The organism is Sulfobacillus thermosulfidooxidans, assembly GCF_001280565.1.
Taxonomy (GTDB): Bacteria; Bacillota; Sulfobacillia; order Sulfobacillales; family Sulfobacillaceae; genus Sulfobacillus; species Sulfobacillus thermosulfidooxidans_A.
In genome coordinates this window covers 1,432,235-1,489,905 of sequence record NZ_LGRO01000001.1, presented here as the reverse complement: position 1 = coordinate 1,489,905, position 57,671 = coordinate 1,432,235, and the positions used below count along the sequence as shown (strand labels likewise).

Below are 57,671 nucleotides of genomic sequence, written 5' to 3'. Positions count from 1 at the left end.
GTCCACGTCTGCCATATTTTTCGCATGTGGTTGTCATCATGATGGAAAACCATGGCGATAAAATTTTGCTCAATAATCCCCACGCAAAATATATTAATCAATTGATGAACACGTGGGGATTTGACACGAATTATTTTGGGGTTACGCATGTAAGCCTACCGAATTACGTCGCGTTGTTATCAGGTTCTACAGGAGGAACACACAGCGATAGCCCCATACAACGGTTTCATCAAATGAGTTTGCCTCAAGAGCTAAACCAGGCCAATATTAGCTGGCAAGCCGTTATGGAAAGTATTCCGTCCTCTGACTTTAACGGGAACTGGTATCCGGATCATTTACCGAAAAATACCGCCCCGATTGTTCCGCCTCCTGATGCACTATATGCTAAAAAGCATAATCCTTTTGCCTTATTTCCAGCCTTAAAGCCAAGCCGGGCAACTCACACCATAAATTTAACCCAGTTTCGTCAGGAACTAGCGTCCGGCCATATTGCTCAATTTACCTGGATTACACCGAATTTATGCCATGACATGCACGGCCAAGCCTCGGGGCCGGGTGCTAGTTGTCCGACGAGCAACCCCACGTTGCTGATCGAAAATGGCGACCATTTTCTTCAACAGTTGATTCCGGAGATCATTCATTCGCCGAGCTGGAATAGTCACTCAGTAATTTTTCTCACGTGGGATGAGACCAATGATCCCGCCAACTTTTTATCACCGACCGATCTCCGCGAGTATTTGGCTCCCGGTCCGGAGGCTCCGGTAGTGCCTGTTGCCGATATTGCTATAGGAGGCGGTAAAGTACCTTTATTAGTGCTGTATGGGCGTCATCCTCATCGTTTGCAGATCAACTTGTGGGCCGATCATTACAGCGTGCTCAAGACAATTGAAGATAGTTGGGATTTGCCATATCTTGGCCATGCACAAGACGCGGATGTGCCCGTATTAACTCCATTTTTCCCCGAAAAGAAAACATCCTCGACACGCTAATTAAGGCGTGGGAGGATGGCAGGCGCGGCAATGATAAATTATTCCTTATTGTAATCACGGTATAACATAGGCGCCAACACCGCAATTGCACCGATAAATGCGATTCCGACCACTGCGATAACCAGAAGGTCACCCGCTGTAATCATCGCAATCCCTCCTTCACACCCTGAATTGAGTGCACTTCAGGTTTCAAAATCTAGTTATATTGTATCACGAAATCCGCACACATTACTATGGATTCAATGGATTATACACCAATTTGCCCGAATATCGGTGGAATAAGGATGTGCGGGACTGAACAAAATACTATCACTATGGACAAAACGAAAACATCTAGCAGGATAAAACAACCAACACAATCCAGACTTGTTAGTAACAAATATGGTTCAGGAAAGCGCGTGAAGGTTCCCCGCGATATTAACGCGACCCGTCTAACGTTGATGACGGTAGGGGGAATCATGGGTTCGGGTTTATTCTTAGCAATAGGACAAGCCATTCGATTAGCGGGTCCTGCCATTGCAATTTCATTGTTAATTGGAGTGACGATTATGGCCTTGGAAGTCGCAGCCCTTGCTGAAATGGCTGCGGCTGACAGGGAACGGGGATCGTTTTTGGCCTTTGCTCACCATGCGTTAGGACCTGGGGCCGCCTTTGTTGGGGGATGGATTTTTTGGTTTTCCAGTATCCTTAATATCTCTGCTGAAGCCACTGCGGGCGCCATTTTTACGCGTCTTTGGTTTCCACAAATTCCGGTTTATGTTTTTAGTGTGGGCTATGCCTTGATCGTTGTGGGGATAAACTTTTTAACCGTGCGCGGGTTTAGTACCGTGGAGTCATGGATGTCTGGCACGAAGATTACGGCGACGATTCTCTTTATTTTGGTTGGCATCTTAGCGATTGCAGGGATTTTGCCAGTTAAACATCCGGTGGGGATCCGGGGATGGTATGCCATGCCGAGCTTTTTTCCACACGGCATTAAAGGAGTGTTAGCCGCTATGGTGCTCGTGCTATTTTCGATGTCGGGCACGGGCGTGCTGGGTCTCGCGGCACCCAATGTGAAAGATGCTGAAACGACCATTGCCAAAAGCATTCGCAATACCATTATCGCCATTTATATTTTGTATGTCGGAGCAGCCTTGGCCTTAACCTCGATTTTGATCTGGTATACCGTTCCCACAGCACAAAGTCCCTTTACTGCAGCTTTACGCACCCTTCCGTGGGGATGGCTGGTCAATGTCTTTAATTTGGTAATCCTCTTAGCGGTGCTGAGTGCGATGAATGCCGGACTATTTGCAACAGACCGAGTCCTTGCCACGCTCGGCAGAATTCATGCAGCCCCAAAAGTGGTGGCAAAGGAATCACACGGCATTCCCCGGATGGCGAATCTTGTGACGGGGATTTTATTCGTGGTGATTAGTGGTTTGGCCTATTTTTTACCAAAAACGGCTTATTTATATCTGGTCACCGCGACCGGATTTCAAGCCTTATTTATCTGGGGCTTAATCATTGTGACGCAAATCGTCTACCGGAAGATCTTGTTAAAAGAAGGAAAGGACTTGGAATTCCGGTTAAAAGGATATCCCTATTCCTCCATTTTAGCGGTGATTCTTATTGTCGGTGTCATTGCCACCGCTCCATTGGCGCCGCATGAAATGATCTCTTTGGAGATCAGTATTGGAGCATCGGTGATATTTTTTGTGGCGTATTTGCCGGTTCGCGCAAAGCGTTTAAAGCAGCAGCACGAAAAATGAAGGACCCTCTGTGTCGTCGAATTTTGGTGTGTTAGAATGAATGCTGATCCTGCGCGAGATAACCGGAGGATTTGAGGTGCGTATAATTGGGGAAGAAGGGACTATGTCGTGAAAATAGGTTTGCCTACAGAAATTAAACCCGACGAAAATCGCGTGGCCTTAACGCCGGCCGGAGTGATGGCGTTAACCCGAGATGGCCACCAAGTGCTTATTCAACAAGGCGCGGGACTTGGAAGCGGTTTTTCCGATGACCAGTACCGTAATGCGGGAGGAACCCTCGTGCCCACGGCAGAAGACGTATGGACCGGGGCCGAAATGGTCATTAAAGTCAAAGAACCGTTGCCCGAGGAGTATCGGTATTTTCGAAAGGATTTAGTGCTTTTTACATACTTGCACTTGGCTCCTGAGCCAGAACTGACGCAGGCTCTGGTGGATTCAGGGATAACGGCCATTGCTTATGAGACGGTGCAAGCAGCTGATGGGTCACTACCTTTGCTCACGCCAATGAGTGAAGTGGCTGGCCGGATGGCCACGCAGATTGGTGCTCATTTCCTTGAGAAACCTCAAGGGGGCCGGGGGATTCTGTTAGGAGGAGTTCCGGGAGTTCTGCCTGGGTCTGTTCTGGTTATCGGGGGTGGAATTGTCGGAACGAATGCTGCGCGGATTGCGTTAGGACTCGGTGCGGATGTGACGATTGTCGATATTAATGCAGATCGTCTTCGGCAATTAGATGACATGTTCCATGGACATGTCCGGACCCTCATGTCAAACGAATACAATATTGCAGAGGCAGTCAAAACTTGTGACTTGCTTGTGGGAGCCGTTTTGATTCCTGGTGCTCGGGCTCCGCATTTAGTGAGTGAAGCCATGGTAGCCACGATGCAACCTGGCTCTGTGATTGTGGATGTGGCTATTGACCAGGGAGGATCAATCGAAACCATTGATCATGTGACGACTCATAGTCATCCTACCTATGTCAAGCACGGGGTGGTCCATTACGCGGTGGCGAATATGCCTGGAGCGGTAGCCAGAACCTCTACATTGGCTCTTACCAACGTGACACTGCCTTACGCCAGACTATTGGCAAAATACGGCGCGGTGGAAGCGATGCGGCGTGATCCCGCTTTAGCCAAAGGGCTAAATGTTTATCAAGGAGCGATTACGTTCAAAGCGGTGGCTGAAGCTCATCAAAAACCGTATGTTGCTCCTCAAGAAATCTGGTCCTAAATTACTCATTTTATTGTCACATGGGCTGACCCTCAAGAGGTGTTGAGGGTCAGTTTTTTTCGTATAAAATCCGTTGCAATTTTTGTGGCTTAGGAGTTTTCAGCAGGAATTGTTTTAACATCGTCGAATGGTTAACATAATCATTTTATTTCCTGGATAATGAGGCGAAAAACTGTGAATCAACGGATCGATGATTTTTTGGATTACTTACGGTATGAACGAAACCTCTCTGCCAATACGATTGAGTCGTACCACAGAGATTTAACTGATTATATGGATTTTGTAGACACCCACGGGTGCCAAGAAGATGAGCAGAGTGTGATTAACTACTTGCAATTCTTACAACAGGAACACCGCGCTCCAGCCACGCAAGCCAGGCGACTGGCTGCCATTAAAGCCTATTATCGTTTTGTTGTCAATGACCAAGGGCTGAGCAATGACCCGACGGAACTATTGTCTGCTCCAAAACTTAATAGACGGCTTCCTCATGTTTTAAGTATTGAAGAGGTTACACGGCTCATTGAGGCGCCTGATTTAAGTACCGTGAACGGTATGCGTGACCGGGCAATGTTAGAATTGTTGTATGCCACCGGAGTACGTGTCAGTGAATTATGTCATTTGACCATGAATGATTGGTGGTTAGACCCGCCGAAAATCCGGTGCCTAGGTAAAGGATCCAAAGAGCGTTATATTCCCCTCGGAAAACTTGCGGCCGAATGGTTGATGCGGTATGTGGACGTGGCTCGACCTCAGTTAATCAAAGATGTACAGGAACCCACATTATTTCTTAACCGGCAGGGGAAAGCGTTAACCCGTCAAGGATTTTGGAAACTGCTTAAAAAATATGCTGTCAACGCTGGCATCACAAAACCGATTACGCCTCATATGATTCGTCATTCCTTCGCAACCCATCTGTTAGAAAACGGGGCCGATTTGCGTGCTGTGCAAGAAATGTTAGGACATCAAGATATTTCGACTACGCAAATCTATACCCATGTCAGCCAAAAACGTCTTCGTCCGGTTTATGACCAGACTCACCCACGGGCTTAATAGCCGGGTCATAAGCTTTAAGTAGCGGACCGTATTGCATGAATTCCCACTCTTTTGCCCCATACTATCAGCCAGACAATCTTGTGGGGAGGGTGAAAGATGGGGCTTCGAGGAGGCCTAAAACGTCTTCGTTGGATTATTAGCACGGTTTTTGTGTTGAATGTCGTTTCGACACCGGTAATCTTTGCACAAACAGTTACCGAACCTCCATCTGTACAGGCAAAGGCAGCGGAATTAATTGATGCCAATTCGGGTCAGGTTCTTTATGCGAAAAATCCTAATGAAGAACTTCCGATGGCGAGTGTGACAAAGTTAATGACCTTGTATTTGGCCGTTAAAGCGATTGAGCAGCATCAGATTAGCTTAAGGGATTTAGTGCCGGCTGATGAGACAGCATACCGTATCGGCGGGTCACAAATTTGGTTGGAACCAGGAGAACGTCTTAGCGTCGATCAAATGTTAAAAGCGGTGGCGATAGGTTCCGCGAATGATGCCTCTTATGCGCTCGGAGCATTTATTGGAGGGTCCGAGTCGGCATTTGTTCAGAAAATGAATCAAACGGCCCATCAATTGGGGATGTTGCACACGCATTTTGTTAATCCTCATGGGCTGCCTGCGGCAGGCCATTATACCACGGCGCACGATTTAGCTCTATTAGGCCAGCAGGCCGTAAAAATGCCGTTGCTCCTCCACTACACGTCTATGTGGGAAGATCGCAGTATCCGTAATGGCAAAGGCGGGACGTTGTGGCTTGTGAACCACAACCGATTACTTCGAACATATCCGGGCTGTGACGGGCTAAAAACCGGATTTACCCATGAGGCGGGCTATTGTATGGTGGCTACGGCCAAAAGGGATAACACTCGCATGATTGTGGCCATATTAGGGGCACCGACGGGTAAGGCGCGGGCCCAAGACGCCGCGTCTCTGATGTCCTGGGGATTTCAAAACTTTCGCACTACATCAGTCGTAAAGGCGCATGAAATCTTGGGACGGGTACGGATTATTCGCGGTACTAAGCCCTATGTCGACGCAGTGGTTGATCATGCGGTGGCGATTACCCAGCCTAGTACAGCAGGACGCCTTCAATCTTCTAAGGAATTGCCGGAAGAAATTGCAGCCCCTGTCCAAAAAGGCCAAATTTTAGGTTACCTAACGGTGACCAGTCAAAAACAGGTTGTCCGACGCATTCCCATCCGGGCTAGCCAGGGTGTAGACAAAATTACGATGGGACAACTGACATGGCGATATTTATGGAAGCTCTTTAGTTAAAGGTCCGGCAGGATAGGAGGAGAGCTATGGATTTATATGCGGTTAAAGATCAGTTAGAAGATATGGTGTCAGATTTGCGCCAGCAGTTGGCAGTGAAAGAAACGGATTCAGTGCACGCGTTGAGTGCTTATGACAATCATCCCGCCGACTTAGGTACTGATACCTTTGAACGGGAATTGGATGTAGGCTTAGAACGGGGATTAGCTCACCACCTTGCGGAGGTAGAAAGAGCTCTCGAAAAGATTGACGAGGATAGTTATGGCATTTGTGATGGCTGTCATCAGCCTATCGATGCTGAGCGTCTTGAGGCGCGCCCAGAGTCTGTCTATTGTTTGCAGTGCCAACAAGAACAAGAACAGGGCTATGTGCCTGTTGCGCATCACGTGATCCCTATGCCCTTTGGGGACCGACCCGATATTCATCATGGCGATGTGGAAACAGATGGGGAAGATATCTGGCAAAGTGTCGCACAATGGGGAACCTCAAATAGTCCTCAAGATACTCCGCCAGCCGTGGATTACCATGAAACGTATGTCGGATTTGATGAACCGGTGAGTTTTGTCGAACAAGTCGAATCTGTTGTCGATGAACAAGGCGAGCCGCTTTTGGATGCGGCACGCGAGAAAATGAAGCGTCAAGCCCGAAGTACCGACAAGGAAAGTGATGAATATCCGTTTTAAGGCGGCCAAAAGCCGCCTTTTTTCGCAGCCGCAAGCGTGTATGATAATGGTCAGGAAAATATTGGATTTTCGGGAGGATTGTTTATGACCATTGTCCATACGATTCAGGGGAACCGGATTCTGGTCGCCATTCACGGTGATCTCGATTTAACGACTGCAGCTCCCCTGCGTGAAGCTTTAGATGAATTATTGGACCGCTACCGGGAAAAAGCGCTAGTGTTAGATCTATCCGAAGTCGAGTTTATTGACTCCTCTGGTCTCGGGGTCATCCTCGGACGATACCGCCGGATGGGAAACCGAACCTTGTCTCTTGTTGGAGTGAGGCCCAGCGTGAAAGCTGTGCTGGAGCTAGCCGGGATTACTGCTATCATATCGGTCACCGATGCTGTCAAGCCGGCCGTGAAGGATCAACATGTGTAAGAGCCATGAACATGTCTTAAGCGAATTTTCGTGCTCGCTATTTTATGATGGGACTTAGGGATTATTCCGGATCATTTTTGGACCAAGGGACTATTCCATCTCTAGGAGAACACATGGTGTTACCCAAAATATTAAGCTAGGAGGAACTTTGAGTGAAAAATACGATGCAAATGCGATTTTTATCGGTACCTGACAATGTGGGGCTAGCCCGGGTTGCCATCGCAGCATTAGCCGCTCAGGCACCCTTTTCCCTATCCGATATTGACGAAATCAAAGTGGCCGTGTCCGAAGCCGTCTCTAATGCGATTATTCATGGGTATAAAGGAAAACCCGACGGTTGGGTTGAATTAACGGGAACGCTCGATAAACTCGGATTAACCATCGTGATCGAAGATTTTGGTGTTGGCATTGCCGATATTGAACAAGCACGACAGCCGTCATTTTCTAGTGATCCCGAACGAATGGGACTCGGATTTGTATTTATGGAGTCTTTTATGCATGGGCTTCATGTGGAATCGACAGTGGGAAAGGGCACCCGCGTCGAAATGCAACGATTTGCAACGATTCAAGGAGAACTGTCGCGCGATGCCCAATGAAGGCCAAACACATTGGCACTCGCCCCGCGACGAAGCCCAGTTATATCGCTTAGCCCAAGCAGGAGATCTGACGGCGCGGGAAGAGTTAGTGGAGCGACATTGGAACTTAATCTGGCATATTGTCCACCGGTTTCAAGGCCGGGGCTATGACCCTGAAGATTTATTTCAAGTGGGAGCTATTGGCTTACTCAAAGCCATTGATCGTTTTGATGTGGACCGAGGATTAAAGTTTTCGACATATGCGGTACCGTTGATAATGGGGGAAATCCGCCGTCATATGCGCGATGATCAGCCCATTCGGGTGGCACGATCCTTACGGGAATTGGGAATGCGGGTCGAACAGGTGCGTTCAATATTGTCGCAGCAGCTAGGACGGGATCCGACACCCCAAGAAGTCGCTGAAAAAATGGGCGTAGATCCTAGCGATATTGCAGAAGCAATGGAAGCCATTCGAGCCCCAGCCTCTCTTAACCAACCCATCGAATCACTAAGCGGATCGGAAACGCATTTGGGCGATACGGTGCGCGATGATGTGGGAGAATCCGATTGGTTGGAACAAATGGCACTAAGTCAAGCATTTGGAGCCTTGGACGAACGAGAGCGCTTTATTTTGCGCGCACGCTTTGTTGAAGGACGAACCCAAACCGAAGTGGCGCGGCGGTTAAATGTCTCGCAAGTGCAAATCTCACGATTGGAACGCCGTGCCCTGGACCGTTTAAAATTGGCCTTGAACGATGATCCGCCACCTGATCCCGGTGAGGGATAAAAAAATCGGTGTTTGGAACATACTACTCCTGAACCCGTGGGTTGCAGGAGTTTTTCTTTGCCAGTTGTTATGTCATCACTGGATGTAGGAGGGAAGTCCATGGCCAATCAAGCCAGACAGTTAAGTCAGGAAATGCAAGATTATCAAAATATGGCCAGTCAGATCCGTCCGAAAAAGCCGATGCTAAAAAATGCGATTACGGCATTTTTTGTTGGCGGTCTGATTTGCGAAGTCGGTCAGGGAGTCCAATGGTTTTTTATGCAACAAGGTATGAGCGCCAAAGAAGCCACTTCTCCCACGACCGTAGTGATGATCGGACTCGGGGCATTATTGACCGGATTAGGATGGTATGACCGGATAGTGAAGCGTGGAGGGATGGGAGGATCATTGCCCATTACCGGCTTTGCTAATGCCATGGTCGCTCCCGCCATGGAATACCGCACCGAAGGGTTAGTATTGGGCGTTGGTGCCAAATTGTTTACGGTAGCAGGACCGGTATTAACCTATGGATTAGCCGCAGCCTTTGTGGTCGGATTGATTCGATATTTACTAACGGGGGTGGCTTAAGTGGGTGTGCGTCGCCGGTCAGCATCGAGCTATGCATTTGATAACGTGGTTATTCGCTCTGCGGCGGCTGTTGTGGGGCCGAAGGAGGGGGAAGGCCCGTTGGGCTCGTACTTTGATCGGATTTGGCCATCTGAACTCAATAATCATTCAAGTTTTGAAGTTGCGGAACGAGCTTTGTTGATTGAAGCGCAAAATCTCACTTTGAAGAAAGGAGAGCAAGATTGGTTTAATGTGGACGTTGTCATGGGCGGCGATCTCTTAGATCAATTAATCTCGACCAATTTTGCTGCCCGTGAACATCAAAGACCTTTACTGGGACTTTTTTCAGCTTGTGCCGTGTTTACTGAAGGTTTGGGTCTGGCGGCTTTGGCCATTGCCGGCCATGGGCCTAAAACGGTTTTGGTCGGGGCAACGAGCCATCACATGGCTGCTGAACGGCAATTTCGCTATCCTATAGAACTCGGCTATCAACGCACTCCAACGGCAGGATGGACGGCCACAGCGGCCGGAGCGTGTCTGTTGTCTGCAACGTCGTCCGTGGATTCGGGAGATATTATCGTGGAAGCAGCAACCTTTGGCCGGGTTGTGGATTGGGGATCGAAAAACCCCAATGACATGGGTACCGCGATGGCTCCAGCAGCATTTGACACCATTAAACGACATCTCGAAGACTTTGACCGGGATATTTCAGATTACGATCAGATTTATACGGGCGACTTGGGTGTGTTGGGTGTTAAGCTGCTTGATGCTTTAGCGAGTAAAGAAGGATTGGATTGGTCTCATCGACTGAATGACTGCGGGCGGTCCTTATATGATATTGACAGACAAGATGTTCATAATGGAGGATCTGGTGCCGGCTGTTCGGCCAGTGTCTTTTCGGGTTTTCTTTATCACCAACTCCAACATGGCCAGTTTCATCGTATTTTACTCGTCTCTACAGGCGCTTTATTTTCTCCCACAAGCTATCAACAAGGTGAAAGCATTCCTTCCATCGCCCATGCTGTCGCGATCTCCCGTGCTTAACCAAATTAATCAAAGGACTCGGGAAAATAACAGCCAGGTGTGTTGATTATCAATAGGGGGTAATAGCATGACGTTTTTATGGGCTTTTGTCATCGGCGGTCTTTTATGCGTTTTGGCACAACTCATCCTAGATTTGTTTCCGGTAACCCCGGCTCACGTTTTAGTGTTGTTTGTGGTTTTAGGAGCCATCTTCGGAGGAGTAGGGCTTTATGGCAAGTTGGTCAGTTTTGCCGGTGCGGGAGCGACTGTTCCCCTACCGGGATTCGGATATACATTAGTCACGGGAATTGGGGAAGCTGTGAAGACCAAAGGGGTCTTAGGATTACTTACAGGAGGACTTACGGCTGCTGCTGGCGGGATTAAAGCAGCCGTATTATTTGGATTAACAGCGGCTTTGGTGTTTAAGCCGAAGACTTAACCATAAGGGGGATTATTATGCGTGCTAAGCCCGTCATTATTGTCACTGATGGTGATAACACGGCTTATGAAGCCTTAAAAGCCGCGAGTGAGTCGTTAAATCTCTATGTATTGGAAGAATCTAAAGGGAATCCGACTCCCCTTAGTGGCCAGGAGTTAGTCGAAGCTATTACTCGCGCTCCCGAGGAACCGGTCGTGGTTATGGTCGATGACCGGGGGGAAGCGGGGACGGGAGCGGGAGAAAAAGCCTTGGAAGTTCTCATGAACGCTCCAGAATTGAATGTATTGGGCGTTATTGCGGTGGCGGCCAATACCCATCCGGTGGACGGCGTGCCTATTGATTCCTCGGTGACAGATCATGGCCGTATCATTTCGCATGCTGTGGACAAAGAGGGACGCCAAGCCTCTTCTTCGCGCCTCTATGGCGATACGGTGGATGTCCTCGAAGATGATGCGGGGCACGTACCCATAATTGGGCTAGGCGACCCTGGTAAAATGCATGGTCACGATACTGTCGAACACGGTGTTCCCGCGACGAAAAGGGCTTTGGAAGAGATTTTGCAAAGGAGTGGGTATCATGCCCGTTAATTATATGTTGCACGGTAAAGCCATGGTCCACTCCCATGAGATTTCGCGCGATCTCAAGGCAAATGTACAGTGGCTAAAAGAATATTTAGGATATAAAGAAACGTTTGACCTGATTGTGAGAGAATTTAAAATTGGATCCCGTCAAGTGGCGTTAGTGTATCTCGATTCTTTCGTCAGTCAGACTGATTTGACCTTAATTATGCAGGAATTATTTAAAACTCCTGATGATCAGTTAAACCATCCAAGTTTGGCGATTTTGCTGAACCGCAAAATTCCGTTCATCGAAATCACCCCGGAAACAGCTTTGGATAAAACCGCAGATCAAATTTTAGCAGGACCTGCCGCCTTATTAGTAGACGGCATTACCCACGCGATCATTATGGATGTTCGAAAATATCCGGATCGCAATCCCAGTGAGCCATCATTAGAGCGTGTTTTACGGGGCCCCAAAGACGGATTTGTGGAAACCCTTATTTTTAATACGATTCTTATTCGAAGACGGCTGCGAGATCCCAATTTACGGATTGAAATTCACGAAGTGGGACGGCGTTCTCGAGCTGATGTGGCATTGATTTATATTAAAGACATTGCGGACGATTATTTTGTTCGACAGATTCGCAAACGGATTAAGGATATCAACGTAGATGCACTGACCATGTCGGAAAAAGCTCTCCAGGAATGGATTATGCATAAACCATGGTGGAATCCCTTTCCGAATAGCCGGTTTACAGAGCGACCGGATGTGGCAGCGGAACACCTGACCGAAGGACATGTTTTGGTGATGATTGACACATCACCTAATGCAATGATTTTGCCGGTATCCTTCTTCTCATTTTTGCAATCGGTTGAGGAATACCATGAAGATGTGATGGTTGGAACGTATTTAAAATGGGTCCGGTTTTTGGGCGTGGCATTGTCATGGTTTCTTCCGCCGTTATGGTACGCCATGCTCGTTAGTCATACCCACTTGCCAGATGGATGGCAGACACTGATTCATCCTACGGTCACGGAAATTCCAATCTTCTGGCAACTTATTGGCGCAGAAATTGGAGTGGATCTTCTGCGTTTGGCGCTCACATTTAGTCCTGATCCCCTGACTCAGTCGATGGGATTCTTTGGTGCCATTTTGTTAGGTGACATTGCTGTGAAAGCAAAACTGATTGACGCTCAAGTAATGGTTTTTGTTGCCATTGCCGCGGTGGGGACTTTTTCGGCTCCAGACATCGACTTTGGCATGGCCGTGCGGCTTTTGCGTATTTTTCTCTTGATTATGACGGGAGTCGGGGAGTTAGTGGGGGCACCGTGGGACGGATTTTTCCTAGGTATTCTCATTCCCCTCATCATTCTCGTTACGACCAATTCATTTGGTATGCGGTATTCATGGCCTGTGTATCCGTTAGATGGGAGTGCATTAGGTTCGGAATTTATTCGCAAACCCTTGAACCGCAAATTTTTAAGACCGTCTATTACACTGCCCATTGATAAAACGCACCGCCGCCCCAAACCCAAAGTTTAGGGGACTTAAGGGAAAAGAAATGTGGAACCTAATACAAGACGAGTCATCGCCGTATGAAAAGGTGCTGGCTCTTCTTGTATATTCATGCAATTGGACATCGCCGATGAATAAGTGGTGTCAGATCGTTGACCCTCTTGCGATCGAATGATAGGCTAAAACCAATGATCAGGACAACGGATCAATTGCAGGCCATGAGGGGGATTTGATGTTTCCGGATACTTATCAGAGGGATGAGCACAATCGGATCTCCATAGGCGGAGTACCGATTCGCCAGCTCGCAGAAGCTTATGGTACACCATTATATGTATTGGATTATGCGACAATGTTACACCGTATTCATGATTTTCAAGAGGCATTAAATGAAATGACTCCACCGGGTCGTGCATTTTATGCAGGCAAAGCCTTTTTGACTACAGCGATGGCGGGATTCTTAAATGCTCACGGCGTGGGTCTCGATGTTGTATCAGGCGGTGAGTTATATACTGCTATTGCGGCCGGCTTTAATATGCAAAACGTTGTGTTTCATGGCAATGTGAAAACAGCCGAAGAAATCCAGCTGGCGCTCAAGCATAACGTGGGATATGTAGTGGTTGATTCGCTCGATGAGTTACATCTTATCGATGAGATTGCGGCCCGCATGACCATTAAGGCGCCCGTCCTCTTACGGCTGACCCCGGGGATTGAGGCGCATACCCATGCATTTATCCAAACGGGGCAATTTGATTCGAAATTCGGATTTAGCATGAAAGATGGCATTCACGAGGAAGCCGTCAGTGTCGCGCTAGCGTCTTCACATATTGATTTAAAGGGTTTTCATGCGCACATTGGCTCCCAAATCTTCGATGAAGATCCTTTTGTCCATAATGCGGCGCGGCTGATGGAATTTATCCAGTCTTTATGGGAACAGCGCCGATTTTGGCCGGAGGTTCTGGATATCGGGGGCGGATTCGGTGTGCAATATACCGAGAAGGATGATCCTCCGGAAGTGCCGAGCATTTTGGCCCGGGTGAATTCAGCTGTTCAGGCCATGACTCCCATGGGATGCGTACCACCGGTAATATTTATTGAACCGGGGCGGGCTATCGTGGCCGAAGCAGGCGTAACCGTTTATCAGGTGAATGCTACCAAAACAGTCCCGGGTGGCAAAAACTATATCGCTGTCGATGGGGGAATGGGGGATAATATTCGGCCTGCCCTCTATCAAGCCGAATATATGGCCCAGGTCGATGGAAAGCCCATAGAGGGAGTTACAGTTTACACTGTTGCTGGACGATATTGCGAAAGTGGAGACATCTTAATTCGCGACGTCACCTTGCCTTCTGTGGAAGTGGGAGATTATGTGGTGGTCTTCGGTACCGGTGCGTACAATTATGCGATGTCGTCCAATTATAATCGTGTGCCCAAACCTGCTGTGGTTTTGGTTGCGGATGGTCACAGCCAGTTATGGGTGAAACGTGAAACCTATCAAGATTTAGTCGCGCAAGATCTGCCCTGGCGAGATCCTGCCGGCTTGCGTGATTTCCTATAGAAAAGAGGACGGACAGTGAGCGTGGCAACATCGATGAAAGATCGTGTCTTATCAGGAATGCAACCTTCTGGAGCACTTCATATTGGAAATTGGATGGGGGCCCTAGATAACTGGGTGAAAATGCAAGACATCTATGATTCGTATTTTATGGTTGCGGATTTCCATTCCCTTACCACGGGGTATCATGACACCCGTCAACTGCCTTCTATGGTCTTTAATATGGTAGTGGATTGGCTAGCGGCGGGACTGGATCCGCAACGCTCCATTATTTTTCGCCAATCCATGGTGCCGCAACATGCGGAGTTACATCTTTTACTCAGCATGATTACACCTCTGGGATGGTTAGAGCGCGTTCCCAGTTACAAGGAAAAGTTAAAAGAATTAGCACAACGCGATATCCATACCTATGGATTCTTAGGCTATCCGGTTTTAATGTCATCGGACATCATTCTTTATCGTGCCAACAAGGTTCCTGTCGGTCAAGATCAGGTTCCCCATGTTGAGTTAACCCGAGAAATTGTTCGCCGGTTTAACGGCTTGTATGGTGATGTCCTGGTCGAACCCGAAGCCGTCCTAACCGAGGCGCGTGTGCTTCCGGGATTGGATGGCAAAAAGATGAGTAAGAGTTATGGGAATACTTTGGCCCTGGGAGAACCAGCCGACAGTATAACAAAGAAAATTCGGGTCATGATGACAGATCCTGCCCGAGTAAAGCGTTCGGATCCTGGTCATCCTGATGTATGCCCTGCATTTAGTTTGCATAAAGTGTTTAGCGAGAAAAAAACCGTTGAGGAAATTGACCTTGCTTGTCGGAACGCCACCATCGGCTGTGTCGATTGTAAAGCGCTTTTGGCGGCATCAATCAATAACCGCTTAGATCCGATTCGGGAACGACGCACTCAGTGGGAAGCCCATCCTGAACAAGTGGAAGAAATTCTTCAAGAAGGCGCAAAATCAGCCCAAAGATTAGCCCAGGCAACTATGGACGAGGTTAAAGATGCGATGCATCTGAACGGCCTCCAATGATAGCCAGTGAACAGCAGGATCTGGATCCCGGCTGGGAAGAAAATGTGCAGGCACTGGCTCTTAAAGTGAGACGTCGGCCCCTTTTGGCACGGGAATTACGTTTATTACAACTGGTTCGTTTTTTGTCAGAACGTTGGCGGACAGTGAGCGATTTGCAAACGGTGAGCGAGGAAGCGCCTGTCACAGCGTGGATTATCCGACGTAAGTCAGATGTGGTATTACCCCAGGTGGAGCCGGATAGTGAACCTGAAGTCTTGGAACCAGTCGAAGAGTATGACGAGGTATGGATTGAACCAGCAACAACGGCTTTGCAACAACTTTGGCATAGCGCTCAAGCCTTTTATGCTCGTCCGGTATCGATTCAAAGTGCGCATCCTTATCGGCCCATTAAAGGGGCAACAGTGTGGAAATTGGCATGGTCTTGGCCTCGCTTGCATGTTCGCAAATCGTCCATTCCCGAACGGGTGGTGAAGGCGGAAGACGATCCGTTGGAGGTCCGCATGGATCAATTCATGCGCCGCCTTCGTTCTTACGATCAGCCTGTCCCCTTCGACCTGATGGTCAATGCCCAAGAGCCCTCGGAGGTTGTCAGCACATTTTTGGCCATGGTGCATTTATGGCATCGTCAAGAAGTTCAGGTGGATCAGCCCGGCGCCTTTGGTCCGATTTGGATTTCGCTTGGAGGATAATGCATAATGAGTCTGCAATATGATTCTATGATAATGCGAAAAATTGAAGCCCTATTGTTTACACAAAAAGATCCTGTCTCGAATGACCAACTAGCCTTATGGTTGGACATTGATCCCCTACACATTCCCAATCTTCTGGAATCCTTTCGTCAATATTTGCAAGCCCGGCAATCTGGATTATGTGTGCGTCAAGTGGCTGGGGGATATCTATTGGCCACGGCGCCTGATTTGTCGTCCTTTCTCGACGAACGCTTGGGAATGGAAAGGCCTGAACCGTTATCCGCGGCGGCTTGGGAAGTATTGGCGATTATTGCCTATAAACAGCCCATTACCCGTTTAGAAATTGAGGCTTTGCGCCAAACCAATTCGGAACGCGCTCTCGATACCCTTTTAAATCGCGAACTGATTGAACAAGTCGGTCGCAAAGAAGCTCCTGGCCGTCCCATTCTCTATGGCACCACGGTGCAGTTTCTCAAAGAGTTTGGGCTTGATTCCTTAGAGCAACTCCCTCCTTTACCGCAAGATTCTTCTATATCCGGATAATATTAGCACCCCGCGTATAATTTTCTAAGGCTTGTGACACTCTATACATGTCAATTTGGTGTGGTGGGTGATCGCGATCGCAATCTTCCTGGTGACCACTTTCGGGGTTGTGGCCGTTGGGGTTATGTTGGTGCCGGTTACAACCACGATCAAGGTGTCTGGTCAAGGAACTCAATGGACAATGGGTTTTAATGCCCAAATTCTCGGCTGGCATAGTCACCATGCCTGGCGTGTTCCTATGACTCCGGCACAAAAGGTTAAACCGACCACAGGGTTCGACCCGAAAAGGGTGTCGCAAGGATTCACGGGTCTCAAAATTTATAGTCATTTTGTCAAAACGCTATGGGATAAAACATCCGTCACAAATTTTTCTTGTGTGTTGTATTTAGGGCTGGCAGAAGCGGCCAGCACGGCACTAATTATTGGCCTGTTGAATAATTTGCTGGGGCCTTGGGTAAGCTTGCGCATAGCACCGAGAAGTTCCCGACGCCCGGTTTATGGGATTTATCCGGTATGGGACCGCGTGCAATTCCAAGGAGAATTTCATGCGACATTACGATTTCGGGTGGGCAGTCTGGTCGAAGCATCTCTCCAAGCGTTGATTCGGGCCATTTTCCTCTTTATTCATGGCCGTTACCAAAAATAGTTGTCTAGCATCATTATCCGACGACCATCGGCAGCCAAAAAACTTTGAGGTAGGAGTGAACTTTGTGGAACATATCACCAACACGGACTCACATGCATATCAAGAGGGACATCCTATTGAAAGTCTCATGAAAACAGCCATGGAATCGATTAAAGGCATGATCGATGTGAACACGGTGGTGGGTCAACCGGTTCAGACGCCTGACGGCGGGACAATTATTCCGGTGTCGCGTGTTTCCTTTGGATTTGCCGCTGGGGGTGGTGAATACTGGAAACGGGAAAGTGACGGTCCCGGGCATCCTTTTGGCGGCGGGAGTGGAGCCGGAGTGACTGTTCATCCCGTCGGTTTTCTGGTTGCTCATGGAGATAATGTACGCTTACTCTCGGTTGATCGCGGAGATGTGCTCGAATCGATCGTGAACAATGTGCCCCAACTTCTTGACCAAATCCAGCATCTCATTAGTGGTAATGGTAAGCCGAAGGCACAAAACCACACCACAACCCTGGTCAACCCCCAAGACGTATCTCAATAGGGTGATTGTAGTGAGAAGCTTATATAAAGGGGTGATTGGTTTTGGCTTGGTCTCTATTCCCATCCAGGTTTATAAAGCGATGGATGATGAAAAAGTGGAGATTCATTGGCTTCACAAGGTATGTGGATCCAGGATTCAATATCGAAAATATTGTCCGACCTGCCATGTCGAAGTCGAATCCGGTGAGATAGTGCGAGGGGCTCCTGTGCCGGATGGACGTTATGTGGTGCTCGAGGATCAGGACATCGTCCAGTCTTCGACGGATCATAACGTCACCATTATGAGTTTTCATCTGTTAGATGCCATTGATCCTGTCTACTTCCGGCAAGCTTACTGGCTGAAGCCTCTGCCGGGAGGGCACAAAGCTTACCGCTTATTAGCGGATACAATGCAGAATACGCATTTAGTCGCGTTGGCAGAATTGACGCTTCGGTCTAAGCCGTCCTTAGCTGTGGTCCGGACCTTTCATTCGTCGACCTTGATGATGCATACCTTGTATTTTCCGGAAAGTTTGCGTGAAGAAGGAAAAAACTTTGGCGATGTATCCGTGCAAATATCTGATAAAGAACGGGATATGGCCGTAATGTTGGTGAAACAAATGCAGGAGCCATTTGTTCCAGAACGGTATCCCAATGAGGCCAAGCGAGAGCTTTTAGAACGGATCCAAGCGTTGATGCCCCAAGCGATAACCCCGGAAGAAACACACACGACGCGCGAGGTGATGTCTTTGATGGAACAATTACGGGCATCGGTTTCGCAGACGGCCCAAAGGGTATGATAGAGCCTCATACGTTCATTGCCCCCATGTTGGCCGTTCGGGTGCCCCATCCCTTTGATGATGTCCACTGGTGGTATGAAATAAAATGGGATGGTTACCGGTGTCAAATCCATTGGACCGACCATCTCCAAATCTTTTCGCGTAACGGCCAAAGCCTACTCAGGCAATTTCCTGATTTGGCCGATGTGGCTAAGGAGCTCGATCGGCCCGTTATTTTAGATGGCGAGTTGATTGCCTGGGAGAACGGCAAACCGTCTTTTTCGGCTCTTCAACGACGTCATGGAGGGGCACACCGAGTGATTGTGTTTGATTGTTTATATGCAGAGGGTGAATGGCTGTTGGCCAAACCACTGAAAACACGTCTTGAATATTTGCATAACGTGGTGTCAACGCAGGGAAAAATTGTCGTGGCCGATGGTGTGGTCGAACACGGAATGGCTTTGTGGACGGCGGCGTGGGACCATGGTCTTGAAGGGGTCATGGCCAAGAACTTAAACAGTCCCTATTTACCAGGAAAGCGGGTGAGGGCCTGGCAGAAATTTTTAGTCATGAACCGTCAATGGGCCGTCGTGTCTGTAATTTCCCGAGCCCTGGATGGTCAATGGATGTGGTGGGTGAGTTCGGACAAGGATGGCGGAGATGTGATGGCTAAATTATTAGCCCCCAAGGACTGGAACGTGGAGGTTTCGTTGTTAGTCAAGGAGAAGAGAGGGACGGATATCATCTGGCGCTTACCCGATCCAATTGACGTAGAAGTCGAATACCGAGAACTCACAGCAGAAGGAAAGATGCGGCATGGTCGAATTCGTCAATGGCGAACATCGAATTAGCCTTCATGTTTCGCACCCTGAAAGAGTGTTATTCCCAGATATTGGGGTGACACGGCTCGATTTGTTGGATTATTATGCCGCCGTGAGCTCGGTGATTTTGCCGCACTATTCTCACCGGGCTTTGACGGTTAAACGGTGGCCCCATGGAATCGGCGGGCCGATGTTTTATCAAAAACATGAGCGGACTCGAACAAATGCCTCGCAGATGATTCAAATTCATACCTCGAAAGAATTGTTACAATGGGTGGCTCTGGGGGTTATTGAATGGCACGTGCCTCTAGCCTTAATTGAGGAACCCGACCTGCATGATTGGGCAGTTTTTGACTTGGATCCCCACGAGGTAGGGTGGGAGAAAGTTGCAGAGGCAACAAGGATAATGGCTAAACTTTTGGAATTACTCCGTCTTCCTTATCTTTTGAAAACCTCCGGTCATAACGGGATGCACATTTATATGAGAATTGAGCCGGAATCCTATGAAATAGTCACGACGGCCTGTCGTCTTATTGCAGAAATCGCTGTCAAGACCTACCCGCATTTATTCACCACGGAACGGCTAAAAGTTAGGCGAGGACAACGTGTCTATATTGATTTCTTGCAAAACGGATATCACCGGACGATGGCGGGGGTCTATAGCGTTCGAGCGGTTAAGACAGCATCTGTTTCCTGCCCTGTAATGCTTGATGAAGTGGATATCCTGCCCACATGGTGGACAATGCCGCGTGTCATAGAACGAATTGGGCGTTATGGCGATCTCTTCGGCGTGTTTACACCAGCCATTTCTTTACGCCAGCACCTCGAAGCTCAAGGGATTATGGTTCCTCTCAGCTTGAGCCACTCTTCGGAGGGTGAGGCAAAATGACCAGAAAATCGCGCCAAGCACCGACTCTAGAGCACTTAATAGGCCATCTCCACTGTTGGCCCGCAATTGAGCCGTATATCGAACAGGGATTACATTTGCACAGTTATCAAATTGATAGTGTGTTAACGGTGGTAAATCATCTTCAAGGTCGAGCCATTTTAGCTGATGAAGTCGGACTCGGCAAAACCATTGAGGCAGGATTAATTATCGCTGAATTGAAGGCCCAAGGCCTTGTCGACCGGGTATTGATTTTAGTGCCAGCGGGACTGATCACCCAATGGATTCACGAACTCAAAAATAAGTTCGGTTGGCAAGCTCTACACAATGCCCATGATCAAGGCTGGTTATGGGTATTATCTATTGATACGGCTAAACGGCCGCCGCTTTATCAACAATTACAATATGTGCCTTGGGATCTAGTCATTGTCGATGAGGCGCATCACCTTAAAAATACCAAGACATTAAACTACCAGTTGGTGGAAGGACTTCAGTCGCGGTATTTAGTCTTGTTAACGGCCACACCGATGGAAAATGAATTAACAGAATTATATACCCTCGTAAACTTGGTGAAACCCGGATTATTTGGGAATTATTTGCGCTTTTATCGTCAATTCATTTTGGACAAACGCACGCCTAAAAATGCACGCGCTTTAAAAAAGTTATTGTCGCAAGTGATGGTTCGTAATCAACGACAGGATGTGGGGCTGTCATTACCTCCCCGCGAAGTCACATTGTGGCCAATTGTGCTCAGTGAGGCCGAACGCCGGCTTTATGACACGATGACCCACGCGTTGAAGGTGGAATACCGCCATCGTCTTCAAGGCAATCAGACGGTACTTCCCCTCATTACGTTGCAACGAGAATTATGTTCGTCGCCTCAGGCGCTAATTCCGACATTGGAATCCTCCACCTGGTTAGGATCCTTACAACAGGAACTGTTAGAACTGGCCCGGTCCATCCCCGTGACCGCGAAAATCCGGGCGATTAGTGATTTGATTCGAGTGATTGGAGGTAAGGTTCTCATTTTTACGGAATATCGGGCCAGTCAGCAAATGATTGTTAATTTTTTGCGAGAACAAGGGATTTTGGCTGAAGCGTTTCACGGGGGCTTAAACCGAACCGAGCGTGACCGCTTAATTGCCTGGTTTCGCGACGGGGATCATGTGTTAGTCTCCACGGAGGCCGGAGGACAAGGATTAAACCTGCAATTTTGTCACCAGTTAATCAACTTTGATTTACCTTGGAACCCTATGCGTATTGAACAGCGTATTGGTCGGGTCCACCGGATTGGGCAAGAACATCCGGTGGAAATTTACAACTTGTTCACGGTTGACACGATCGAAGAAAATATATTACATCTACTGCATGAGAAAATTGATTTGTTTCGCCATGTGATTGGAGAACTTGATGTGATTCTAAGACACTTGGAACGCCGGGGAAGCCTGGAAAAACGGTTGCTGGATATCTTTTTCTGGGAAGATGATCGCAAAGCGATTGAGATGCGCTTAGACGCTTTGGGCCAAGAATTTTTAGCGGCGCGCCGGCGTTTGAGTTGGCCACATTTGGACAAATCCTCCACGTCGCCTGAGTCAACCACACAAAATCCAAAAGAATCTGTTAACTGAATTTTGGCTGGGTCAGCAGTATAATGTCTGGTACAACGTACCAAAGATTCGGGGTGACCAGTTGACCCATCGTGTCATAAAGTATCAGTAACGACGGAACTGAGTGGCGTTCTGAACAATTTCTCATGGCATTGAAGAGTGTATGATCTGATTATTGGCAGCGAGGGACAACTATGGGATTTTTAAACGAACGGGATCGGCAAACTTTGGCAGAAATGTTTCGGGATCTAAAATTTCCCGTGCATTTAGATTTGTTTTTGGATCCGGACCAAGATTGGAGTCAGCATACGCACGGTATTCTCACCGAAGTGGTCAGCTTAATGCCGGACCTTTTACATCTGGAAGTTTACGACTTTCACAAAAATCAATTATTAGCTGCACTCTATGGTGTAGAGCATGTTCCGACATTAATTCTGCGTGACAAAAACGAGGATGATACCGGCATTCGCATTTTAGGGATACCGTCAGGCTATGAATTCGCTGTGTTAATTGAAGATATTCTCGATGTTTCCGTTGGCCGCTCCCGGCTGAGTGAGAAGACCATGAATTATGTTCGCAATTTAGAACATGACGTGCTTTTGCAAGTGTTTGTGACGCCTACGTGACCGCACTGTCCCCGGGCGGTTCGCCTGGTCCATCAGATGGCTTTAGCCAATCCAGCAAGAATCCGTGGAGAATCCATCGAGGCTAACGAATTTGCGGAATGGTCGGAGGAAGAAGGCGTTTACGCCGTTCCCAAAACGATTATGACGGTGAAAGATTTAAGTATGAAGCAAAGTTTTGAAGGCGCCTTAAGTGAAGATCACTTTATTCGTCAACTTAAGGGATTACTGGAGCTGTGAGAGGAGCTTGTCGGTGTCAAGGATCACGTGTTTAGAAACCTTGGATGCGATGAAACGATTTCGCGATAGCGTCCCGTCCCATCAAAAGGTGGCGTTAGTACCGACAATGGGCGCGTTACATGCCGGTCATTTGGCGTTAGTAGAACGGGCCAAGGCATTGGCGCCGGTTGTCATTGTGAGCATTTTCGTCAATCCCATGCAATTTGGACCCCATGAAGATTTCGAGAAATACCCGCGCAATTTAGAGAACGATTTGGCGGTTTTGGAGCCGTATCATCCGCTCACGGTATTTGCTCCCACAGTACTGGAAATGTATCCGCATGGTCCGAGTAAAACGGTTATTACCATGCCTTCGATGACCATGGTCATGTGTGGATTAGCTCGGCCGGGCCATTTTGATGGAGTGGCGACGGTTGTGGCTAAGTTATTTAATATCACGCGGCCTCATTTGGCTTTGTTTGGACAAAAAGATGCCCAACAGCTGGCCATTATCAAACAACTTGTCGAGGATTTAAATTTTCCCATAGCCATTATTGCTGTCCCTACAGTCCGAGAAACATCGGGGCTGGCGATGTCGTCACGTAATCAATATTTAACGCCATCACAAAAGGAGCAGGCTGCTTTTCTTTATCAAGGACTTTATGCGGCGCAGGTCCTGTTTGAAAACGGTGAGCGTAGGGCGAATCAGCTGATAGACAAAGTGAAGCAGGTCTTACAAAGCCAGAACATCGATCCTGAATATATTGCTTTGGTAGACCAACGAACACTCGAGCCCATTGAGGTGATTAGAGATTCTCCGGTCTTGATCGCTCTGGCTGCGCGCATAGGACAAGCCCGCTTAATTGATAATGTGGTATTGGTTCCTTAGAGCCGGAGCGTCTTAAGAGTTTGAGATTTTCCGTACAATCCCGCCGTTCAGAGCAGGGATATCAGGCATTGACCCTGTAGGGGTCAATGGTACTGTAATCCCCTTTTTAGGGTCAAGCATTGAGCAACCGGAGACGCCGGAGGGCTTCGCTCAGAAGCGCATTATACAGTTGTCGGGCCCCCCTCAAACCGCGTCAGGAGTCGCCCTTCTTGCGCTGGCGTGATCTCCAGCGGGATGTCACACACGACACGACGGATGAGCGAGATCGTTTAGACCGATTTTTGGTTTTCGATGTCTTGCTTGATATTGGCAAGCGGGGCATCCCCCGCCGTAGAAACACAATATGCATGTGTCTACAAACTGGGCAGACGATTTGGAAGCCATGGAAACTCTTGGCACAAAAATTTTGAGGATCGGCCTTTGAGCGGCTTCCCTAATTTGCGAATGCCGTAGTGCAGATCGTCCACAAGCAAATGCACATAATCCGGTATGATTCCCACTCGATGATTTCGGCAGCGCGTTCGTTTGCCACCCGTGTCATGGTATCGAATGGCGAACCCTAAAAGACTTTTGGTCCTTTCGGGTCATGGGCTGATATCCCAAGACCTCAAGGTCGGGGCTTTATGTCCCATTTTGGTAACAATGTTAATCCATTACATAATTAATAATGGTCAAATTGAGACAATTTCACCAGTGCGGTCTTTTAACCGGACGAGCTACATATAATGTCCCCTAGAATATTGGGGGGATAAGCATGGTCAATATCGTCTGGCTGGTGTTAATTGTTGGCGGCTTGGTAGTTAGTGCCCTACATCACTCCATGATGTCGGTGACTGAGGCGATTGTGACCGGTAGCGAGAAGGCCGTTGAAGTCGCCTTTGGATTTATTGGGATTATGGCGCTGTGGTTAGGCATGGCTAAAATTGCCGAAGAATCGGGTTTAATGCGAGCGTTTTCTCGTCTCCTCGCTCCGTTGGTGTCGCGGTTATTTCCTGGTATTCCCCAAGATCATCCGGCTATGGGCAATATGTTAATGAATATGGCAGCTAATATCCTGGGGATGGGCGGGGCAGCAACGCCCTTTGGATTGAAAGCCATGGAGGAGTTGCAAAAACTTAATCCCGTCAAAGATACAGCGTCCGCTAATATGATTACCTTCTTAGCAATTAATACAGCCTCGATAAACCTAATCCCGGCAACTGTCATTGCTTTACGGGTAGCGGCGGGATCCAAAAATCCTACCGAAATTGTTGGACCGACGATTGTGGCGACGACCGTGGCGTCTATCGTCGCCATTACGGCCGAGCGCCTTTTCCGCCATTTTCACCGCAACGATAAACTATAATTCGGACTACAGTTTTGGGGCATTCATCTCTTATGGGATGCGCCGTAAAATTCGGCCGTTCAAGGCGGAGAAGTTAATCTCGGCAAGTCTTGTCGTGCGTTCTCCTTGCTTGATTGGTAGAGGAGATCTTTCAGCTGACCTGGCAAAATATTTCGGGAACCCAAGGCTTTCGCCCCACAGCACCTGCTCAATGCTCGAAAAGGGCTTCTTAGGGATCAAAGGGGGGACGATATAACGCTGAGACTTCTGACCCGTTCGAATATCGCGGCAGCCATGGAGCAGAAATTGCCCCCAGTCTTCGGAAATTTGATCATCTGACGTTTTTTGTGGTTCTCAATTCGTACAAATCGTAGGAATCCAGGCAATAGCTAGTTTGATGGACACAGTGCCATCAAATAGTTTGTTCGTATTGAGCCGTTGTCTACAATGGCTATCCACAAGGTCAGTGAAACTTTGCACAAACGCCGTCTATTTTGTCCTTAGGGTTTAGGAAAACCTGCACCCATCACGCTCATCTTTTTTGGGGTTAATGCCCAAGGATTATCCAAATAGTTGATGACAGATAAATACAGCGGCAATAAATCCCGCGAGATCTCCGATTAACGCGACTGTCAGTGCATAGCGAATCTTTTTGATACCGATTGACCCAAAATAGAGGGTGACAACATAAAACGTGGTATCGGTGCTCCCTTGCACGGTCGATGCTAATCGGCCAATAAAAGAATCAGGTCCGTAGCGATGCAACAACCCGGTGGTTATTCCTAATGCCGCACCTCCTGATAAAGGACGCACTAGCAACAAGGGAACCACGGGTGCCGGTACCCCTAAATAGTGCAGGGGGCCGGAAAGAAAATGAATCACGGCATCTAATGCCCCAGAAGCTTCGAAAATATTTAGGGCAACTAAAATGCCGACTAAGAAAGGAATCATCCGGACGGCCATGCGAAATCCTTCCTCGGCTCCTTCGACAAAGGTTTCGTACACTTTGATTCCTTTAAGCCATCCATAAATCGGAATAAAGCCGATGAGAAAGGGGATGGCCCAAACTGATACCGTTTCGATAATCGCGGTCATGTGGTCTTTGCGCTCCTTTAAGGATACACGGTGACGGTCGAAATAGATGGGACAACCTGGTATACTAATCCGGAAAATCCCGAGTGGCGACGTCTTGTCTAGGAAAAGATATGATACAACCGTGACAAGCATGAATGGAGGACAAAAATGGGATTATTATCTAAACGATTACAAGAACTAGGAATTATCTTACCGGAAGCTCCCAAAGCGGTAGCCGCCTATGTGCCAGCGCGTGTTGCCGGATCGTTGTGTTTTACATCGGGGCAGCTGCCTTTTCGAGAAGGAAAACTTGTTGCCGAGGGCAAGGTCGGCGAAAATGTGAGCCTTGAAGACGCACAACAAGCTGCTCGTCAGGCGGCCTTAAATGCGATCAGTGTGGCAGCGGCAGCCGTTGGGGATTTAGACCGTCTGGAAGCGGTTATCAAGGTCGTGGGATTTGTACAATCGACGCCGGAATTTCATGATCAACCGCAAGTCATTAATGGGGCATCGTGGGTTTTGGAAGAAATCTTTCAAGAAAACGGACGGCATGCTCGTTCGGCCGTTGGCACCAATGCCTTGCCGCTTAATGCTGCCGTGGAAGTCGAATGTATTTTTTTGATTCGTGAATAGGTTGTTCACCAAAGGAGGGACGGCATGAATTCCCGTCTACAAAAAGTTATAGCCCAAGCTGGGCTCTGTTCGCGGCGTGAAGCGGAAACATGGATTGATGCCGGAAGGGTCCTCGTCAACGGTCAGAAGGCTCATTTAGGGCAAGTCGTAGACCCTGAGACGGATCAAATTGTCGTGGATGGCCGTCCCCTTCAAGTCAAAACCGAACGAATCTATTTAATCCTCAATAAGCCCGTAGGTTATACCACTTCTTTGAAAGACCGCCACGCGGAGCATCTCATATCTGAGCTAGTGCCTGCTCGATTTGGGCGGGTTTTTCCTGTAGGCCGTCTCGACAAAGAGACATCGGGTCTCATCATCATGACTAATGATGGTGTGTTGGCGCATCACCTGATGCATCCGTCGTATGCTGTCCCCAAGGTTTACGAGGCCTGGGTTCAAGGTATTCCTCGACGGAATCACTGGTTGCGGTTGGAAAAAGGCATTCAACTGGAGGACGGGTATGCCCATCCCCAAGAAATTAAAATTCTTCGGACCGAAAATAACAATGCGCTGTTTCGTCTGACGTTAACAGAAGGGCGAAAACGCGAAGTTCGGCGAATTTTTGAGGCTATCGGCCACCCAGTGTTGTCATTAAAACGGATCGCATTTGGACCTTTATCATTGGAAGGACTTGAAGAGGGCCAATTTCGCCCGTTGACACACCGCGAAGTCAAGGCATTATATAGCATGGTGGAAACAGCACGGCAAAAGAATTCCAGGAATCGAAGGGATGACAAATCGAATGAAATCACCAAATCCAGATTTACAGCACGTGGTATCAAGCGTCCAGGCCGTTCAACAATACCAACCGCCCAGTCGCGGCATTCGCTCAGCCACACCCGAGGAAATTCAGGCCGGAATCACCGCTGATGTGTACTTCGTGGGAACCCAGCAAATTCTTAAGGAATTAGGACTGAACAATAAGATTGTGACCGCTGAAATCTTTGCCAATCGGTCTGGGCTGCTTGCAGGAATTGACGAGGCTTTGGCATTACTGGAACCGTTGCCAGTTCAGGTGGAATCGTTAGATGAGGGCACTACAGTAACTGCGAAACAAGTCGTGATGCGGATAACGGGACGGTACGGAGACTTTGGATTATACGAAACGGCACTGTTGGGCATTTTGGCGTCCTCTTCAGGTTGGGCCAGCGCGACCCGCGAGATTGTGGAAGCCGCCGATCCCGTTCCGGTCTACTCGTTTGGTGCGCGGCATGTCCATCCTGCCGTGGCTTCGGTGATGGACCGGGCGGCCCTTGTCGGTGGAGCCAAAGGAGCCAGCAGTATTTTGGGAGCTCGTCAGGCGAATCAAATGCCTTCGGGGACCATGCCCCATGCCTTACTTCTGATGGCGGGCGATACTGTCGACGCAGCTTTGGCCTATGACCGGATTATGCCAGAAGATGCGCCACGGGTGGTTTTGGTCGATACCTTCAAAGACGAGGCCGAGGAAGCCATTCGAGTGGCAGAGGCTTTGAAAGAGCGACTTAATGCGATCCGGCTCGATACTCCAAGAGAACGGGGAGGAGTAACGCCGGAATTAGTCCGGGAAATCCGTATTCGTCTTGCCCAAAAAGGGATTGATCATGTGGGCATATTTGTATCTGGCGGCCTCACTCCTGAACGGATTATTGCTTTAAAAGAAGCTGGGGTGACGGGATTTGGTGTGGGCAGTTATATCGCGGCAGCGCCACCACTCGATATGACAATGGATCTTAAAGCGATTGAAGGTCAACCCGTAGCGAAACGGGGGAGAATTCCTGGACTGACACCTTCCCCAGATCTTAAGATTCGTAAGAGGATGGCCAGCGGCGATTGAACAAGTTTTTTAAATCCTCATAGGCTTCGGGTATGAGGTGTTTTTTGAGTTCTTGCAATTCTGGAACAGATCCGGTTTCCAGACAATCGGCGATGAGATAAGGCAATTTCTTCGAGTCTGGTAGCCAATTAATGAGGGCTTGACGAACAATGTGTTGTTCCTGGGCATCTTCGGGCCAGTGCTGTTCAATATAATGGATAGCCTGGTCCATTTGGCCTTGGCGAATTAGGGCATGGGTTCTTGCTAAAAATAAGGGGTCCATCGCTGCAAATTGATCCCATAAAAACACAATGGGCACTGAGGGTATCAGCTCCATAAGGGATAAAAGACGCTGTACCCGGTGCCACTGCCGGTCCGTTGGGAAAGGAATCACTCCGGGATTCCATAACTCGGCAAGAATCTGCGACGTCAATGCCTCGATTTCGTCAGGAAAACTCGAAAAAATATGGTCCAGCGGCAAAAAGGGATTATACGCCCATAGTTTAATCCAGAATAATAATCCCGGCTTGCGGATTAGCTGTGCGTTCTTCCAGCCTTTTATCGCGTTCAAAATCGAAGGATCATCCAACCAACTTGGATGGAGATCGACGAGCATTTGGGGCTGATGAATGATGCGCTCTAAATTGTCCAAAGCCATTTGTTCAGATTTAGTATGTGCTATTTTGCGGGGAAGCATCCACCATGGCGCGATTTCGGGCATCAACCGAAGAATATTGACGCCCGTTGTGGCCTCAAAAAGAACACGCCATGAATTTTGTAATGCCATGGCGAAGGCGTACGGCGGAAAAACAAATTGCTCGGGATGCTGGCGAAAACTTAGCAATAACGCTCCGACATGAGCACATGGAGCAGGGCGCATACAGGTGCAGCCCCCTTGCCACAAATCCGCAGAGAGTTCAAAATGTGGAATATAGGAGTCATGGTAACCACGCAGTTCCGCAATGAGGCGCCCAGGCATGCTCATCTTGCGGATACAGCGGTCTTCATAAATATAATCACGGGCTAACCGTAGTGTTTTTTCTGGGATTCGCCGTATATATTCGTCAACAATTTCTATGGTGATGTCCATCGGGTTTTGGGACACTATTTGAGACATGATGGCCCCCTTTTTAAAGGTTTTCTCAGTCACATCATGAGCTAGGAGGGATAATGATGCAAGTACGTTGCCAAATTTGTGGTACAGTAAGCGATGTGGCCGCTTGGACTAAAGAATACGAGCTATTAAAGTATAGTCCTGAACATCCTTACATCTGTCGTACCTGTCAACAAAAGATTCAATTGGAGGCTAAGGAAGGCCAGAAATCATAAAATCACTTGCAAAAATCTCGAAATCATGTTGTGATCAGGCGTAATAGCATGTGGATATCAAGGATAGAAAGGATGTTGACGGATTGATTCGGGGAATACGAGGAGCGACACAGGTCGATCGTGATGAGGCACATCACATTTTAGAACGTACTCAGGAACTTTTGTTGGAGATGGCTCGCGCGAACGATATACGCCCGGAAGATATGAGCAGTATTTGTTTTACCATGACTCCTGATCTCCATGCGACCTTTCCAGCAGAAGCGGCACGACAAATTGGATGGCAATATGTGCCGGTTATCTGTATGCGAGAATTGGATGTCCCTCATGGATTGCCTATGACGGTACGCATTTTGATGCAAGCCGAGACGCAAAAATCGCAAGAAGAAATCCGCCACATCTATCAGTATGGTGCTGTGGTATTACGCGAAGATCTCGTAAAGAGTCGTGAGGAGTCACAGGGATAATGAAGGCTTTGGGACGAGGCCCAGTCGTGACAGTTGACGGGCCTGCCGGTGCGGGTAAAAGCACCGTGGCCCGAAAAATGGCGGAGCGATTGGGCTTCTTGTATCTTGATTCTGGAGCAATGTACCGGGCCTTAGCACTGAAGGCATTGCAACATGGTATTGATTTACGTGATGAATCGCAGTTGGCCGAATTATTGAAATCGACCACCATTGATTTAATAGGAAATGGGCAAGGACAGCCATCAGTCTGGTTAGATGGGGAAGACGTGACGACTCTATTGCGTACTCCGGAAGTCAATGCGAGTGTTTCGCTGGTCGCGGGATTTCCGCTGGTTCGTGAAGAAATGGTTCGAAGGCAGCGGGCCATGGCGCGTGAAGGACGCGTGGTGATGGATGGACGCGACATTGGTACATACGTGTTGCCGGATGCGGACTTGAAATTTTATTTGACGGCATCATTGGAAGCCCGAGCTCGGCGTCGGTTAAATGATTTGGTGGCTTTAGGTTTTCATCCAAATTTAGAGACATTAGGGGAAGAAATTCGTCACCGGGATACCCTGGATGCTGCCCGCGAAGTAGGCCCCTTGCGTCAAGCGGAGGATGCCATTTTGATTGACACCACCGATATGGAGGTGGATCGTGTTGTCGATATGATGTTGGAGTATTATCGGCAACGCGTCTCGTAATGTTTTATTGGGTCTTATATTGGATGGTACGTTGGGCCTTTTCATTATACTTTCGTATTGAGGTTAAAGGCGTGGAAAACGTACCGCGAAAAGGACCATTACTGATTTTAGTCAATCACATTACATTATTAGATCCGCCTATGGCGGCTATTTTGATGCCGAGACCCGTGTATTTTATGGCAAAAGTGGAATTATTCCGATATCCGATTTTTGGGTGGCTTATCCAACATCTTCACGCCTTTCCAGTGCGCCGCGGTCATCCAGACCGACAAGCTATTCGCACATCTTTACGCATTTTAGAACAGGAAAAGGCTTTAATGATTTTTCCTGAAGGTCACCGCTCTGAAACTGGTGCTTTGCAAGAAGCCCGGGCGGGTGCTGTGTATTTAGCACAAAAGACGGGAGCCCCTTGCATTCCCATTGGGATCAGTGGGCAATATGGTTTTCGCAAAACGATCCGATATTCCATTGGGGAAGTGTTCACGATTCCCCGTGACATGGAAAGGCACGAAGCGCAGAAATTGATTATGCGCAAGATTGCCGAGCAAATTCCGGGTAATCAGATCGAACATTTTTCGCGGAAAAAACGTATTAAGCGATGACGGGTCATATGAAAATTCTTGGATTGATGCCAACTTCCGGTGTAATATGTAAAGGAGTAGTATGTGAAACACGTTTCATACAGGCGCAATGACAAGGGGGCCGGCGATCATGGATGAACGGGAACACACAATGCCAGAGGACACCACGGAGCAAGCTAAAAATCAAGAGCATGAAGACATCATGAATATGGAAGATTCTCTCGCTTATGCGCCCATGGAGGATGTCCATCCGGGGGACATAGTGGAAGGAAAAGTTGTCCATATTTCCAATGATGGCGTGCTCGTTGACGTGGGGGCAAAATCCGAAGGAATCATCCATTTGCAGGATTTAAGTCACCGCCGTATTGAGCGCCCCGAAGATGTGGTGAAGCTGGGAGACGTCATATCGGTCTATGTATTAGGTTATGAAGGCGAAGAGGGCGTTTTGAAACTCTCGAAAAAACGGGCCGACGAACAAGATGCCTGGAAAAAACTTGAAGAGGCTCAAGAATCGGGCCAAATTTTACACGCTCCCGTCGTAGAAATTGTCAAGGGTGGATTAGTGGTCGATGTGGGTCTGCGTGGGTTTATTCCAGCCTCTCACATCGCCCGGGGCTATGTCAGTGACATGACACCATATTTAGGACAAGTGGTGCCGCTCAAAGTTGTTGAATTAGATCGCAACAAACGGCGTGCGATTTTATCTCGCAAAATCGCGATGGAAATCGAGGAAAATGCGAAAAAAGAACAGCTCTGGCAAACTATCCAAGAAGGTCAAGTACGCCATGGAGTTGTAAAGAGTTTAACCGACTTTGGTGCCTTCATTGACTTAGGAGGGGTGGATGGTCTATTACACATCAGCGAAATGTCGTGGGGACGTATTAACCACCCGTCCGAAGTCTTAGAAGTGGGCCAAGAAATTGACGTGAAAGTTTTGCGACTGGATCCGGAGAAAAATAAGATCTCATTAGGCCTTCGACAGGTATTGCCGAACCCGTGGGAGGGTGTCGAAGAAAAATACCGTGTTGGGCAATTATATCAAGGGGTTGTCGTTCGACTGGCGGGATTTGGAGCGTTTGTCGAATTAGAACCAGGTGTCGATGGACTGGTACACATTTCACAGCTTGCCCCGGAACGGATTCATCAACCCTCAGATGTGGTGGCTGTAGGAGATAAGATTTGGGTGAAAGTCCTTTCCGTGGACGCAGCCAATAAACGCATTTCGCTGTCTAAACGGCAAGCCGACGAAGATATCGCCAATGGTGCGTTATCATCCCATGACCACATTGAAGAGGATGGCGGTTCGACAACTATCGGTGAGCATTTAAATGCGTATCACGCAGGGAACTGGGATGATGAAAAAGAGCCGTAAAGAGTTAGGAAAGACACTCCTAATAGCAAGTACACGCTAACCCCCGAGGATGGACCTCGGGGGTTAGCGCATTTGTGTTCTCAAGCTAATGTTCTTCGTGATTAGCCGGCTTGTTGGTAACTATTTTCGCCCCAACGGGCGATCGTAAACGCTCGTGCTTTTCGAATAATCGGAAATGCAATGACCGCTTTGAGGGCATCCCATCCGATAAAGGGTACCACGCCTTCAAGAAATGCGTGGGACACTGTCGCTTGGGTTGTTAAAATGAGCCCTATCATGCCTCCCAGATAGATGATGATAAGATTAACGGCTAGACCGGCGATGAGTCGGCTCTTGCGCGTGGTCGATCCCGTCAATGTAGCCATTGCCCATGCAGCTATCGGGAATGCCCAAAGGTAGCCTCCAAACGGTCCCACAAGAATGGCCACACCATGACCTCCTTCGGCGAATACAGGAAGCCCAAGGGCGCCTAAGATCAGATAGGTCATCATGCTGAGAAACGCCCACTTGGGAGGTAATAAGCCTCCCGCCAGATAGACACCCAATACCTGCAAGCTAAACGGTACGACGGTTAAAAAAGGTAAGGTAAAAGATGTCACAGCCCCCACTGCTGTAATGGCGGTGATAAAGGAAGCCAAAACCAAAAACCGCATGTAATAAGGCATATTATTCCTCCTGAAAACACGATAAAATTGCGACACCCATGACGCTGTCCTATAAGCTGCGTCATTTTATCACAACGCCTAAATGCATGGAAAGACACTGGCGCGGGACAATAATGGATGTCTTAATATCAATGGCGGCACATTGTTGGGGATAAGGCGGTGGCGATGTTCATTTTAACCACTTTTACTTTTTGGATCGCGGGATCCATCTTAATGATTACAGGATTCGGACGTGAAATTTTCTCTAGGCACCAAATGCGTGTGACCCCAATCGGTCTGGTTATGCTGATGACGAGTGTCATAGCAATCATTAGCGCAATATTTTATCCTTCTCGCTCGGTTAATGTCGGGAACATAATCTGGGAAACCTTCATGAGCAGCGTATTTTTATTAAGAGCCCGTCCACGATTATGGTGGGAGACCTTTATGGTTGCTGTCATGCTTACGGTTGTTCGAGGCTTTGGTCCCGTGAATCCTCATCATGCAGATGTGGTGAATTGGGCCCTGTGGGAAAGTGTCATTACGGGTGTGTTCATGGGGTCTATCATTTCCGATCCTTTGTTCTCGGCGTTATCAGCCGGTATGGCCGCGGTACAATCTGGTATCATCCTCACATTTCTCGCGGGACGTATGCATTTTGGCACGATACGCGACATGGCGTTTTTGTTGAGTTCGACCCTTATTGCGTGGCATATGTCATGGATTATGAACTGGATTTACACAAAGCGCCATGCCGAGATGTCGAATTCATAAGACTTTGTCTTGCCAGAGTCCCAAGACCCTGGGATAATCGTAATCATTGGAGGGATTGGGTTGGCATTGGTAGCTTTGGTCGGAAGACCCAACGTGGGTAAATCGGCTTTGTTCAATCGTATCACTGAAACCCGGCGTGCGATTGTTGAAGATACGCCTGGTGTAACGCGTGATCGTCTTTATGAGGATACGGACTGGAACGGTCGGACGTTTACGTTAGTGGATACGGGGGGCATATGGATTAGTGATGACGATGATTTATTGTCGATGACTCGTGCCCAAACCGAGATTGCTCTGAATGACGCAGACGTAATCGTGTTTGTTGTAGATGGTCAAGCGGGACCTACGGGTGGAGATTTTGATGTCCTAGAAATTCTGAGGAGGACGCGCAAACCGGTGATTTTGGCTGTCAATAAGGCTGAGAGTCCCAAAGTGACCGGGATTGAATTTTATGAATTTGGACTGGGTGATCCCGTGTTGGTTTCCGCGGTGCACGGAGAAGGAATAGGCGATTTACTTGACCGGATTGTTGACAGTCTCCCCCCTCAGGCAGGCACGGAAGAGGAACCATCTGGCGACGAAATTCGCATTGCTTTAGCGGGACGTCCCAACGTCGGCAAGTCATCGCTTCTTAATACGCTAACCGGCGAGGAACGGACATTAGTGACCCCGATTGCCGGGACTACACGGGATGTTGTGGATAGTGTCTTAGATATTGATGGGCAGCGTTACATCATTCTTGATACAGCAGGGTTGCGACGACCCAATAAGATATCTGATGAATTAGAAGAAAAAACGGTGCAACGCACGTTAGATGCGATTCGCAATGCAGACATTGTTTTGTTATTATTGGCCGCCAATGACCAATTAACTGCACAGGATCAGCGCATTGCCGGCCAAATTCATAAGGCACGCAAGGGCTGCGTGGTGTTGCTCAACAAATCCGATTTAGTTAAAGGCAGCACGGTTCCTATCCAAACCAAAGCCCGTGAGGATCTCAAATTTTTAGACTATGCGACAATAATTCCCATTTCGGTTGTGACCCAATGGCATTTAGATATGATTTGGCCTGCGATAACCGAGGCATATCAAAGCTTTACGGCGCGGATTACCACCCACCAGCTCAATCAATTGATTCAAGAAGCGGTGCATTTGAATCCGCCACCAACGGATAAGGGGCGGAGTCTGAAAATCTATTACGCAACGCAAGTGTCGACAAAGCCGCCGCACTTTGTTCTCTTTGTTAATGATCCGGAATTGGTTCACTTTAGTTATGAACGTTATCTGGAGAACCGTTTAAGAGAAAAATGGGGATTTCGCGGTTCGCCTATTCAACTCTCGTTTCGTCCCCGTTCGAGAAGGGAGTTTGAACAATGACACCGCGTCTGACAATTTTTGGGTCGGGAAATTGGGCCCTCACATTGGCAGATATTGCAGCGCGCTCCGGTACCGAAGTGACTATGTATGTGAGACGCCAAGAATTATGTGATATTTTAAAGCGCACACATGGCCATCCTCAGTATCTTACACATCTTAAACTTCCACCCGATGTGATATTTACGCATGATCTGGGCGAGGCGGCAACATATTCCCATAATTGGCTGATGGTTGTTCCTAGCCAACACATGCGTGCCTTGGCAATACAGTTGCGGCCATTCGTTACTGATGCGCATCATGTGCTGTCAGCCGCTAAGGGGCTTGAAGAACATACCGCTTTGCGGATGACACAAGTGCTGCAAGATTGTTGGCCAGGTGTTAATGCACAGCTTGGAGCATTAAGCGGGCCGAATCTGGCCTATGAGATTAGTTTGGGTCAACCCGCTGCAAGTGTCATTGCTGGCAGTGCGACCTTGTTTGAGGCTATGGCGCCACTTTTGGGTCATGCGAATTTACGTTTGTATGGCCAACCGGATATTGTGGGAGTGGAGTTAGGTGGAGCACTGAAAAACGTTTTAGCCATTGCCGTGGGAATTGCCAATGCATCGGGACTCGGTGCCAATGCCGAGGCGGCAATAATGACACGAGGTCTTCATGAAATGGGACGGTTGGCCGTAGAACTCGGAGCAAAATGGAGTACGTTAGCGGGCTTATCGGGACTAGGAGATGTTGTCGCTACAGCGAGTTCCCCTAAATCGCGTAATCGGTGGTTAGGGCAGGAACTGGCCAAAGGCCGGCCCCTGAACGAAATTATCGCGAGTACCTCCATGGTTGTTGAAGGTGTGCCGACTGCCTATGTAGCCAAACGACTCGGCGATGAATTTCGTTTGCCCTTGCCGATTACCTCAGAGGTGGTGGAGATTTTTAATGGTAAACCTGTGCGCCAAGCCGTGCAGGACTTAATGAGCCGGGAACGGGTACAGGAATCTGATTTTTAGATTTCTATGAGATTTTTTACCAGCATGAGCATGAATCCGGTGGTTCTCTCATATCTTGCTACTGTCATCATTAGGGTGATCCCGGGACAGGCGGGGACCGGCGCCAACCCACATGGAGACCTAAAGGGAGGGAACCACAAGGATGGAAAAGTTTGATCTGTTTAAGGATTTGGCCGAACGAACCGGCGGCGATGTGTATATCGGCGTCGTGGGACCGGTCCGCACCGGCAAATCAACATTTATTAAACGTTTCATGGAACGTATGATCCTACCAGCTATTGAAGACCTCAATGACCGGGAACGGGCTCAAGACTCGCTGCCCCAAAGTGGAACCGGAAAGACCATTATGACCACAGAACCCAAATTTATACCCGATGAGGCGGTGGAAATACAACTCACGGATGCCATTGCATTTCGAGCCCGACTCGTGGATTGCGTCGGCTATGCTGTGCCCGGGGCTTTGGGTTATTTAGAAGAAGACGGTGCACGCATGGTGATGACCCCTTGGGCAGATGAAGCGATGCCGTTTGAGGAAGCTGCGGAAATTGGCACCCGCAAGGTCATCCAGGACCACTCTACCATTGGGCTGGTTGTCACAACGGATGGTAGCTTTGGCGATTTGCCCCGCGAGGCGTATTTAGACGCAGAAGAGCGTGTTATTAGTGAGCTCAAAGAATTGGGTAAGCCTTTTGTGGTATTGTTAAATTCTTCGCAACCTGCTTCAGAAGAAGCGATGGCTCTTGCTTTAGAACTCCAAGAAAAATATGATGTGCCGGTTATTCCTGTCAATTGCCAGGAACTTCAACAAGAAGACATTGTTCATATTCTCGAACAAGTTCTCTATGAATTCCCAGTGACCGACATCAGTTTCCAGTTAACGGACTGGGTGGAAGCGTTAATGACATCTCACTGGTTACGCAAACAAATCGACACGGCCCTGGATGAAGCCAAAGCAGCCATTACCCGTCTACGAGACGTCGATCCGGCAGTAAATAACCTGAGGAGCTATGACTACCTGGATGACGTTCGCCTTGTGCATATGGATTTGGGAACAGGCATCGCAGAAATTTTTGTGGGGGTCCAAGGTGATTTATTCTTCCGGGTTCTCGGGGAATTGGCCGATCGCCACGTTGCCACATATGGGGACATTATGAAACTGTGGCGGGAATATGTTGTGGCTAAAGCTGAATGGGACAAAGTGGAAGAAGCGGTGCATGAAGTCCGGGCAACTGGTTACGGAATGGTAGCGCCCAGCCTTACCGAATTGAATTTAGCCGAACCAGAGCCTATTCGTCGAGGAGCGCAATTTGGTGTCAAACTCAAGGCGACCGCTCCTTCTATTCACATGATCCGGGCCGATATTGAAACAGAGATTACCCCAATAATTGGGACAGAGCGACAGGCTGATGAATTGGTCCAATATCTGATGGAGCAATTCGAAGACGATCCCGTAAAATTATGGGAAACCAATTTATTCGGCAAATCTTTACATGATTTGGTCCGAGAAAGCATTCAGTCTAAGTTGTTTAAGATGCCAGAAAATGCCCAGGAAAAATTGCAGGAAACTCTTCAGCGAATCATCAATGAAGGTTCGGGAGGACTTATCTGCATTATTATTTGAGCCTCGTTGTTCCATCTTATTTGACTGCCAGTCATCCAAATTACAGATGATTGGCAGATTTTTATTTGTCAAGGTTTTTTAGGATTTTTGTCCTTTCGATGAAATTTTAAAATTTATTCCGCTGTTAGAAGGATTTTCATTTTTCATTGTCGAATACTGATTCGCTTGAAAAGTACTTCTATTAATTCATTAGCCGTGCTGTAAACATGATTAGGAGGAGATTCCTTGAAGCGGAATACGTCGAAGAAAATCACACTTGCATCAGCTTTGGCTGTGACTGCGAGTTTAGCTCTTGCAGGATGCGGCAGTACACCGACAACAACAAGTCAACCATCATCCGCATCGTTAAAGCCGCAATCAGGTGGCACGATAGTGATGGCATTGCCAGCGGATAGTAATGTGACCTGGTATTTTCCTCTTATGGATGGTCCATCAGACAGTGTTTATAATGCATGGGTTCAGAGTTTAATGTATAAAAGTTTGTTTACGATTGGTCCCACAGGATCTATAGATTATAGCCGCTCCATAGCGGAAAGTATTAAACCCAATGCGGCAGGCACACAGTATGTTGTGACGATGAATCCGAAGTACCACTGGTCTAATGGGCACCCGGTCACGGCGCAAGATGTGGTTTTTACCTGGGATTTGATTAAAGCCGCATCGGCGTCGAACGCGCCGGCTCCATGGCCGTATGTGGGTGCGGGGACTGGTGACATTCCTTCGGGTGTGAAGAGTGTGGTTGCCAATGGTCCATATCAATTTACCGTGACGCTGAATCAACCGGCTAACCAAGAGTGGTTTATTTACAATGGTTTGGGCCAATTTACGCCGTTGCCCAAATCAGTATTTGATAAATACCCGACGAATATGACCCAGGAATTAAATTATCTGGCTAAAGTGGCTACCGAGCCCACGTCTAGTGTGTATCAGGTTGTTGATGGCCCATTTAAGTTGAGTCAAGCGGTGTCCAGCCAAAAATGGGTGTTTGTCCCCAATCCTTCATACGACGGTCATAAAGCCTATGTCTCGAAATTAATCTTCCAGTATGAAACCAGTGGGGATGCGGAATTTGCTGCACTCAAGACAGGTCAAATTCAAGTCGGATATTTGCCCAATTCGTTATGGGGTTCGCGGGCAGCCTTGTATAACAACTACAACTTGTCAGTCCAAAACAGTTTGGCCTATGGGGATGTTCTCGTCAATATGAACCATGGCAACTCCCAAGCAAGTCTTAATGCGCCGAATGGAGTCGGTGATATTTTCAAGAATTTGTATGTGCGTCAAGCCATGCAGATGGGTATTAACCAACAGGCCATAAATGATGCGGCATTTCATGGGAATGCCGTCGACGAGGTCGGCATTATCCCTCCCAAGCCGAAGACCATATTCTTTGATCCGTCATTGAAAACCATCTATCCATACAATCCGGCTCAAGGTAAGAAACTCCTGGAAGAGCACGGATGGCATGAAGTGAACGGCGTGATGACCAAAAATGGCCAACAAATGAAGTTCCAGATGGTTTATTCCAGCGGATCGCAATCATTTGTTCAAGAAGCAACGTTGTTACAGCAGGGATGGGCCAAAGAGGGCATTGATGTCTCGTTGAAGGCTGAACCCTTTAGTACCATTATTGGTCTGACGAATAATCAGTGGGATATCATGGATTACGGCGGGATTGCCTGGGGCGGATCGTATCCGACAGGTGGCGGGCTCTTTGGTAAACCCGGCCAAGGGCTTGACAACCAGGGATATTACAACCCAGAAATGGTCAAATTGATCGCTCTGACGCATAAACCCTACCCCACGCAGCAACAATCGTTGCAGGCGTTGTACAACTTCCAAGCGTTTGTGGCGAAAGATCTGCCGGTATTATTTGTTCCTTGGCCTCCTTCGTATACGGAAGTGGCGAAAAATGTTCATAACGTTGTCAAATATGCTAATCCGTTCACTGGAGGTATTTCTCCGAATTATTGGTGGGTATCGAAATAAGTCAGAACCGGAAGGGGTAGGGAAACTATGCCCCTTCCGGTCTTTTTCATGCTGTCGTTTTGCATAAAACGTACTGTCTAACAATAGAAAGGATGGCCTCGCATGGTTTCACAGACACCAAATTCGTTGACACTTGAAGAGCAGACCGTGTACGAGGAGCAACCATTACGGTCTCGAACCTGGCGGGCCTTTTGGCGCCATCCCTTGGGACTTGCAGGCGTCATTGGCTTGACTTCGATTGTGCTATTTTGTTTTGTTGGACCTCTTATCTATCCTGCAAGTGCCTATGCGACCCATATTAATGCCTTAATGTCGCCACCAAGTGCCCAGTTCCCCTTAGGCACGGATGATCTGGGACGCAATTATTTAGCCCGCCTCATGTTGGGAGGGCAAGTATCTTTAATTGTAGGATTTGCGGCAGCTATCGCTTCCATGATTATTGGTGTCGGGTATGGACTGATTAGTGGGCTTGCTGGCGGTATCGTCGACGCTATTATGATGCGAATTATTGATGTGTTGCTGACTATTCCTACATTGTTTGTCTTGTTGTTTTTAGATGCCGTGTTTCAACCCAACGCTCTATTGCTTACCATTATTCTTGCCATCACCTCATGGTTTGGTGTGACCCGCATTGTCCGCTCTGAAGTTCTTTCTCTCAAACAACGGGATTACGTGGAAGCGTCGCGGGCATTTGGGGCGAGTAACTGGCACATCATGTTGCGGGAGTTATTGCCCAATGTGATGGGAACCGTGATGGTCGCGACAATTTTTCAAATTGCCGGCTCTATTATTTCCATCGCGACATTGAGCTTTCTGGGTCTGGGTTTACCTGCTCCAGCACCCAACTGGGGCGAAATGCTGTCGACCTCGATGAACTACATGTTTCAAAATGCATGGTGGTTGATTTATCCTCCCGGTATTGCACTGTTGTGGACGTTGTTGTCCATTAACTTTATTTCTGAAGCGTTGCAAAGCGCTCTCGACACTCGCTTATAAAGGAGGTTGCCACTCATGTTGATTTATATACTTCGCCGCTTAATCCAGTCCATTCCCGCTTTAATTGGCATTGCAATATTTAGCTTTATTCTCTTGCATATTGTGCCAGGCGGTCCCGCCCAAACGTTATTGGGCCCTCACCAAACGCCCCAGCGGATAGCTGCTATCAACCGGGCACTCGGACTGAATAAACCCTTATACGTTCAGTTCTGGATTTGGTTTGTCAATTTACTGCATGGAAATTTTGGGTATTCCTATAGTTTCAATCAGCCCGTGCTTACAGTAATCGGTCAATATCTCCCGCATACTATTGCCATAGTTGTGGTTGCCATTATGATTTCTCATCTCATTGCGATTATTCTTGGGACGATTCAAGGATATTTCCGCAACCGCTGGTTTGATCACGTGATCACAACAATAACCTTTTTCTTCTGGTCTATGCCTGTGTTCTGGCTGGCCATTATGGTCGTACTGATCTTCTCGATTTACCTGGGATGGTTTCCTTCTGGAGGGATTAATTTTACAAATGGAGGTCCCGCAGGTTTTGTCGGCTATATTGATCATGCTACATTGCCCATTCTCGTTTTAGTACTGGCAACGGTAGCATCATGGGCACGATTTATGCGCTCCTCCATGATCGATTCGATGTTGCAGGATTATATCCGTACGGCACGCTCCAAAGGACTGTCCGAACTGGCAGTTGTTTTTAAACATGCCTTGAGAAACTCGTTACTGCCGATTATTACACTGTTTGGCCTCTCTATCCCGAGCCTATTTGGGGGCGCATTAGTGGTGGAATTAGTGTTCAACTATCCGGGGATGGGACTTCTGTTTTGGAATGCAGCCAATGAGCGAGATTATCCCATTCTTTTGGGGATTATCATGATTATTGGGCTTCTCACCGTAATTGGCAACCTCTTAGCGGATATTCTATACAGCTTGGTGGATCCGCGTATTAGTTATAAATGACGAACCAATCTTTAGGAAAGAAGACCATATGACGGCAAAAAAACGAGAAGGTTGATTCCTTCTCGTTTTTGATTTCTGTGTTGACCGAAATCAAGTGAGATAAAATAGTTGCTAAGAAATAGCCCCCATGATATAATCTCTTTGCACGAAATCGGGCTGTGGCGCAGTTTGGTAGCGCGCTACCTTGGGGTGGTAGAGGTCGTGGGTTCAAATCCCGCCAGTCCGACCATTTGAATTATTTTTTAGCCTTATGACACAACCTGTGAAAAGCCCGGAACATATGGAAATACACTATGTTCCGGGCTTTTGTTTTTGATTTCCTATGCGTTCCGCATAAGAAAAATTCGATACCTAACATTACAGATCGTGAAGCAAAACCTTCAAGATGCCCATGTGATGCTTGCGTAGGTCGAAAGAATTTTTGACACCTCATAGCTAGTCAACAGTGAGACCGTAGGGGTCTTAGACGTCTCGAGCCGCTTAAATGAATCGGCCCATAATGTTACCCGGTGGGGTTTCTCCGGGATACGGGAAGCCTCATGGATTGAAAGTTACCCACGGCCCTATTTTCATCAATGTGTTAAGGATTATTAGTCGTGCGTGATTGGTGAACACTCCAATAACGGATGCTAGATAATGGGTCAAACACATTAATCTCAAATCCTTGGACCTCGGTATTCACAAAGACTTGATGTTGGCGCCACAACAAAAAGACTCCTGGGGGTGATTGTAAGAGAACGCCTAATGCATTTTGGGTAGATGTTGTCAGAGTAGGTGCATTAAGAATATGTTTCAAGGATTGGCGAAACATCACGTTACGATATTCTCCATAATTGAGCGGACCCATGGGACCGTACTCCTGTGACAGAAGAGGATATGGGTAGGCGCGCCGTTCAATCACAGCGACCGTAAAGGCGTGGCGGCTCAGGAGCGAAGTCAGATCTGCAGTCGTGACCACATGATTGGCAATTCCATTTAGCGCCAATTGATGGTGAATGGCAGTGCCTAATAACATGGCGGTTGGACTATTGCCAGTTAACACCGTGAGCGAAATGGGTGAATGATGGGGGAGACTCCATTCACCGTGAATCTCTTTATATCCTGCCTGCACTAAGATCGCATGGGGATTGACTTGGGGTTGTGATACATGATAAGGGCTTCCGGGAACAAGGGGTTCATATGCCGGAACAAATGGCTCCGCTTCAGCACGGGCCAGGGCAAGCCGATTGATGAGCTCTGGAAGTGCTTTTCCCAGAGCTGCAGGCATCTGTTGCATGTTGTAAAGTAACATGTAATACTCAGGTCCCTGATAATAGAGAACACGAGGCTGTCCTTCAATTGTCTGTGACGTCCAATTAATATCGGGAGTTGGGGAATTATCCCACGTGGTAATTAATGCATGTGTCTTCGGTGCCCCTAAAAAATAATGAGGATTGGCGATCCATTTGATTCCGCCATTATAGGCCATAACCGGCCGATAGGGTCCTGAACCCATCATGTCAGGGATTTTATTAAAAACGGGCGACGATGCTAATTTGTTAATCGGAACATTGTGTACCATGAATGCCGGTAGGATCCAGTGCCCGCTGCCTGTCCCCGCAACATCGGCCAAAAAGCTGGGGTCAGGATGTCTTAATCGGATCTCAATGGTGCTGGCGTTAATAATGCGCACATCGCGAATAAGTGAAACCAGGGATTGGGAAGCGGGAATGGGAGCCTTGGGATTGGCGTAGAGCCAATAAGACCAGGCAACATCATGAACGCTTATTGGCCGCCCGTTCCACCACTTGGCGTGCGGATTCAAATGAAAAATGTAAACAGTATAATGGTCTTTAATCTGCCACTTATTCGCAATATCAGGAACAATGTTACCGTTTGGCCGAATTTTGACCAGACTGTCATACATGACGCTCATAATCCAATCATGTGGTGGTCCAGCACTTTGGAAAGGATTAAGTCCAAACCGGGGGAATCCCAAGACAATTTGTGGACGATTAAAGATTCTCGGGTGGGGGAGACTGACTTTGGTCCCACACCCGGCTAACACCATCAGGCTGGCTAAAAGTCCTATCCATTGCCGTATTCTTTTCCGCATAGAATGATCTGCCATGTGTCCTTTCTTCATGTTTTAGTATTATACCAAAGAGACGCAACAAAATTTGGAGAGTTGGACAAGGAGAATATCACAGTGAAGGCGTTATATTTTTACACCCAAGAGTTTTCGGCAGTGCCAGCGGTACCAGCGATTCGTAGTGCGAGTGCAAATCCCTGTGCTGTCTCGGTGAAAGATGCTGTTGTCATTTATTTAGCATTGGAACAAGGAGATACGGGTCAAAGTGTGAGTGATTGTTTGCTGGATTTTATGAGAGAGCGATCTCGTGATGGCTTACCGGTGGTGATTCATTCGTTCAACCATTTGTCCGATTGTCCCATGGCCCTAAATCCCGCAAAAAAACTGTATGAGTTATTACCAGACCAACTTGTTGCTAACGGCATCGAGCATATCTTGTCAACCACATTTGGATGGATTTATGAAATTAGCATGAGAGATAGAGGGGAGCTTGCCAGTAAAGGGCGAATTGTTTGTTCACAGAGAGCACAACGTCCAAGCAGATAGTGCCAAGTCTGCTTGGACGTTGTTGGAAAGAAACTGGCCTAGTTATATTGAATACGCGGATCCACGAGGCCGTAAAGTAAGTCGGCCAGGAGGTTTCCGAGAATGGTTAAAAACCCAGTAATCACGACGATTCCCAAAATTACCGGATAGTCTCGTTGGTTGGCTGCATCCCAGAACAATAAGCCCATGCCCGGATAATTAAAAATCACTTCGACCAGTAATGCACCGGAAAACAGATTAGGCAGCGCAAATCCCAATAGGGTGATTAATGGCAACACCGAATTACGCAAAGCGTGTTTAAGCACGACGACAGATTCCTTTATGCCTTTGGCACGTGCTGTCCGTACATAATCCTGAATGAGATTCTCGCTCATAGCGGTGCGCATATAACGGCCCCAACCTGCCACGGTGGTTAAAACGATCGTGAGTACCGGCAATGTTGTATGGGCAACCCACGAGCCAAATCCTGGATTGGGATTCAACGGATTAGAGAGTCCTCCGCTGGGAAACCAATTCAGTGTGATTGAGAACAACATGATAATCATGATGCCCAACCAAAAGATTGGCATGGAATAAAAGAAATAGGTTAATGACGTCATAATATAATCAAACTTGGTGTCATGATAGTACGCCTGTAGACTGCCCAAAAGGATGGACAGAATATGGGCAATCAAAACACCCAATCCCACAATGGACAACGTTCGTGGCATATTCACGGCGATCAAGTGCCACACCGTTTCATTGTAAAAGTAAGATGTACCCAGATTGCCGTGTAATAATTGCCCTAACCATTGAATATACTGAACAGGTAAGGGTTTATTAAGGCCAAATTCTTGGTTCACTTGAGCGATTCGAGCCGGGGTGGCGCGCGGTCCCAGCATGGCTTGTGCTGGTCCACCCGGAACAATGTGAACCAAGAAAAATCCAATTATCGTAATACCCAAAAGGGAGGGAATCGCCTGAAGTACGCGCCGAAAGATGTATTTTAACATCGCGTGTCGCCCTCCTAACTGGACTTCCGCAAGCGGGGATCAAATGCTTGCCGTAATGCATCGCCAATAAAGTTTACTGATAGTTCGACCAAGAGAATTGCCAAGCCGGGAGGATAGATTAGCCACCATGCATTTTGGAACATGTATGACATGCTTGACGACAACATTTCCCCCCAGTTTGGTGTCGGCGGGGGAAGCCCAAGACCCAAGAAGCTTAAAGCGGCCACTGTGAGAATGGCATCGGCGACCTGGAAGGTTGCGTTTACAATCACAACTCCCATGACATTGGGCAATAGATGTTTAATCATAATCCGCCAGTTTGTAGCTCCTAATGCCCGAGCAGCTTCGACATAATCACGCCGTTTGAGGGATAGGACTTCAGAACGCACTAAACGTGCTACGCCGAACCACGACAATACGGCGATAATAATAACGAGGAGAATGGCGCTCGGACGAAATACAGAATCTACAAAGAGTAATAAGAAAAGACTAGGAATAGCAATAAAAATATCGACAAGACGCATCATCAACGAATCCACAGCGCCGCCGATCAAACCTGCCGTTAAGCCGTATATGACTCCAATGATAGTTGTCATTAAGGCTGCAGCAAAACCAACTTCTAGCGACAATTGTCCGCCCAGCATCATTCGCGCTAAGTAATCCCGCCCTAAACTATCGGTGCCGAGAGGGAATTTGGCGCTAGGAGGCTGTAATGTGCTGAGAAGATTGGGTTGATAGGCACTGGCATGATAAAAAAGAGGCCCAACGAATGTAAACAACACAAGAAAAAGGAGTCCACCTACGCCAAAACGGGCAAGCGGATTTTTCCAAAATGCTCTCCATTCGCGAGAAGCACTACGCTTTCTTTCCAGTACCGGTTGATTCCCATGAAGGGGATCTTGCAGTTCGAGTTCTGGTGAAATCATGTTGTTATCCGCTCCTGCCTCAACCGTCTATCACCGCATAAGTCGTTTTTTTAGCCCATTAAGTTTCGAAAGCTTAATGAGCGCCATAATTGTTTGAAAACTAGTGACAATGTATTATAATGTGGGCTTGAGTTTGATGTCAATTATCGACATTGGTCATCCTACCAATTGTCTCCTGCCTTATCCTCTTCCGTTATTCACTTTATGAATGATTATTGAAGGAAGAGGGCACCCTGTGGTAGGAGGTGGCATATGGGGATCCAAGACACCACATTTAAAGACATAACTCCTCCAATCCGTTGGATTCACATGGATTCACCATCTCATCAAGAATTAGATATCCGGCTAAAAGCCCTTAATGTATTGCTGCCCCCTATAGGTGAGGGCCATACTCGAGCCGCGTTTGACCGCTATCCACATTTCTTCTATTTACGCTTGTTTAAATTAAATCCCACGGGGTTGGAAACTGATGAGCTGGAGATTGCTGCCGTACATTTTGTTGTTACGCCTCACGTAATGTTATCATGGTCGTCAGACTCTACCGTAGCGCAGGATTTTGCAGAAACTCGCAAAAAGTTGCTGTTACATCCTGCACTCATCCAGTCTTCGAATCATTTGGCATTTTATGTGGCTGATGATTTGCTCGAAATGGCATTTCCATTTTTTGATTATTTCAACGATAAGGTTGCGCATATTGAACATGAAACATTGCATGACAATCATGATACGCAAATAAAAGAAGAGATTTTTCGCTTGAAGCGTATTATTATGCGAGTTCGTAGAATTCTGGGTTCGGAACGCGATGTGGCTTACCAGCTTGCGCGTTATTGGAGTGGTGAACCCAGTATGGATACTATTTACGCTTTCGAACTTTATGATCACGTAATTCGTCTCTCCGATTCGGCCGATACGTATCGTGAAATGATGGATACTGTATTAGATATCTATCTTTCCAGCGTTTCCAATCGCCTCAATGAAATTGTTAAAACTCTCACGATCGTGACAGCGTTGTTCATGCCTGCATCGGTGATTGCTGCGTTATATGGTATGAACTTCGATCACATACCAGGAGCCGATAATCCTTGGGGATTTCATTTAGTGATCGGAAGCGTTGTGCTAATTTCAATTATTCTGTTATGGATATTTAAAAGAAGAAAATGGATATAACGAGTGGGTTTGACTTGAGTGCACGGATGTTCCCCCTAGACGAATTGTCATGACTAGACTACAATGCTCCATGGTTCGGAATGTCGAATTAAGTTGTCGTGATTTGTTGGTATTTTTGCGAAAATTGTGAGCAGCAGGGGAGGACATCAAAAGATTATGAAACGTCGGTCTTTGACTTTATTGGCATCAGTGGTAGCGGGGTCGTCGCTATTATTGGCCGGATGTGGCACGTCAGGAGCCTCATCAGCATCGACGATTAAGTCACCGGTAGGCAATGTGGCATTGGTTGCATTGCCCGCGCAAGTATCACCTAACTGGTTTTTCCCAGTAGAATCCTCAACCGCTTTTTCGGTCTATAATTCCCAGATGAATTCACTCATGTATGTTCCATTGTTGCACATTTCCAAAACCGATGGCATTGATTATGCGAGATCTTTGGCATCAAATGTGTCGTGGAATAGTAATGGTACAGTATATACCATTACCCTAAACAAGAAATGGCATTGGTCCAACGGGGCGCCTGTAACGTCTCAAGATGTGGTGTGGACGGCGCAATTGCTTTTGGCAACAAGTTCGAATTCATCATCTCTCCCGTGGGGATATGGAGGCGCAGGTATTGGCGGATTGCCAACTCGTTGGCAAAGTGTGACGGCTGACGGTCCATATAAAGTGATCGTGACATTAAACAAACCATCTAACCCTCAGTGGTTCTTACACAACGGTTTAGGGCAAATTGTTCCCGCGCCGAAAGCCGTGTGGGATATTCATAAGAACATGGACAACGAGCTGAAGTTTATCCAGTCCGTTGCCAATGATCCCGGTTCTAAATATTTTGATGTTGTGGACGGAGCCTTTAAATTTGACGCCGCGGCATCGAAGACCAATAACCAATATTGGACATTTGTGCCGAATCCAAACTATGACGGACACAAAGCCTCCATTCAAAAATTGGTCTATGTCTATGAATCCAGCAACAGTGCAGAGTTTGGGGCATTAAAACAAAACAAGATTAATGTGGGATATTTGCCGTTTTCTCTATACGATTCGCGAAACCAATTGGTTGATGATCGATTCAGTACGGCCTATCCGTTTGGATTCAATTACCTGGTGTTGAACTTTAGTGACAAGGCTCCCGGGAACTTCGGCCAAATAATAAGCCACCGTTATGTTCGTCAAGCCTTAGAAATGGGCATTAACCAACAGGGTATGATCAATAGTTTCTATCATGGGCACGGTGTGACAGAATTTAGTCCCATTCCGGCGAAGCCGGTGACGCAGTTCTATGATGCCAGCTTAACCAATCCAGCCCCCTATAATCCGGCCGCAGGAAAGAAGTTGCTCGAGGACCATGGCTGGAAAATGGTTAACGGGGTTATGACCAAGGGCAACCTCAAATTAGCCTTCACTTTGGACTATGTCTCAGGCGTATCGGCTGTTGAGAATCAGGTGCAATTGATGAAACAAGATTGGGCTCAAGAAGGTATCCAGGTGAACTTAGAGTCCCAGCCCTTTAACACTTTGATTGCGGACACCAACCAGGCTAACGCGAACAAGTGGCAGGTTGTATGGTGGGGTGGCGGATGGACGTATGAACCTGATTACTATCCCACGGGCGGCGGATTATTTGCAACGGGTTCAGCGGCTAACTACGGTGCCTACCAGAGCACAACGATGAATAATCTTATCCAAGCGACATACGAACCAGGCACATCGAGTCAGATTCGAACTCGTATGAATGCGTATTTGGCGTATGCTGCCAACCAACTTCCGGTGTTATGGATGCCTTGGACCGCGACCTTTAACGAAACGGCTAACTACATCCATGGGGTGAATTCGACCTATAATCCGATCACTAATACCCAGTACCCGAATTACTGGACCATTAATCATTAAGGTTCTGTAAATCGATTAGGAGAAAAATCTCCATTTAAACCGGCATGAGTCTTATTGAGACCTCGTGCCGGTTTTTCTTATGGATAATCTTATGGATCCAAAAATGAATAGAAAAATCGAACGCGCCAATAAATGCCATAACAAAAAGTGTATAAACCTTACGCTAAAAGACAAAAATTATAAATAAACGGATGTTTATAAATAATGATTTCAACGGTATACGTTTTTCTTGCGGTTACAAAACCGTGATTTGTAAGACATAACATGCCTTTGCCGACTCATTGCCATCTTGTATAGTTATCCACTGAAGGTTTGTGGGGCATCTCTTTATTAATGTAACTTTTCGTTGAGAAATGAAGATTACAGAAAAAAATTTGGTCAAAAGATGTTTTAGACCGATTTATTCTAAAGTGGAAGAATTAAAATAAGAAGGAAAATTGGATGATGATGTCGAATTGGCATATGCCTCAAATTTATTTCGGCAGAGTTCATTGTGCCGCAAACGAGGACTAAGAATGGCTTCATGCCATGCATTGTTTATACTTACTTGAGGAGGATAATAATGAAGCGTCGTTCTGTCGCCGTATTATCGGCGGGCATAATCGGATCGTCTCTCGTTTTAGCGGGTTGTGGATCAACATCTACACCATCAACAGGCTCATCCCAAGCAGTCAAATCTCCCATGGGCAATGTCGCAGTGGTTGCGTTGACTCCACAGACATCTCCAAACTGGTGGTTTCCTGTTGTGGCATCAACAGCTTATAGTGACTTAAACAGCCAAATGCAGTCGTTGATGTATGTTCCCTTAATTCATATTTCCAAGACGGACGGCATCGATTATAAGCGTTCGTTAGCGTCCAATGTCACTTGGAATAGCACGGGTACGGTTTATACGATTACCTTAAACAAGAAATGGCACTGGTCTAACGGCCAGCCTGTCACATCAGCGGATGTTGTATGGACAACACAACTCATGTTGGCAGCGAGCTCTGGGGCTTCGTCTCTGCCGTGGGGCTATGGCGGAGCAGGAATTGGCGGAATTCCTACTCGCTGGAAGAGTGTTACTGCTGACGGACCCTACAAGGTTATCGTGACACTCACCCAACCTTCTAACCCTCAGTGGTTTTTGCATAACGGTTTGGGACAAATTCTACCGGCACCGAAATCCGTGTGGGATATCCACAAAAATATAGATAATGAGCTGAAGTTTATCCAGTCTGTTTCCAATGACCCTGGTTCTCAATACTACAATGTTGTCGATGGCGCCTTTAAATTTGATGCGGCAGCGTCCAAGACTAATAACCAATATTGGACCTTTGTGCCTAATCCCAATTATGATGGGCATAAAGCTAGCATTAGCAAGTTAATTTACAAATATGAGACGAGCTCGAGTGCGGAATTTGCTGATTTGAAGACACAAAAAGTCAATGTGGGCTTTTTGCCGCCATCGCTGTGGAATTCTCGCGGTGAACTGACTGCGGACAAGTTTTCTACTGTCTACCTGTTCGGATTTAATTATCTCCAACCCAACTATAACTCGAAAGCTCCCGGTGGCTTTGGCCAAATCATCAGTCACCGGTATGTGCGTGAAGCACTGGAAATGGGTATTGATCAACAAGGAATGATTAATAGCTTCTATCACGGTCATGGTGTCGTCGAATTTGGGCCGATTCCTTCCAAGCCGCCCACGCAGTTCGATGATCCCAATCTCACCAATCCGGCACCGTTTAACCCACAAGCTGGAAAGAAACTCTTGGAAGAGCATGGATGGAAACTGGTTAATGGTGTCATGACCAAGAATGGTCAAAAACTTGCGTTCACTCTTGATTATGTGTCCGGGAGCAACACGATTACCGATCAGGTTCAGTTAATGAAGCAAGACTGGGCTCAAGAAGGCATTCAAGTGACGCTGTTGTCGCAGCCATTTGACACCATTATTTCGGACGCCAACCAGGGCGACCCCACAAAGTGGCAACTTGATTGGTGGGGCGGTGGTTGGACGTACGAACCTGACTATTATCCAACCGGTGGCGGATTATTTGGAACCGGTTCAGCTGCTAACTATGGCGGTTACAGCAGTTCGACCATGGACTCATTGATTAAGAAGACTTACGAACCGGGTACCGCAAGCCAAATCACGGCGCGAATGGATGCATACCAGGCATGGGCCGTAAAGGATTTGCCTGTCATTTGGGTGCCGTGGACCCCAACTTTCAGTGAAGTGGCTACCTACGTCCATGGTGTCAATTCAGCCTTTAACCCGATTGAAGATCTGAACTACCCCAACTACTGGACCATTAATCACTAAAAAAGATCGTCTAAGTTCGTGGCCGGAGGCTATGACACATCATGGCCTCCGGTTTTCATTGCTCAAAACATAAACATTAGGAAGGGTATCGGATCATGACTCGGCACCGTTTTTTCGCGAGGTGTATACTCAAGATCATGCATCATATCACCGAGAATCGCGGTATGATGATGATAATGCTCAGCCTCAATGACGGAGGGGCTAACCGTAATAGACATGGTAATCTAGGGGAGCTAAGGAGGCGACCGTATCATAATGGATGCGGAAGAGTTAATTGCGCGGTATGAAAGATACGTCAATCCGGGATTAGCCCGGGCACTTCGTTTTATGGGATTGAATGCCATCGAGAAAACCGGTCATGGAGCCGTTGTTGTGACGGAAGACGGAGAAGAGTATCTGGATTGTGCCGGAGGATACGGAGTTTTTGTCCAGGGATATCAAAATCCCCAAATTGTGGCCAAAGCTCACGCCCAGTTAGATGAGTTGGCAATGTCCTCACGCATTTTACTTAACCGACCCATGGTGGATTTGGCAGAGGAACTGGCTCGCATTACTCCGGGTGATTTGCAATATACTTTCTTTTGTAACAGCGGTACCGAGGCCGTCGAGGCGGCTTTGAAGTTTGCCCGTATTCAGACAGGCAGAACACGCATTATTGCAACATATGGAGCATTTCATGGCAAAACCATGGGGTCATTATCGGCTTCCGGACGGGATACATATCGGAGACCTTTTGAACCGCTTGTGCCGGATATCATTCATGTGCCTTATGGGGATGCTGACGCGATTGCCGGTATTATCGACCACAACACGGCGGCAGTCATTGTTGAACCCATCCAAGGCGAGGGCGGAGTGATTGTTCCGCCTGACGATTATTTGCCGAGAATTCGAAAGATGTGCGATCAAACCGGAGCCTTATTCATTGCTGATGAAGTGCAAACGGGTATCGGTCGAACAGGTCGTATGTTTGCGGTGGAGCATTCTGATGTCGTTCCGGATTATTTGTGCCTCGCCAAAGCTTTAGGCGGGGGAATAATTCCGATTGGAGCAGTAGTAGGAAGACCTAATGCCTGGACTTTTTTTGACTCGTCGCCTCTAATTCATACGTCGACATTTGGCGGAAATCCCTTGGCATGTGCGGTAGCTAAGGAGGCATTACGGGTCACGATCGAAGAAGAACTGCCACAGAGAGCCGCTACCCTGGGAAGCCATTTCTTGAGTCAGTTACACGCCTTACAGAATCGATATCCGCAAGTCATCACCGATGTACGAGGTCGAGGACTCATGATTGGCATTGAGGTCCCTAATGCGGGAGTGGGAGGGGCCTTAATCTCAGAACTTTTTCAGCGTCACATTTTGGCTGTCTATACCCTGAATAACGAAAAAGTTATCCGGATGATTCCACCTTTGGTTATTACTCGTCAACAGCTTGATCAGGTCATAGAAGCCTTGGCAGAGTCTTTGAATACGGTTCAAAGCATTTTAGAGGACTTACTAGAAGAATAAACTCAGCGACGACAGGGGGGCATATTATGCCTACGGTGACAATCACAGAAGTTGTACCCGCACCGATTGAAACGCTTTACAACATTTTATCAGACATGGCGCAATTTCCACGGTTTATGAAAAATGTAGAGTCCGTAAAGGTTGTAGAACAAGGAGAAAATTATACGCATTCGGAATGGGTCATCAAGTTGCAAGGCGCAACATTTAAATGGACTGAGCGTGATGAATTTTATCCGGAGTTGTGGCGCATTACCTACCGTCAAATTCAAGGAGATCTCAAAACCTTCGAAGGATATTGGCAGCTCAAGCCAGTGGAAAATGGTACGGAAGTTACGCTTGAAACCACTTTCGAATTTGGTATGCCCATGTTGGCCAGTCTTCTAAATCCGGTAGCGAAACTCGCGCTGAGAGAAAACGCCAAAGCTATGGTGCATGCCATAGCCGGACAAGTGCGGGGACAAGCATAATAATTTTTTCTAGGTTCTGGCGTCTCTTTTATATTTTTCCATTGAGAAGCAGATGGTCAATTGGATATGCTATGCTAGGGAAATCGTACGAGTACCCCATAGGGTACTGTTGTAGAAGGTTACCATCTATGGCATAGTAATACTGCGAAATCAGGAAAAAAACAGAGAAAGAACGAGTTTTTGTCGGAAAGAAATAAAAAAAGTCCATCTTTTTCTGGGTAAATGCATTATTTTGTTGACAGAAGGACTTATTTTGATAAAATTATTCTGGCCGTCGGACAGGACACTGTAGGCGAGCTCAACTCGGGTAAATAAGGGGGTTGGGAATGCGATGAACGCATTGGGTCGACAAATTTTGGCAGAAATTCATGGTTGTGATTCCAACGTGTTGAACGACATCACCAGCGTGGAGGAAATAATGGTACAAGCTGCCTTAAAGGCAGGCGCTGAGGTGCGTGAAGTGGCTTTCCATAAGTTTAGTCCGCAAGGTGTAAGCGGGGTGGTGGTCATTTCAGAATCGCATTTAGCCGTGCACACTTGGCCTGAACACGGCTATGCCGCGGTGGATGTATTTACTTGCGGTGATTCTGTCAACCCCTGGGATGCCTGTAACTATATCGTCGAACAGTTCCGCGCCCAAAATTTTACCGCTTCGGAAACCCTCCGGGGTGTTTTGGTCGAGTCTAACGTTAGTACGCAAAAGGCTGCGATTTGACGATTAGGGGGATCTCAAGGTGGCACAAACATTTGTTATGGTCAAGCCAGATGGTGTGAGACGTGGATTGGTCGGGGAAGTCATTCGCCGACTGGAACAAAAGGGTCTGCGTCTTAAGGCTATGAAATTGATCCAGGTTACTCCGGAATTGGCAGGAAAACATTATGAAGAGCATCGGGACAAGCCATTTTATGGAGAGCTGATATCGTTTATTACGTCCGGTCCATCTGTGCCTATGGTGTGGGAAGGGCGCGAGGCGGTTTCGGTGGCTCGAACATTAATGGGAACAACAGATCCCGTCAAGGCGCAACCTGGCACGATTCGTGGTGACTTCGCTTTGGCCATAACCGAAAATATTGTTCATGGTTCGGACAGTGAAGAATCCGCAGCGCGAGAAATAAGCATTTATTTCTCGCCGGAAGAACTCGTTTAACCTTTATGTTGGTTTTTGTCATCACGCCACTTCTTGTGGCCGGACTCATCTTTTATAGCGTGGTCATTGAACCTCGGTGGATTCAATTTACGCGTTACGATATTGCTATTCCAAATCTTCCGACGTCTTTTGACGGATTTTCTATCCTCCATCTATCCGATTTTCACGGCCGGGTGGGGGCCTTTTCTTTTTTGAAAAAAAAGAAAATTACTGCGGATATTATTGTAGTAACTGGGGATCTATTTGCTTGGAAAACGCTACCCCGGTCACGAATCGCTCACGCGCTTGATCAACTTCGAGCGCCTGACGGTGTATATTTCGTGAGCGGCAATCACGACTACCGCAATGGCCGCCTGAATGTCTCGCCGTGGAACGTCGGAGAACGGTTATTAGATAATCGCGTGATTCCTTTACGGCGCGGAGAAGATACACTATGGTTGGCAGGAATTCCTGATCTGGTCAAAGGGCACCCCGATTGGGAGAAAATCAACGCGGAGATCCCTCAAAAGGCGCCAGCGATCTTACTTTCGCATCGTCCCGATGCGGTACTGAATCCCTATGCTTCACGATTTGGACTCATTCTATCGGGCCATACGCATGGTGGACAAGTGACGGTGTTTGGACGCTTAATACCTGTACGTCATACCCACGTTGGCAAACGCTATGCCTGGGGCAAATGGATCGGTCCGAGCGGTACCGTGCTGATCACCTCACGGGGTTTAGGATCCTCTGAGTTACCCATACGATTTGGTGCTCGCCCACAAATTATTTGGATTAGATTAATTCGGGGCTAAGAAATGTAGCCCCAATAACGGTACAATGCAATCAATGTCTTTGTCGGCATCAGAGATGGCCGCAGACACCGTAGATGCATTGAAAGGAAAAGTTCATGGCATCTGACCGTTCATCATTTTGATTGAGAAGATGCAAGATCAGTGTCAACTATCTTTATCTGTACGGGGTTATGCAATCGCAAGGGAGGGAAAGGCTCATTCTTTTGGAGATATATCCAAAGATTTCGAGCCAGATATGATGAAAATCGCCATTATCGGCGGAACCGGAGTTTATGATTCGTCATGGCTCAGTTCGATCCAAGAATTACGCGTAGATACACCCTATGGCACTGTGAAAGTCATTCAAGGTCAAGTGAATCAGCTGGACGACGCTGTGTATTTTTTGAATCGACACGGGACAAACCATCAGATTCCGCCGCATCTAGTCAATTATCGTGCGAATATTTGGGCTCTGAAACACGTTGGTGTAGAACGGATTATAGCGACGGCGGCTGTGGGCTCGCTAAACGTGGCAATGCCCCCCGGTAGCGTGGTTTTGTGTGATCAATTTCTTGATTTTACCAAGTCACGCGTGAGCACTTTTTTTGAAGGCGGACCTCAGGGCGTGGTACATACGGATATGACCGAACCGTATTGTCCTCATATGCGTCAAGTCATTTATCAACAGGCCTTAACAAGGAACTACCCAACAGTCAACGGGGGATGTTATGTAGCCACAGAAGGGCCCAGGTTTGAGACGCCTGCAGAAATTCGAGCTTTTCGCCTTCTTGGAGGTGATGTCGTCGGGATGACCAGTGTTCCAGAGGTGATACTCGCACGGGAATTAGGTTTATGTTATAGTTCGTTGGCCTTGGTTACAAATTATGCAGCCGGAATCTCACCGCATCCTTTAACTCATCAAGAAGTATTGGATCTCATGGCTGAAAATATGACATATTTAAAACAATTGATTGTCACGAGTATTCCGTTATTGCAATCACATCGAGACTGTTATTGCCACAATTCGGCCGATACTCCATTAGGGGGATCGTGAGACCTTAAATACTTTCAACAGGAGGAAGAAATGATGTCCACATTAAAAAATCCCGGGCTTGCAGCGTTGGGTCACGACAAAATGAATTGGGTTCGCCGCAAGATGCCTGTGTTAAAAGCGCTGCGTGATCGTTATGTCAAGGAGCAGCCTTTTAAAGGACAGCGCATCGCAATTTCTTTACATCTTGAAGCGAAAACCGCCATATTGGCCGAACTGTTACATATTGGAGGAGCGAGTGTCAGCATTACCAGTTCGAATCCTCTCAGTACCCAGGATGATGTAGCTGCAGCATTGGCAACGACCGGTGTTGAGGTGCATGCATTTCGTGGAGCCAGCGATGAAGAATTTGACCAGTTTCATCAACATGTATTGGATATTGAACCCACTTTACTGATCGATGATGGTGGAGAATTGACCGAACGCCTGCATTCATCTAGAAAGGATCTAGCCCGCCATGTTTTGGGGGGAGCAGAAGAAACGACGACCGGCGTGACGCGTTTGCGGGCACTGGCAGGTGAACATCG

General features: G+C 47.6%; 61 protein-coding genes and 1 tRNA gene (2 of these 62 running past the window's edge). 55 read left to right on the top strand and 7 right to left on the bottom strand.

The window, feature by feature from the left end:
- The 28 genes from AOA63_RS07475 to AOA63_RS07335 form a co-directional block, all read left to right on the top strand.
- Positions 1-989, top strand: partial view of an alkaline phosphatase family protein gene (locus AOA63_RS07475; protein WP_053959115.1) — the 3' portion only. 121 nt of this gene lie to the left of the window's left edge; only the last 989 of its 1,110 coding nucleotides appear in the window; the start codon falls outside the window, past its left edge; it ends in the stop codon at positions 987-989.
- 398 nt (positions 990-1,387) lie between these two features.
- Entirely contained in the window at positions 1,388-2,740 is a 1,353-nt protein-coding gene (locus AOA63_RS07470) for an amino acid permease (protein WP_139061520.1), read from the top strand.
- A 108-nt stretch (positions 2,741-2,848) separates the two neighbouring features.
- The gene (gene ald / locus AOA63_RS07465; protein ID WP_053959113.1) at positions 2,849-3,967 is read left to right on the top strand and encodes an alanine dehydrogenase; all 1,119 of its coding nucleotides are present in this window, start codon (positions 2,849-2,851) and stop codon (positions 3,965-3,967) included.
- A gap of 174 nt (positions 3,968-4,141) precedes the next feature.
- Positions 4,142-5,017 carry a site-specific tyrosine recombinase XerD gene (gene xerD / locus AOA63_RS07460; RefSeq protein WP_171822646.1) on the top strand — a complete coding sequence of 292 codons (876 nt, stop codon included), beginning with the start codon at positions 4,142-4,144 and terminating at the stop codon, positions 5,015-5,017.
- A gap of 99 nt (positions 5,018-5,116) precedes the next feature.
- Positions 5,117-6,289 carry a D-alanyl-D-alanine carboxypeptidase family protein gene (locus AOA63_RS07455; RefSeq protein ID WP_053959111.1) on the top strand — a complete coding sequence of 391 codons (1,173 nt, stop codon included), beginning with the start codon at positions 5,117-5,119 and terminating at the stop codon, positions 6,287-6,289.
- A 26-nt stretch (positions 6,290-6,315) separates the two neighbouring features.
- Positions 6,316-6,969: a TraR/DksA C4-type zinc finger protein gene (locus AOA63_RS07450; RefSeq protein ID WP_053959110.1), complete on the top strand. Its 654-nt coding sequence runs from the start codon at positions 6,316-6,318 to the stop codon at positions 6,967-6,969.
- Between the two features lie 84 nt (positions 6,970-7,053).
- A complete protein-coding gene (locus AOA63_RS07445) occupies positions 7,054-7,389 on the top strand; it encodes an STAS domain-containing protein (protein ID WP_053960646.1) in 336 nt (111 codons plus the stop codon).
- Between the two features lie 164 nt (positions 7,390-7,553).
- The gene (gene spoIIAB, locus AOA63_RS07440) at positions 7,554-7,985 is read left to right on the top strand and encodes an anti-sigma F factor (RefSeq protein ID WP_053960645.1); all 432 of its coding nucleotides are present in this window, start codon (positions 7,554-7,556) and stop codon (positions 7,983-7,985) included.
- On the top strand, positions 7,975-8,751 hold the full coding sequence (locus tag AOA63_RS07435) for a SigB/SigF/SigG family RNA polymerase sigma factor (protein ID WP_053959109.1): 777 nt from the start codon (positions 7,975-7,977) through the stop codon (positions 8,749-8,751). Before spoIIAB ends, AOA63_RS07435 begins: the two co-directional genes overlap by 11 nt.
- 99 nt (positions 8,752-8,850) lie before the next feature.
- Positions 8,851-9,318 carry a stage V sporulation protein AC gene (gene spoVAC / locus AOA63_RS07430; protein ID WP_053959108.1) on the top strand — a complete coding sequence of 156 codons (468 nt, stop codon included), beginning with the start codon at positions 8,851-8,853 and terminating at the stop codon, positions 9,316-9,318.
- Complete coding sequence (locus AOA63_RS07425; RefSeq protein ID WP_053959107.1) at positions 9,319-10,341, top strand: stage V sporulation protein AD; 1,023 nt, start codon at positions 9,319-9,321, stop codon at positions 10,339-10,341.
- Positions 10,342-10,408: 67 nt separating this feature from the next.
- Positions 10,409-10,759 (top strand): stage V sporulation protein AE, encoded by a 351-nt coding sequence (gene spoVAE, locus AOA63_RS07420; RefSeq protein WP_053959106.1) that lies wholly within the window; start codon positions 10,409-10,411, stop codon positions 10,757-10,759.
- Between the two features lie 17 nt (positions 10,760-10,776).
- Complete coding sequence (locus AOA63_RS07415) at positions 10,777-11,346, top strand: stage V sporulation protein AE (RefSeq protein WP_053959105.1); 570 nt, start codon at positions 10,777-10,779, stop codon at positions 11,344-11,346.
- A complete protein-coding gene (locus tag AOA63_RS07410; protein WP_053959104.1) occupies positions 11,336-12,862 on the top strand; it encodes a spore germination protein in 1,527 nt (508 codons plus the stop codon). Before AOA63_RS07415 ends, AOA63_RS07410 begins: the two co-directional genes overlap by 11 nt.
- Positions 12,863-13,067: 205 nt before the next feature.
- The gene (lysA, locus tag AOA63_RS07405; RefSeq protein ID WP_053959103.1) at positions 13,068-14,390 is read left to right on the top strand and encodes a diaminopimelate decarboxylase; all 1,323 of its coding nucleotides are present in this window, start codon (positions 13,068-13,070) and stop codon (positions 14,388-14,390) included.
- A gap of 33 nt (positions 14,391-14,423) precedes the next feature.
- Positions 14,424-15,416, top strand: coding sequence for a tryptophan--tRNA ligase (trpS, locus tag AOA63_RS07400; RefSeq protein WP_053960644.1), 993 nt, complete (start codon positions 14,424-14,426; stop codon positions 15,414-15,416).
- Positions 15,413-16,105: a hypothetical protein gene (locus tag AOA63_RS07395; protein WP_053959102.1), complete on the top strand. Its 693-nt coding sequence runs from the start codon at positions 15,413-15,415 to the stop codon at positions 16,103-16,105. Before trpS ends, AOA63_RS07395 begins: the two co-directional genes overlap by 4 nt.
- Before the next feature lie 27 nt (positions 16,106-16,132).
- Positions 16,133-16,648: an SMC-Scp complex subunit ScpB gene (gene scpB / locus AOA63_RS07390; protein WP_053960643.1), complete on the top strand. Its 516-nt coding sequence runs from the start codon at positions 16,133-16,135 to the stop codon at positions 16,646-16,648.
- Positions 16,649-16,739: 91 nt separating this feature from the next.
- Entirely contained in the window at positions 16,740-17,294 is a 555-nt protein-coding gene (locus tag AOA63_RS07385; protein ID WP_139061518.1) for a hypothetical protein, read from the top strand.
- 127 nt (positions 17,295-17,421) lie between these two features.
- Entirely contained in the window at positions 17,422-17,826 is a 405-nt protein-coding gene (gene ytfJ / locus AOA63_RS07380) for a GerW family sporulation protein (RefSeq protein ID WP_053960642.1), read from the top strand.
- A 10-nt stretch (positions 17,827-17,836) separates the two neighbouring features.
- Complete coding sequence (locus tag AOA63_RS07375) at positions 17,837-18,604, top strand: Ku protein (protein WP_053959100.1); 768 nt, start codon at positions 17,837-17,839, stop codon at positions 18,602-18,604.
- The gene (locus AOA63_RS07370) at positions 18,601-19,434 is read left to right on the top strand and encodes an RNA ligase family protein (protein ID WP_053959099.1); all 834 of its coding nucleotides are present in this window, start codon (positions 18,601-18,603) and stop codon (positions 19,432-19,434) included. Before AOA63_RS07375 ends, AOA63_RS07370 begins: the two co-directional genes overlap by 4 nt.
- Positions 19,400-20,293: a hypothetical protein gene (locus tag AOA63_RS07365; protein WP_053959098.1), complete on the top strand. Its 894-nt coding sequence runs from the start codon at positions 19,400-19,402 to the stop codon at positions 20,291-20,293. Before AOA63_RS07370 ends, AOA63_RS07365 begins: the two co-directional genes overlap by 35 nt.
- On the top strand, positions 20,290-21,918 hold the full coding sequence (locus tag AOA63_RS07360; RefSeq protein ID WP_053959097.1) for a DEAD/DEAH box helicase: 1,629 nt from the start codon (positions 20,290-20,292) through the stop codon (positions 21,916-21,918). Before AOA63_RS07365 ends, AOA63_RS07360 begins: the two co-directional genes overlap by 4 nt.
- A 173-nt stretch (positions 21,919-22,091) precedes the next feature.
- A complete protein-coding gene (locus AOA63_RS07355; protein WP_053959096.1) occupies positions 22,092-22,523 on the top strand; it encodes a hypothetical protein in 432 nt (143 codons plus the stop codon).
- A gap of 36 nt (positions 22,524-22,559) precedes the next feature.
- Positions 22,560-22,760 carry a hypothetical protein gene (locus AOA63_RS07350; RefSeq protein ID WP_053959095.1) on the top strand — a complete coding sequence of 67 codons (201 nt, stop codon included), beginning with the start codon at positions 22,560-22,562 and terminating at the stop codon, positions 22,758-22,760.
- 13 nt (positions 22,761-22,773) lie between these two features.
- Positions 22,774-23,628: a pantoate--beta-alanine ligase gene (gene panC, locus AOA63_RS07345; RefSeq protein ID WP_082343819.1), complete on the top strand. Its 855-nt coding sequence runs from the start codon at positions 22,774-22,776 to the stop codon at positions 23,626-23,628.
- Between the two features lie 754 nt (positions 23,629-24,382).
- Positions 24,383-24,973, top strand: coding sequence for a nucleoside recognition domain-containing protein (locus AOA63_RS07335; protein WP_053959093.1), 591 nt, complete (start codon positions 24,383-24,385; stop codon positions 24,971-24,973).
- 540 nt (positions 24,974-25,513) lie between these two features.
- Here the strand turns inward: AOA63_RS07335 and AOA63_RS07330 are convergent.
- Positions 25,514-26,047 (bottom strand): spore maturation protein, encoded by a 534-nt coding sequence (locus AOA63_RS07330; RefSeq protein WP_053959092.1) that lies wholly within the window; start codon positions 26,045-26,047, stop codon positions 25,514-25,516.
- A gap of 147 nt (positions 26,048-26,194) precedes the next feature.
- On the opposite strand from AOA63_RS07330, the gene AOA63_RS07325 reads away from it, so the two are divergent.
- From AOA63_RS07325 to AOA63_RS07320, 3 genes are read left to right on the top strand one after another with little or no spacing between them, the layout of a single operon-like run.
- Positions 26,195-26,659 (top strand): RidA family protein, encoded by a 465-nt coding sequence (locus tag AOA63_RS07325; RefSeq protein ID WP_053959091.1) that lies wholly within the window; start codon positions 26,195-26,197, stop codon positions 26,657-26,659.
- 24 nt (positions 26,660-26,683) lie between these two features.
- The gene (locus AOA63_RS20200) at positions 26,684-27,571 is read left to right on the top strand and encodes a pseudouridine synthase (RefSeq protein WP_082343818.1); all 888 of its coding nucleotides are present in this window, start codon (positions 26,684-26,686) and stop codon (positions 27,569-27,571) included.
- A complete protein-coding gene (locus AOA63_RS07320) occupies positions 27,474-28,517 on the top strand; it encodes a nicotinate phosphoribosyltransferase (protein WP_242848371.1) in 1,044 nt (347 codons plus the stop codon). The genes AOA63_RS20200 and AOA63_RS07320 overlap by 98 nt, the downstream gene beginning before the upstream one ends.
- Here AOA63_RS07320 and AOA63_RS07315 read toward each other — a convergent pair.
- Complete coding sequence (locus AOA63_RS07315; RefSeq protein WP_053959089.1) at positions 28,483-29,613, bottom strand: hypothetical protein; 1,131 nt, start codon at positions 29,611-29,613, stop codon at positions 28,483-28,485. The genes AOA63_RS07320 and AOA63_RS07315 overlap by 35 nt on opposite strands.
- Positions 29,614-29,666: 53 nt before the next feature.
- Here AOA63_RS07315 and AOA63_RS18900 point away from each other — a divergent pair, with 53 nt between their 5' ends.
- The 5 genes from AOA63_RS18900 to rpsA all read left to right on the top strand — a co-directional run bounded on the left by AOA63_RS18900 (position 29,667) and on the right by rpsA (position 32,928).
- A complete protein-coding gene (locus tag AOA63_RS18900) occupies positions 29,667-29,825 on the top strand; it encodes a DUF2197 domain-containing protein (RefSeq protein ID WP_347474779.1) in 159 nt (52 codons plus the stop codon).
- A 50-nt stretch (positions 29,826-29,875) separates the two neighbouring features.
- Positions 29,876-30,289, top strand: a complete 414-nt coding sequence (aroH, locus tag AOA63_RS07310) for a chorismate mutase (protein ID WP_242848292.1) — start codon at positions 29,876-29,878, stop codon at positions 30,287-30,289.
- Entirely contained in the window at positions 30,289-30,975 is a 687-nt protein-coding gene (gene cmk / locus AOA63_RS07305) for a (d)CMP kinase (RefSeq protein ID WP_053959088.1), read from the top strand. The genes aroH and cmk overlap by 1 nt, the downstream gene beginning before the upstream one ends.
- A complete protein-coding gene (locus tag AOA63_RS07300) occupies positions 30,975-31,577 on the top strand; it encodes a lysophospholipid acyltransferase family protein (protein ID WP_053959087.1) in 603 nt (200 codons plus the stop codon). Before cmk ends, AOA63_RS07300 begins: the two co-directional genes overlap by 1 nt.
- Before the next feature lie 109 nt (positions 31,578-31,686).
- Entirely contained in the window at positions 31,687-32,928 is a 1,242-nt protein-coding gene (gene rpsA, locus AOA63_RS07295; protein WP_053959086.1) for a 30S ribosomal protein S1, read from the top strand.
- Positions 32,929-33,029: 101 nt separating this feature from the next.
- Here the strand turns inward: rpsA and AOA63_RS07290 are convergent, their stop codons facing one another.
- A complete protein-coding gene (locus tag AOA63_RS07290; RefSeq protein WP_053959085.1) occupies positions 33,030-33,593 on the bottom strand; it encodes a biotin transporter BioY in 564 nt (187 codons plus the stop codon).
- A 159-nt stretch (positions 33,594-33,752) separates the two neighbouring features.
- On the opposite strand from AOA63_RS07290, the gene AOA63_RS07285 reads away from it, so the two are divergent.
- The 8 genes from AOA63_RS07285 (at position 33,753) to AOA63_RS07250 (ending at position 42,525) form a co-directional block, all read left to right on the top strand.
- Positions 33,753-34,346 carry a hypothetical protein gene (locus AOA63_RS07285; protein WP_139061517.1) on the top strand — a complete coding sequence of 198 codons (594 nt, stop codon included), beginning with the start codon at positions 33,753-33,755 and terminating at the stop codon, positions 34,344-34,346.
- A gap of 60 nt (positions 34,347-34,406) precedes the next feature.
- Positions 34,407-35,723, top strand: a complete 1,317-nt coding sequence (gene der / locus AOA63_RS07280) for a ribosome biogenesis GTPase Der (protein WP_053959083.1) — start codon at positions 34,407-34,409, stop codon at positions 35,721-35,723.
- Entirely contained in the window at positions 35,720-36,721 is a 1,002-nt protein-coding gene (locus tag AOA63_RS07275) for an NAD(P)H-dependent glycerol-3-phosphate dehydrogenase (RefSeq protein ID WP_053959082.1), read from the top strand. Before der ends, AOA63_RS07275 begins: the two co-directional genes overlap by 4 nt.
- Positions 36,722-36,863: 142 nt before the next feature.
- Positions 36,864-38,342 carry a stage IV sporulation protein A gene (gene spoIVA, locus AOA63_RS07270; RefSeq protein ID WP_053959081.1) on the top strand — a complete coding sequence of 493 codons (1,479 nt, stop codon included), beginning with the start codon at positions 36,864-36,866 and terminating at the stop codon, positions 38,340-38,342.
- Between the two features lie 225 nt (positions 38,343-38,567).
- Positions 38,568-40,331: a peptide ABC transporter substrate-binding protein gene (locus AOA63_RS07265; protein WP_053959080.1), complete on the top strand. Its 1,764-nt coding sequence runs from the start codon at positions 38,568-38,570 to the stop codon at positions 40,329-40,331.
- A 102-nt stretch (positions 40,332-40,433) separates the two neighbouring features.
- Entirely contained in the window at positions 40,434-41,327 is an 894-nt protein-coding gene (locus tag AOA63_RS07260; RefSeq protein ID WP_053959079.1) for an ABC transporter permease, read from the top strand.
- A 15-nt stretch (positions 41,328-41,342) separates the two neighbouring features.
- Complete coding sequence (locus AOA63_RS07255) at positions 41,343-42,296, top strand: ABC transporter permease (protein WP_053959078.1); 954 nt, start codon at positions 41,343-41,345, stop codon at positions 42,294-42,296.
- 152 nt (positions 42,297-42,448) lie between these two features.
- Positions 42,449-42,525: transfer RNA gene (locus AOA63_RS07250), tRNA-Pro, on the top strand.
- A 351-nt stretch (positions 42,526-42,876) separates the two neighbouring features.
- Here AOA63_RS07250 and AOA63_RS07245 read toward each other — a convergent pair.
- Entirely contained in the window at positions 42,877-44,406 is a 1,530-nt protein-coding gene (locus tag AOA63_RS07245; protein WP_053959077.1) for an ABC transporter substrate-binding protein, read from the bottom strand.
- A gap of 78 nt (positions 44,407-44,484) precedes the next feature.
- On the opposite strand from AOA63_RS07245, the gene AOA63_RS07240 reads away from it, so the two are divergent.
- Positions 44,485-44,913, top strand: a complete 429-nt coding sequence (locus tag AOA63_RS07240) for a threonyl-tRNA synthetase editing domain-containing protein (protein ID WP_053959076.1) — start codon at positions 44,485-44,487, stop codon at positions 44,911-44,913.
- Positions 44,914-44,951: 38 nt separating this feature from the next.
- Here the strand turns inward: AOA63_RS07240 and AOA63_RS07235 are convergent, their stop codons facing one another.
- Both AOA63_RS07235 and AOA63_RS07230 read right to left on the bottom strand, forming a co-directional pair.
- Complete coding sequence (locus tag AOA63_RS07235) at positions 44,952-45,905, bottom strand: ABC transporter permease (RefSeq protein ID WP_053959075.1); 954 nt, start codon at positions 45,903-45,905, stop codon at positions 44,952-44,954.
- Between the two features lie 14 nt (positions 45,906-45,919).
- A complete protein-coding gene (locus AOA63_RS07230) occupies positions 45,920-46,831 on the bottom strand; it encodes an ABC transporter permease (protein ID WP_053959074.1) in 912 nt (303 codons plus the stop codon).
- Positions 46,832-47,083: 252 nt separating this feature from the next.
- Between AOA63_RS07230 and AOA63_RS07225 the strand changes: the two genes are divergently transcribed.
- From AOA63_RS07225 to AOA63_RS07215, 3 genes are all read left to right on the top strand, one after another.
- Entirely contained in the window at positions 47,084-47,998 is a 915-nt protein-coding gene (locus AOA63_RS07225) for a magnesium transporter CorA family protein (protein WP_053959073.1), read from the top strand.
- 156 nt (positions 47,999-48,154) lie between these two features.
- Positions 48,155-49,891, top strand: coding sequence for a peptide ABC transporter substrate-binding protein (locus AOA63_RS07220; protein ID WP_053959072.1), 1,737 nt, complete (start codon positions 48,155-48,157; stop codon positions 49,889-49,891).
- Positions 49,892-50,453: 562 nt separating this feature from the next.
- Positions 50,454-52,199: a peptide ABC transporter substrate-binding protein gene (locus AOA63_RS07215; protein WP_053959071.1), complete on the top strand. Its 1,746-nt coding sequence runs from the start codon at positions 50,454-50,456 to the stop codon at positions 52,197-52,199.
- Positions 52,200-52,261: 62 nt separating this feature from the next.
- On the opposite strand, the gene AOA63_RS20025 is transcribed toward AOA63_RS07215, so the two are convergent.
- Positions 52,262-52,417, bottom strand: a complete 156-nt coding sequence (locus tag AOA63_RS20025; RefSeq protein WP_206742817.1) for a hypothetical protein — start codon at positions 52,415-52,417, stop codon at positions 52,262-52,264.
- A gap of 37 nt (positions 52,418-52,454) precedes the next feature.
- On the opposite strand from AOA63_RS20025, the gene AOA63_RS07210 reads away from it, so the two are divergent.
- The 7 genes from AOA63_RS07210 to AOA63_RS07180 all read left to right on the top strand — a co-directional run.
- On the top strand, positions 52,455-53,705 hold the full coding sequence (locus tag AOA63_RS07210; RefSeq protein ID WP_053959070.1) for an aspartate aminotransferase family protein: 1,251 nt from the start codon (positions 52,455-52,457) through the stop codon (positions 53,703-53,705).
- A gap of 26 nt (positions 53,706-53,731) precedes the next feature.
- Positions 53,732-54,172: a type II toxin-antitoxin system RatA family toxin gene (locus AOA63_RS07205; RefSeq protein ID WP_053959069.1), complete on the top strand. Its 441-nt coding sequence runs from the start codon at positions 53,732-53,734 to the stop codon at positions 54,170-54,172.
- A 331-nt stretch (positions 54,173-54,503) separates the two neighbouring features.
- Positions 54,504-54,887, top strand: a complete 384-nt coding sequence (gene speD / locus AOA63_RS07200; protein WP_020373106.1) for an adenosylmethionine decarboxylase — start codon at positions 54,504-54,506, stop codon at positions 54,885-54,887.
- A 19-nt stretch (positions 54,888-54,906) separates the two neighbouring features.
- Positions 54,907-55,320: a nucleoside-diphosphate kinase gene (ndk, locus tag AOA63_RS07195; protein WP_053959068.1), complete on the top strand. Its 414-nt coding sequence runs from the start codon at positions 54,907-54,909 to the stop codon at positions 55,318-55,320.
- A 5-nt stretch (positions 55,321-55,325) separates the two neighbouring features.
- Positions 55,326-56,114 carry a metallophosphoesterase gene (locus AOA63_RS07190; RefSeq protein ID WP_053959067.1) on the top strand — a complete coding sequence of 263 codons (789 nt, stop codon included), beginning with the start codon at positions 55,326-55,328 and terminating at the stop codon, positions 56,112-56,114.
- Positions 56,115-56,349: 235 nt separating this feature from the next.
- A complete protein-coding gene (mtnP, locus tag AOA63_RS07185; protein ID WP_139061516.1) occupies positions 56,350-57,147 on the top strand; it encodes an S-methyl-5'-thioadenosine phosphorylase in 798 nt (265 codons plus the stop codon).
- A 30-nt stretch (positions 57,148-57,177) separates the two neighbouring features.
- On the top strand, positions 57,178-57,671 hold the beginning of the coding sequence (locus AOA63_RS07180) for an adenosylhomocysteinase (protein WP_053959066.1). The gene runs 745 nt beyond the window's last position; only the first 494 of its 1,239 coding nucleotides appear in the window; the start codon lies at positions 57,178-57,180; its stop codon lies off the right edge, out of view.

Excerpts from the sequence above, each read along its gene's own strand:
- AOA63_RS07455 (WP_053959111.1), top strand. The coding sequence starts at position 5,117 with ATGGGGCTTCGAGGAGGCCTAAAACGTCTTCGTTGGATTATTAGCACG.
- AOA63_RS07450 (WP_053959110.1), top strand. The coding sequence starts at position 6,316 with ATGGATTTATATGCGGTTAAAGATCAGTTAGAAGATATGGTGTCAGAT.
- AOA63_RS07445 (WP_053960646.1), top strand. The coding sequence starts at position 7,054 with ATGACCATTGTCCATACGATTCAGGGGAACCGGATTCTGGTCGCCATT.
- spoIIAB (WP_053960645.1), top strand. The coding sequence starts at position 7,554 with ATGCAAATGCGATTTTTATCGGTACCTGACAATGTGGGGCTAGCCCGG.
- AOA63_RS07435 (WP_053959109.1), top strand. The coding sequence starts at position 7,975 with ATGCCCAATGAAGGCCAAACACATTGGCACTCGCCCCGCGACGAAGCC.
- spoVAC (WP_053959108.1), top strand. The coding sequence starts at position 8,851 with ATGGCCAATCAAGCCAGACAGTTAAGTCAGGAAATGCAAGATTATCAA.
- spoVAE (WP_053959106.1), top strand. The coding sequence starts at position 10,409 with ATGACGTTTTTATGGGCTTTTGTCATCGGCGGTCTTTTATGCGTTTTG.
- AOA63_RS07415 (WP_053959105.1), top strand. The coding sequence starts at position 10,777 with ATGCGTGCTAAGCCCGTCATTATTGTCACTGATGGTGATAACACGGCT.
- AOA63_RS07410 (WP_053959104.1), top strand. The coding sequence starts at position 11,336 with ATGCCCGTTAATTATATGTTGCACGGTAAAGCCATGGTCCACTCCCAT.
- lysA (WP_053959103.1), top strand. The coding sequence starts at position 13,068 with ATGTTTCCGGATACTTATCAGAGGGATGAGCACAATCGGATCTCCATA.
- trpS (WP_053960644.1), top strand. The coding sequence starts at position 14,424 with ATGAAAGATCGTGTCTTATCAGGAATGCAACCTTCTGGAGCACTTCAT.
- AOA63_RS07395 (WP_053959102.1), top strand. The coding sequence starts at position 15,413 with ATGATAGCCAGTGAACAGCAGGATCTGGATCCCGGCTGGGAAGAAAAT.
- scpB (WP_053960643.1), top strand. The coding sequence starts at position 16,133 with ATGATAATGCGAAAAATTGAAGCCCTATTGTTTACACAAAAAGATCCT.
- ytfJ (WP_053960642.1), top strand. The coding sequence starts at position 17,422 with ATGAAAACAGCCATGGAATCGATTAAAGGCATGATCGATGTGAACACG.
- AOA63_RS07370 (WP_053959099.1), top strand. The coding sequence starts at position 18,601 with ATGATAGAGCCTCATACGTTCATTGCCCCCATGTTGGCCGTTCGGGTG.
- AOA63_RS07365 (WP_053959098.1), top strand. The coding sequence starts at position 19,400 with ATGGTCGAATTCGTCAATGGCGAACATCGAATTAGCCTTCATGTTTCG.
- AOA63_RS07360 (WP_053959097.1), top strand. The coding sequence starts at position 20,290 with ATGACCAGAAAATCGCGCCAAGCACCGACTCTAGAGCACTTAATAGGC.
- AOA63_RS07355 (WP_053959096.1), top strand. The coding sequence starts at position 22,092 with ATGGGATTTTTAAACGAACGGGATCGGCAAACTTTGGCAGAAATGTTT.
- AOA63_RS07350 (WP_053959095.1), top strand. The coding sequence starts at position 22,560 with ATGGCTTTAGCCAATCCAGCAAGAATCCGTGGAGAATCCATCGAGGCT.
- AOA63_RS07335 (WP_053959093.1), top strand. The coding sequence starts at position 24,383 with ATGGTCAATATCGTCTGGCTGGTGTTAATTGTTGGCGGCTTGGTAGTT.
- AOA63_RS07330 (WP_053959092.1), bottom strand. The coding sequence starts at position 26,047 with ATGACCGCGATTATCGAAACGGTATCAGTTTGGGCCATCCCCTTTCTC.
- AOA63_RS07325 (WP_053959091.1), top strand. The coding sequence starts at position 26,195 with ATGGGATTATTATCTAAACGATTACAAGAACTAGGAATTATCTTACCG.
- AOA63_RS20200 (WP_082343818.1), top strand. The coding sequence starts at position 26,684 with ATGAATTCCCGTCTACAAAAAGTTATAGCCCAAGCTGGGCTCTGTTCG.
- AOA63_RS07315 (WP_053959089.1), bottom strand. The coding sequence starts at position 29,613 with ATGTCTCAAATAGTGTCCCAAAACCCGATGGACATCACCATAGAAATT.
- AOA63_RS18900 (WP_347474779.1), top strand. The coding sequence starts at position 29,667 with ATGATGCAAGTACGTTGCCAAATTTGTGGTACAGTAAGCGATGTGGCC.
- cmk (WP_053959088.1), top strand. The coding sequence starts at position 30,289 with ATGAAGGCTTTGGGACGAGGCCCAGTCGTGACAGTTGACGGGCCTGCC.
- AOA63_RS07300 (WP_053959087.1), top strand. The coding sequence starts at position 30,975 with ATGTTTTATTGGGTCTTATATTGGATGGTACGTTGGGCCTTTTCATTA.
- rpsA (WP_053959086.1), top strand. The coding sequence starts at position 31,687 with ATGGATGAACGGGAACACACAATGCCAGAGGACACCACGGAGCAAGCT.
- AOA63_RS07290 (WP_053959085.1), bottom strand. The coding sequence starts at position 33,593 with ATGCCTTATTACATGCGGTTTTTGGTTTTGGCTTCCTTTATCACCGCC.
- AOA63_RS07275 (WP_053959082.1), top strand. The coding sequence starts at position 35,720 with ATGACACCGCGTCTGACAATTTTTGGGTCGGGAAATTGGGCCCTCACA.
- spoIVA (WP_053959081.1), top strand. The coding sequence starts at position 36,864 with ATGGAAAAGTTTGATCTGTTTAAGGATTTGGCCGAACGAACCGGCGGC.
- AOA63_RS07260 (WP_053959079.1), top strand. The coding sequence starts at position 40,434 with ATGGTTTCACAGACACCAAATTCGTTGACACTTGAAGAGCAGACCGTG.
- AOA63_RS07255 (WP_053959078.1), top strand. The coding sequence starts at position 41,343 with ATGTTGATTTATATACTTCGCCGCTTAATCCAGTCCATTCCCGCTTTA.
- AOA63_RS07245 (WP_053959077.1), bottom strand. The coding sequence starts at position 44,406 with ATGGCAGATCATTCTATGCGGAAAAGAATACGGCAATGGATAGGACTT.
- AOA63_RS07235 (WP_053959075.1), bottom strand. The coding sequence starts at position 45,905 with ATGTTAAAATACATCTTTCGGCGCGTACTTCAGGCGATTCCCTCCCTT.
- AOA63_RS07230 (WP_053959074.1), bottom strand. The coding sequence starts at position 46,831 with ATGATTTCACCAGAACTCGAACTGCAAGATCCCCTTCATGGGAATCAA.
- AOA63_RS07225 (WP_053959073.1), top strand. The coding sequence starts at position 47,084 with ATGGGGATCCAAGACACCACATTTAAAGACATAACTCCTCCAATCCGT.
- AOA63_RS07220 (WP_053959072.1), top strand. The coding sequence starts at position 48,155 with ATGAAACGTCGGTCTTTGACTTTATTGGCATCAGTGGTAGCGGGGTCG.
- AOA63_RS07215 (WP_053959071.1), top strand. The coding sequence starts at position 50,454 with ATGAAGCGTCGTTCTGTCGCCGTATTATCGGCGGGCATAATCGGATCG.
- AOA63_RS20025 (WP_206742817.1), bottom strand. The coding sequence starts at position 52,417 with ATGTCTATTACGGTTAGCCCCTCCGTCATTGAGGCTGAGCATTATCAT.
- AOA63_RS07210 (WP_053959070.1), top strand. The coding sequence starts at position 52,455 with ATGGATGCGGAAGAGTTAATTGCGCGGTATGAAAGATACGTCAATCCG.
- AOA63_RS07205 (WP_053959069.1), top strand. The coding sequence starts at position 53,732 with ATGCCTACGGTGACAATCACAGAAGTTGTACCCGCACCGATTGAAACG.
- speD (WP_020373106.1), top strand. The coding sequence starts at position 54,504 with ATGAACGCATTGGGTCGACAAATTTTGGCAGAAATTCATGGTTGTGAT.
- AOA63_RS07190 (WP_053959067.1), top strand. The coding sequence starts at position 55,326 with ATGTTGGTTTTTGTCATCACGCCACTTCTTGTGGCCGGACTCATCTTT.
- mtnP (WP_139061516.1), top strand. The coding sequence starts at position 56,350 with ATGATGAAAATCGCCATTATCGGCGGAACCGGAGTTTATGATTCGTCA.